Here is a 55,701-nt window from a genome sequence, read left to right as displayed (position 1 = left end):
TCGGCAGCGGTCAAGCTGGCCTTTCAACTGGCGCAAAGCGGATTTTCCGAAAAGCTGGCCGCGCGGGTGGCCGCCGCCACGTCGCAACTGGAAGAAATGACAAACCACAAGGACGGGGCCGCATGACGATCCGCGCAGTCGTACGGGGCGTCGGGCACTACCTGCCCGACCGCGTCGTCGAAAACGGTGAATTCGAAGCATCACTGGACACCAGCGACGAGTGGATCAGGGCCCGATCCGGCATCGAACGCCGCCATTTCGCCGCTGAAGGCCAGACCACATCCGAACTGGCCACCCGTGCCGCACGCGCCGCGCTGGACGATGCCGGGATGGCGGCCGACGATCTGGATGCGATCATCCTGGCGACATCGACCGCCGATCTGACCTTTCCCGCCGCCGCGACCATGGTGCAGGCCAACCTGGGCATGACCCGCGGTTTTGCCTTCGACGTGCAGGCAGTCTGCGCCGGCTTCGTGTTCGCGCTGGCCAATGCCAACGCGCTGATCATCTCGGGTCAGGCGCAGCGCGTGCTGGTGATCGGGGCCGAAACCTTCAGCCGGATCATGGATTGGACCGACCGGGGCACCTGCGTGCTGTTCGGCGACGGCGCGGGCGCGCTGGTGCTCGAGGCGCAGCAGGGCACCGGCACCACCGACGACCGCGGCATCCTGTCGACCGACCTGAACTCGGACGGGCGGCACCGCGATGTGCTCTATGTCGACGGCGGTGTCTCGACCGGGCACAGCGGGTATCTGCGAATGGAAGGCCGCGAGGTATTTCGCCACGCCATCGAAAAGCTGGCCCAGACCGCGCAGACCGCGCTCGACAAGGCCGGGCTGGACAATGGCGATATCGACTGGATCGTGCCGCATCAGGCCAATATCCGCATCATCCAGGGCACCGCGAAAAAGATGAACCTGCCAATGGATCACGTCGTCGTCACGGTGCAGGATCACGGCAACACCTCGGCGGCATCGATTCCCCTGGCCCTGTCGGTGGGCCGCGCGCGCGGTCAGATCAAGCAGGGCGATCTGATCGTGACCGAGGCGATCGGTGGCGGTCTGGCATGGGGCGCGGTGGTGCTGCGCTGGTAGGCGCCAATTTGGCCGGGTAAAAACCGCTGGCCAAACCATTGATATTGACTCGGAAATTGCCCTGCCCCTATCATCGCCAAAATCGCAGGGGATATGTGGATGACCGGGAAAACCTTGAGACGAATGGATCTGAGCGAGGCCATCTACCGCGAGGTGGGCCTGTCGCGCAACGATGCCAGCCAGTTGGTCGAATCCGTTCTTGACCATATGTCGGACGCGCTGGTGCAGGGCGAGCAGGTCAAGATATCGTCCTTTGGCACCTTTTCCGTCCGCGACAAGGCCGCCCGCGTGGGCCGCAATCCCAAGACCGGCGAAGAAGTGCCGATCAACCCGCGCCGCGTGCTGACCTTTCGCCCCTCGCATCTGATGAAGGACCGCGTGGCCGACGGCAACAAGACCTGAGTCAGGGAGCACGTCCATGCCAAAATCCCCCGACGCGTTCCGCACCATCAGCGAGGTTGCGGACTGGCTGGACAAGCCTGCCCACGTTTTGCGGTTCTGGGAAAGCAAGTTCACGCAGGTCAAACCCGTCAAGCGCGCCGGTGGACGCCGTTATTACCGCCCCGACGACATGATGCTGCTGGGCGGCATCAAGAAACTGCTGCATGACGACGGCATGACCATCAAGGGCGTGCAGAAAATCCTGCGCGAGCAAGGCATCAAGTATGTCACTGGCCTGTCCCAGCCGCTGGACGAGATCAGCGCCGCAGCAGCGGGCAGCATGGCCGATGACGATGACATCTTCGATGCGGGCGACACCTATGCCGCGTTCGAACATGCCGAAGAGATCGCCCAGGAGGCGACGGTGATCGCCTTTCAACGCAACCGCGACCCCGAGCCTGCCCCCCCCACCGAACCGCCCGAGGCGACGGATGGCGAAGACCTGACAGAGGCCGCGCATCTCGACCCGGAGCCACGGGACCAGCAAGAGCCGGAACCGGCCTTGCCGGAGCCGGCCGTGCCCGATCCGGTGACCGGGGCCTCGGACGATGCAGAGCACGCATCGCAACCTGATACCGCCTCGGAAACGCAGCCCGATACCCCGCGCGACCCCGCGCCCGACGACCTCGTGGCGCAAGGCGATGATGCGACCGCGTCCAACTCGGTTGCAGCCCCCCCCGCACCGACCAACATGCCCGAAACCGCAGACGCATCCGACCCGACGGATGACGCAGCGACACAGGACACCGATCTGCCCGCTGCCCCCCCTGCTCCTGACGCGACCACCCTGCCCGGGTTTCTGCGCCCGGGCCCGGATCCCGACGAGCGACCGACCACTGCAACGGAACCGCCGGCAGACATCCCTGCCGCAGACGAGCCCGAAGCTGAAACGCCCCCCTCCCCCATTGCGGTCGATGTGCCCGACACCCCGCCACTGGATCAGATTGCCGCGCCGCCCGGACTTCTGACCGTTCTGGTGACACGCCGCACGCCCTTGCCCGCCGCCAGCCGCCCGGAACTGGCCGCAGCGCGGGACGATCTGGCGCGTCTGCGCACCCGCATGGCGCAAAACATCCGCGACTGACAGAATCCCGAATTTCGCCCTTGCCCCCGCACATAAAACCAGTAAGAAGACCCCCACGTCGGGCTATAGCGCAGTCTGGTAGCGCGTCCGTCTGGGGGACGGGAGGTCGTAGGTTCGAATCCTGCTAGCCCGACCATGAACACCCTCCCCCACATCTTCCCTGATCGCCATGCTGCCCGTTTGCCCTTGCAAACCACGCACACAGTCCTGCAAAACGATGCGAAAATCCGGGGGATGGGATGACAGGGGTACTTGCCAGCCAGCAGATCGAAGACCTGTGCGCCGGCGGCGCGATCCGGCTGGATCAGCCGCTGAGCGAGGGTCAGGTGCAGCCCGCCAGCCTTGATCTGCGCCTGGGTGATGTGGCCTACCGCGTGCGCGCCTCGTTTCTTGCGGGGCATGGGCGCCGCGTCACCGACCGGCTGGAACGGTTCGAGATGCACCGCATCGACCTGACCCAGGGCGCCGTGCTGGAAAAGGGCTGTGTCTATCTTGTGCCCTTGATGGAGGGGCTGGCCCTGCCGCACGACATCCACGCCGTCGCCAATGCCAAAAGCTCGACCGGGCGGCTGGACCTGCTCACGCGCGTGGTCAGCGATGGCGGGGTCGAGTTCGATCGCATTCCCGCAGGCTATACCGGGCCGCTTTACGCCGAGATCTGCCCGCGCTCATTCTCTGTGCTGGTGCGCCCCGGCATGCGGCTCAACCAGATCCGGTTCCGGCAGGGCCAGGCCGTGCTGGATGACGCCGCGCTTCACGCGCTGCACGCCGATCAGCGGCTGGTCGATGGCGAGGCTGTCATTCACGACGGCCTTGGTTTTTCGGTGGACCTGACCCCGGGGCCACGGGGGCTGGTGGGCTATCGCGCCAAGCCCCATACCGGGGTGATCGATCTGGACCGGATCGGGGCCTATGACCCGGCGGAGTTCTGGGAAGAGGTCATCGCCCACGACGGGCTGATCATCCTCGATCCCGGTGCCTTCTATATTCTCGTCAGCCGCGAGGCGGTGCATATCCCGCCCGACCATGCCGCCGAAATGGCCCCCTATATCGCCATGGTGGGCGAGTTCCGGGTGCATTACGCCGGTTTCTTCGATCCGGGTTTCGGCCATGATGCGGCAGGCGGGGCCGGATCACGCGGCGTGCTTGAGGTCCGCTGCCACGAAGCACCCTTCGTGCTGGAACACGGGCAGATCGTGGGCCGGTTGGTGTATGAGCGGATGTCGCAAGTGCCTCGACAGGTCTACGGGGCCGGGATCGCCTCGAACTATCAGGGCCAGGGGCTGAAGTTGTCCAAGCATTTCCACACGCCCTGAGCGGAGCAGGAAAATTTTCGGGCGAAAATTTTCCGACGCACCCGGCAGCCCCACGCGAGAATTTTCGGACGAAAATTCTCGGTTCAGAACTTGCCCATGCGACGGCTCACCCGCGCCGCCTTGCGCGCGGTCTGCGCCGCCTGCTTGCCCTTGCGGGCCTGCTGGCGTTCGGCCTGCGTCATCTCTTCGCGCGGTTTGGCGCCACCACCCATGCGGTTCATGCCAGCGCTGATACCCTTGTTGACCACTTTGCGCATGAACAAGCGCATCACCATGTTGATCAGTTGATTGGCGTTCATCCTGCTCTCCCGTCCTTGTTTCCCTTACATAGCAGGAAAATGCGCAGATTTCAGGGCATCGGCGCGAAAAAGCCGGTCAATCCTCGAACAGCTCGCTCTGGCCTCCGTCGGTTTCCTCCTCGGCATCCGTGTCACCGTCGCCGATCTGGGGCATGGCGCCCGGGGGGGGCCGGTTGTCCAGCAGCCCTGCGGCACGCAGCTCTTTCAGCCCCGGCAGATCGCGGGCCGATTCCAGCCCGAACTGATCCAGAAACGCCTGCGTCACCACGAAAGTCACAGGCCGTCCCGGCGTCATGCGCCGGCGGCCAAACCGGATCCACTCCATCTCCAGAAGCTGATCCACCGTGCCCCGGCTCACAGCCACGCCGCGAATCTCCTCGATCTCGGCGCGCGTGACTGGCTGGTGATAGGCGATGATCGCCAAAGTCTCGATCGCGGCACGGCTCAGCTTGCGGGTCTCGACCGTCTCCTTCTGCATCAGGAAGGCAAGGTCCGGCGCCGTGCGTATCGCCCAGGCATCGCCCACCCGCACCACCCGCACGCCGCGGCCGTCATAGCGTTTGCGCAGATGCGCCAGCGCCTCGGCCGCATCGCAGCCATGGGGCATCCGGTCATTCAGCTCGCGCACCGTCACGGGCTCGGCAGTGGCGAACAGGATCGCCTCGACCATGCGTTCCTGCTCGCCCATCGGCGGGGCCTCGAACAGCGACGGGCCCTGCATCGCCTCTTGCTCATCGTCCATCGCGGTCTCCTGTCCGGCGCAACTGGATCGGGGCAAAAGTGTCGGACTGGCGCAGTTCCACCTTGCCCTCCTTGACCAGTTCCAGCGAAGCGGCAAAGGTCGATGCCGTGGCCGAGCGCAGGCGCACCGGGTCTGCGCCCCAGCCTTCGGGCAGATAGGTCGAGATATCGGTCCATGTGCCCGCAAAGCCGATCAGCCCGCGCATCCGCTCCAGCGCCTGCTCCATCGTGAACACCCGGTCGCGATCCATCATGTAAGGGCGGAATTCGTCGCGCGTGCGGATGCGCGCATAGGCCTGCATCAGGTCCAGCAGCGTGGCGGTGTAATTCACCCGCCGCACCCGCGCGACGCCTTCGGGGATGCCGCGGGCAAAGAAATCGCGCCCCTTCTGATCGCGCCCCATCAGCCGGGCGGCCATGTCGCGCATCGCTTGCAGACGCTCAAGCTGAAACGCCAGATGCGCGGCCATTTCCTCGCCCGACGGGCCATCCTCGGCCGGATCGGGGGGCAGCAGCAGCCGCGATTTCAGAAACGCCAGCCACGCCGCCATCACCAGGTAATCCGCCGCCAGTTCCAGCCGCAGCGCCTTGGCCTGTTCCACAAAGGCCAGGTATTGCTGCGCCAGATGCAGGATCGAGATTTTGCGCAGGTCCACCTTTTGCGTCCGGCCCAGCGTCAGCAGCAGGTCCAGCGGGCCCTCGAACCCATCCACGTCGACGATCAGCGCCTCGGCGGCCATCCGCGCGGCGACACTGTCGGCATCGGGGGGGGTGTCAAAGCGATCGTCAGTCATCCGGGCGCCCGTTCATCAGCGCCTCCAGCTTGGCCGCAAGGGCGGGGATGTCAACCGCATCCGGCGCACGGCGCGCGGCCAGCGCACGGTTGGCCCGGGCCTGCGCTGCGTCCGTCATTGCCCCTGCGGCCTCGGCCACGGCGCGGCGTTCGTCCAGCGTGCCGTTGCAATGCAGGATCACGTCGCAGCCCGCATCCAGCGCCGCCCGCGACAGGTCGCAAAGGCTGCCCGACAGTGCCTTCATCGAGATGTCATCGGTCATGATCAGCCCGTCAAAGCCGATCTGGTCGCGGATCAGCCCCATGACGCGGGGCGACAGGGTGGCGGGGGCCTCGTCCAGCGCGGCATAGACCAGATGCGCGGTCATCCCCATCGGCAGATCGTTCAGCGCCTTGAACGGCGCGAAATCGCTGGCGTCCAAAGTGGCGACATCATCGGCCACCACCGGCAGGTCGAAATGGCTGTCCACCACCGCGCGCCCATGGCCGGGGATGTGTTTCAGCACCGGCAGCACGCCGCCCGCCAGCATCCCCTCGGCCGCCGCACGGCCAAGCCGCGCCACGGTGCCTGCGTCAAAGCCGTAACAGCGGTTTTTCAGAAACCCGTGGGTGTCGGGCGTGGCCACATCGACCATCGGCGCACAATTGCTGTCGATCCCCAGCGCGTGCAGCTCATCCGCGATGATCCGGTACCGCAGGTACATCGCCCGATCGGCCTGCGCGCCTGCGCGCTGCACATGCTCCAGCGGCGGCAGCCATTCGCGCCAGCGCGGCCCGCGCAGGCGCTGCACGCGGCCGCCTTCCTGATCGATCGTGATCGGGGCCTCGCGGCCCACCGCCGCGCGCATCTCGGCGCACAGCGCGCGCACCTGCTCGGGCGTGTCGATGTTGCGTGCGAACAGGATGAAGCCAAACGGGTTGGCATCGGCGAAGAACCGTTTCTCCTCCGCGCTCAGGCGCAGCCCGGCAGCGTCCAGAATGGTCGCGCCAAAGCGCGTGCTCACCGCGTCACCACGGGGATGCAGTCGGAATTCTGGGCCACGAAGGCCGCGCAGAACCGCCGCGCATCGGCCAGATCCTCGAACCCCATGGCGCGCAGGCGATAGAAGGTGCGCCCGCCCGATTCCGCCCGCTCGATCACGCGATCCTTGCCCTGCATGTATTCGCCGAACCGCGCCTGAAGGCGGTCCCACTCGGATCGGGCCAGATCGCCGCTGTCATAGGCACCAAGCTGGGCCAGACGGGTGCCGGTGGGAATTTCGGTCGGGTCGATATCCTTGACGGTCGTGGTCAGACCCGCGGCCGGGTCGATGCTGGCCACCCGCTGCGCCACTCCGGCCGGGCGCAGCTGCGGGCGCAGCGACCGCGACAAGCCCGTGGTTGGCCGGTCGGTGCGGGGGGCATCCTGCGCCTCGTCGTCCGCGGCTGTCTCGTCCATGCCATCCGCGGCCGACAGCGGCGTGGCCCCGTTGGTCAGTTGCGCCACCAGATCATCCACGCCAGCCGACACCTGCACCGGGTCATCCCCGGACACTTCGCCAGCTTCGGCATTGGATTGCACCTCCTTGGGCTGCGTATCGAGGCTGACCGACAATAAGGCCGCAGGCGCGTCCTCATCCGTCAGATCGGTGGCACGCGGGGCCAGAACCAGCCGGTCCGCCGGATCGGCGGCGGTGCCCACGGCAGCCACAGCATTGACCGCAAGCCCCTGATGATCGGCCGGTCGCCCGCCCGGATCGTCGGGCTGTATCCGCATCGGACCTTCGGCGGCGCGCACCACGGGCACGCCGCTGACATCGCGCACCAGCAACTTGTAGCCCCAGACCGCGATACCGATGATCAACGCAACCGAGATTGCCGCGCCCACCCAATTGGCCAGGGTGCCAATCGATGCGCTCTGCGCAGGCTGCTCGCCCTGCGCATCCGCGTAGTAATCCGCCATTTTCGCCTCACTGCCGCCGACGATACGGTGTCGTCGCGGTTTCTTGCTGCCTCAGGGTCGCCCGGCCGCGCGGTTTTTACCGCATCTCTTTCGCCGGTTCGACGCCAAGAATACCAAGACCTGCGGAAATGACAACGGCGACGGACCGGGCAAGGGCAATTTTGGCCTGGGATGTGGCCGCATCGCCCTCTTGCAGCAGCCTCATCGACGCATCGTCATTGCCGCGGTTCCACAGCGCGTGGAAACTGCTGGACAATTCGTAGAGGTAGAATGCGATCCGGTGCGGCTCGTTCGTGCGCGCGGCGATCTCGACCAGACGCGGCCATTCGGCCAGCTTTTTCATCACCGCCTGCTCGGCCTCGTCCGTCAGCAGGGCCAGATCGGCCGCCCGCAGGGTAGCATCATCCGCCGCGATCCCCGCCTCTTCGGCCTTGCGGATGACCGAGTTCACCCGCGCATTGGCATATTGCACATAGAAAACCGGGTTGTCCTTTGATTGCTCCAGCACCTTGGCGAAATCGAAATCCAGCGGCGCGTCGTTCTTGCGCGTCAGCATGTGAAACCGCGTGACGCCGGGGCCGACCTGATCGACCACATCGCGCAGGGTCACGAAATTGCCCGCGCGTTTCGACATCTTGAAGGGCTCGCCGTTGCGCCACAGCTTGACCAGCTGCGTCAGCTTGATGTCCAGCGGCACGCGGCCATCCGACAGCGCCGAGACCGCCGCCTTCATCCGTTTGACATAGCCGCCGTGATCCGCCCCAAACACGTCGATCAGCAGGTCATAGCCGCGTTCGACCTTGTCATAGTGATAGGCGATATCGGGCGCGAAATAGGTCCAGGCGCCATCCGATTTCATGATCGGTCGGTCCACGTCATCGCCGTGCTCGGTGGATTTGAACAGCGTCTGCTCGCGCGGCTCCCAATCCTCGGGGGCCTTGCCCTTGGGCGGCTCCAGCACCCCCTTGTAGATCAGCCCCTTGGCGCGCAGCGCGTCGATCGCCGCCTCGATCAACCCGGTGCCATAGAGCGACTTCTCGCTGAAAAACCGGTCCATCTCGACGCCAAGCGCCTTCAGATCCTCGCGGATCAAGGCCATCATCGCATCGGTGGAAAAGTCGCGCACCTGTTCCAGCCAGACATCCTCGGGCTGGTCCACAAAGGCATCGCCCACCTTGTCCTTGAGGGCCGCGCCGACGGCGATCAGGTAATCGCCGGGGTAAGTGCCATCGACGAAAGCGACTTCCTGCCCGTGCGCCTCAAGATAGCGCAGGTAGACGGACCGCGCCAGAACATCGACCTGTGCGCCGCCATCGTTGATGTAGTATTCGCGCGTCACATCAAAGCCCGCGTAGTCCAGCAGGCTGGCCAGCGCATCACCAAAGACCGCGCCGCGCGTGTGGCCAACATGCAGCGGCCCGGTGGGGTTGGCGCTGACATATTCCACGTTCACGCGCTTGCCCTGCCCCATGGCCGAGCGTCCGAAATCCGCGCCATGCTCCAGCACCTGTGCAACCACACCCTGCCACACCACGTCCGACAGCCGCAGGTTCAGGAACCCGGGGCCCGCCACATCGGCGCTGGTGATGCGCGGGTCCGCCCGCAGAAGGGCAGCCAGCGCCTCGGCAATGTCGCGCGGCTTTTTCCCGGCGGGCTTGGCCAGCACCATCGCGGCATTGGTGGCCATGTCGCCATGGGCCGCATCGCGCGGCGGCTCGACCGTCACCGCCGCCATGTCCAGCCCGGCAGGCAGATCGCCCGCATCCACCATGCGGGTCAGGCTGTCGATCACCAGCTCACGCAATTGGGTAAAGAGGTTCATGCGCACAATCCTTTCGCTTGGCGCGGGTTTACCAGCAAACGCGCCCGCGTCAATGCGTGGCTCGGGACGCGCGCGGCCCGGCCGGGCGTGCCGTCAGGCAGACGTTTCAGCCGCGCCCGTCACACCCCGTGTCGGCCCACCGGCACGCTTTGGCCGGTCAGCCGGTGATAATCCTGCAAGGCAAAACGATCGGTCATGCCCGAGATGTAGTCGCTGACGATCCGGGCGAGATCGGCCTCGGTGGTCACGCGCGCCACATCGGCCTGCCATGCCTTGGGCAACAGCGTGGTATCGGCCATATAGAGGGGAAACAGCGCCTTGATCACCTGCGTGACCTGCGACCGCATTTCAACAACCGAGGGCGCGCGATACATATGGGTGAACAGAAACTTTCGGATTTCCTGCAAATCCGCCCACAGACCGGGCGAGAACTGCACCATCATCCGCCCCGCGGCCCGGATGCCCTCGACATCGCGCGCGCCGCTGGCGCTCAGATTGGCTTGGCTGACGTTGATCACGTCGCCCACCAGCACGCCGAAAAAGCGCCGCAGCCCCTCGTGCTGGCGGCGGTCGGGGTCCAGCCCCGCATAGGCCGCGTCGACCTGCGCAAAGCAGTGGCCCAGGATCGGCAGGCCGCACAGGTCATCAACTGTGAACAGCCCCGCGCGCAAAGCATCGTGCAGATCGTGGTTGTTATAGGCGATATCGTCGGACAATGCGGCCACCTGCGCCTCGGCGCTGGCATGGCTGTGCAGTTCCAGGTCAATCATCGCGTTGCACGCCTCCAGCGCCCAAGGGATATCCCCGGTCACCGGGCCATTGTGCTTGGCGATGCCTTCCAGCGTCTCCCATGTCAGGTTCAGCCCGTCCCATTCGGCGTAATGGCGCTCCAGCGCGGTGACGATGCGGATCGCCTGCGCGTTGTGATCGAACCCGCCATAGGGGGCCATCAGGGCAGACAGCGCATCCTCGCCGGTGTGACCAAAGGGCGTGTGGCCCAGATCATGCGCCAGCGCCACCGCCTCGGTCAGCTCGAGGTTCAGCCCCAGCACCCCGGCGATGGTCCGCGCCACCTGCGCCACCTCGATCGAATGGGTCAGCCGGGTGCGAAAATAATCGCCTTCGTGTTCGACGAACACCTGCGTCTTGTGTTTCAGGCGGCGAAAGGCGCTGGAATGGATGATCCGGTCGCGGTCGCGCTGAAAACACGAGCGAAAGGCGCTTTCCTCTTCGGCAAACACCCGCCCGCGCGAACGCTCGGGGCGGCTGGCATAGGGCTGTAGGGTCACGGGCGCGGTCCTTTGCCTGCGGATCTTGCGCGCAGTTAACCCGTGGCGGGGTACCGGAACAACCCCGCGCGGCACGCCCGGCCCATGCCAGCCCCTTGAAATGCGGGGCATTGAGCGACATATTCGTTTCAGGACCAAAACGCTCCCGAGGATCGCCATGCAACTGCCCCCCTCCGTCACCCCGCGCGCCTTTGAACGGCTGGCCGAGATCGCCGCCGCCGATCAGGGCCATGCCCTGCGCGTCGCGGTCGAAGGCGGCGGATGCTCGGGGTTTCAGTATGATATCCGGCTGGACGCTCCGGCGCAGGATGATCTGGTCCTGGAAGGTCAGGGGCAGAAGGTTGTGGTCGATTCCGTGTCTTTGCCGTTTCTGGCCGGGGCCGTGATCGATTTCAGCGAAGAGTTGATCGGCGCGCGGTTTGTGATCGAAAACCCCAATGCCACGGCATCCTGCGGGTGTGGAACGTCGTTCTCGATCTGACAGGTTGCTTCAGGCGCGGGCGAAATAGCTGAAGAACGCCTCGAATTGATGTGATCTTTCGGCAAGCGCCAGCGTCGCCATGGCGGTCGGGTCCAGCGCGACAGTGATATGTGGCCGCATCCGCGACCAGGCTCCCTTCCGCGCCCCGCCCAACCCGATCAGCACGCGCGAGATATCGCGCAGCGGCCCGTCGGGCGGGGGCATGTGGAAACTGATCCGTCCCGGCCCATAGCGCCCCGCAAACAGCGCCGCCCCGCCAAGTCCACGCATCCATTCGGCCATCAGCCACTCATGATAGCTGTCGGGCAGCACCGCCTGCGCCCCTGTCCCCATCCGAACCGTCTGCCGCCGGGCCGACACCCATGCCTCCCACGCCGGCGGCGGGGTCACGCGGGCAAAGCGCAGCGCGATGCAGATTTCCGCAAGCAGATCGGCATTATGCTCCAGCAGCGCCACCAGCCCCGCGAAATGCAGCGATCGGATCGTCTCGGGCCCGACACCCGGATCGCACCGCCCATATTCCGACAGGTAGAACAGGATATGCGTCAGTTCATACGCCGCCTTGCGGTTGGGCAGGGCAAAGGTCTGGCTGCGGGCAATGAACGCGCGCAGCCGGTCGTCCAGTCCGGGATCGCGCACCGTATGGCCCAGCCCACGCCGGCCCAGCAGCCGACGCGCCTCGGCCCGCTGCAGATCGGACAGCTCCGCCTGTGCCAGCCCGGCCCGCGCGACCTGCGCCGCCATCGGCCCCGCCACATCCCCGGGCAGGCCCATATCCTCGAGATCCAGCGCGATGGACAGCAAGAACCGGTAGTATTGCGGAAAGAACCGGAACCGCGCGGGCAGATCGGCGAACGCAGCCTCGTATGGCGTCAGCAGATCGGCCCTGCCCTGCCCGGTGCTTTCCAGCACGTTCAGCAATTCGGCGTTTTCCTTCAGCCACAGCACGTCATCCGGCCCGCGCCGCGCATGGGCAAAGCTGGCCACAAGGGCCGCCTGCCCGGCGGCCCCCGTCGTCGCGCGCGGGCGGGTGGGCAGTGCGATGATCTCTGCCATGCCTGGCCCCCTGCCCTGCCCAGCCCCGCGCCGCCCGCGCTCAGGCGCCCGACGAGAACAGATGCGTGCCGGTGCCGTCAGCCAGCCCCGCACTCACCGGTGCCGCGCCCGAGCTGAACAGCCCGACCAGCTCGCCCGTCACGGGCGCCGCGCCTGATGAAAACAGCGCCACATCCTCTCCGCTCAGCATATCGCCACAGACCGGTGCCGCACCGGACGAGAACATGCCCACCCCGCAGCCATCCAGCAGGCTGGTCTCGTTGGCGTCGCTCGGTTCGGGGATGAATTTCAACAGTGCAGTCATGGCTTACTCTCCTTTGGGTTGCGCTTCATCACTTAAATACCGCATTGCGTGTGCGTCAATCGATTCGTTCTACCCGCACACGAATTTCCCGGCCGCCCTTGCAGCCCGCCCTGCGCTGCGCGATAGAATGACCACGCGCAAAGGGGCCGGATCATGAAAATCGCGACGTTCAACATCAACGGCATCAAGGCGCGGCATCCCGCGCTCTGCGACTGGCTGGACGAGGCGCAGCCCGACATCGCGATCCTTCAGGAAATCAAGAAGGTCGATGAGGCCTTCCCCCATGAGTTGTTCGAAGATCGTGGCTACACTGTCGAAACCCATGGTCAAAAAAGCTTTAACGGCGTGGCGATTCTGTCAAAAATCCCGCTAGAGGATGTGACCCGCGGCCTGCCCGGCGACGACGGCGACGCGCAGGCTCGCTATATTGAGGCCACGGTCGTGGGCCGCGAGGCGATCCGCATCTGCGGGCTCTATCTGCCCAACGGCAATCCGGTTGAGCTGGACAGCGACGGCCAGCCCGTCGCGGGCGGAAAATACGCCTATAAACTGGGTTGGATGGAACGCCTGCAGGCCCGCGCGCAGGCCTTGCTGGACAGCGAGACACCGTTCCTGATGGCGGGCGACTACAACATCATCCCGCAGGCCGAAGACGCCAAAAGCCCTGAAAAATGGCGCGATGACGCGCTGTTTCGTCCCGAATCCCGCGCGGCCTTTCGACGGATCGCCAACCTCGGCCTGACCGAGGCGTTTCGCGCCTGTCACCAGGGTCCGGGGCATTATTCGTTCTGGGATTATCAGGCCGGGGCCTGGAACCGTGACGAGGGCATCCGAATCGATCACTTCCTGCTCAGCCCGCGGGTGGCCGACCTGATGACCGACTGCCAGATCGACCGCGACATTCGCGGACGCGACAAGCCCTCGGATCACGTGCCGGTCTGGATCACGCTGGACAACTGACCGCCGCATTGCCGTTTCGGGCACGGGCCTCAGGCGTCGGTGATGTCATATTCGTACAGCCAGTCGAACTGCCGCACCATGCGGCCCGGTGCCAGCGCGCCGCCCAGCCGCAGCGCCAGATGCGCCGCCCCGCGCAGCGGCGGAAAGCTCAGGTGATATTTCCACGCGTTGCCGTTGGCCGCCGCGATCACCCGTGTCGCCCGCGCCGCGCGCAAATCCTGATAGGCCGTCAGCCCCGATGGCAGGTCCGCCGCCCCGTCCAGCCCGCGCAGCAGGCCCCAGGCATCCTCCAGCGCCATGCAGGCCCCCTGCGCCAGAAACGGGAGGGTCGGATGCGCGGCATCGCCCAGCAGCGCGCAGTTGCCACCCTGCCAGCGCGCGGCCACCGGATGGCGGAACAGGCCCCATTGCCGCACGCTGTCCACCTCGGCCAGCAGCGCACGCACATCCGGGCCGAAATCGGCGAAGGCGGCGCGCAGGTTGTCGGGATCATCCCCTTGCGTCCAGCTTTCGGCGACCCATTCGCGCTGCTCGCGCACCGCGACAAGGTTCATCTGCGCACCATCGCGCAAAGGGTAGCTGACGACATGCCGCCCCGGCCCCATGTGGACATGCACCTGCGGGCCGCGCCTTTCGGTATTGGGCACCACCGCGCGCCAGGCCACCTGCCCGGTGAAAAACGGCCGCGCTTCGCCGTTCAGCACAGGTCGCAGCACCGAATGCAACCCGTCGGCCCCGATCACCAGATCGGCCGTGCACACCTCTCCGGTCTGCAGGATCACCTGCGGCACATCCCCCGGCACCACGTCACGCACCTGTTGCAACAGCCGTATCGTGACCCCCGCCGCCCGCGCCGCATCTGCCAGCAAGGTGATCAGATCGGCACGGTGCACGAAATAGTAATCCCGCCGCGACAGCCTGCCCAGATCAAGGCGCAGCACCTCGGGGCCCCGGTAGTCGCGCAGGCTGACCGCCTGCCCCTGCACCGCGCAGGCGGCCAGCGCCGCGTCCAGACCCAGCGCCCGCAGCACGGCAAGGCCGTTCGGGCTGATCTGGATTCCTGCGCCCACCTCGTTGATCGCGGGGGCCTGCTCCATCACGGTCACATCCGCCCCGCGCTGCGCCAGCGCGCAGGCCGAGGCCAGCCCGCCAATGCCGCCACCGATCACCAGAACCTTCAGTTTCGAGATATCCATGGAAACGTCTTCTGAGACGAAAAACGCCGGAGCGAAAGCCCCGGCGTTCCCGAAATCACGTCTGTGCCGCGCGGTCAGTCGTCGCGGTGCACCTTTTCACGGCGCTCGTGGCGTTCCTGCGCCTCGAGGCTCATGGTGGCGATGGGGCGCGCATCCAGCCGTTTGAGGCTGATCGGCTCGCCGGTCACCTCGCAATAGCCGTATTCGCCCTGTTCCAGCCGGCGCAGCGCCGCGTCGATCTTGGCGACCAGCTTGCGCTGCCGGTCCCGCGTGCGCAGTTCCAGCGCGCGGTCGGTTTCCTCGCTGGCGCGGTCGGTCACATCGGGGATGTTGCGGGTGCCTTCCTGCAACGCCTCGATCGTGTCACGACTGTCCTCCAGCAGGTCGGTCCTCCAGGCAACGAGCTTGCGGCGAAAATACTCGCTCTGCCGTTCGTTCATGAATGGTTCATCTTCCGCCGGTCGATAATCGTCGGGAAGAAAGACTTCGGCTTTCATATCCGCTCCCTCATCAAGGCCAATGGCTTGCAGGTTTTCCTGTTGCATATGGCGCCCCCTTCGGGCTGGCAGATACACTTGCTTTGGCGCTTTGTCACTACCCAATAACCGAAACTGCGACGCCGCATTGCCCGTATCGGCACAGCAGTCTAAGTTGGCCGCAACACTGCGCAAATAGAGGTTACTGATCCATGAAATTCACAGGCACCAAGGCCTATGTCGCAACCGAAGACCTGACCGTGGCGGTCAACGCGGCGGTCACGCTGGAACGTCCGCTTCTGGTCAAGGGCGAACCCGGCACCGGCAAGACCGAACTGGCCCGCCAGGTGGCAAATGCGCTGGGTCTGCGGATGATCGAATGGAACATCAAGTCCACCACCAAGGCGCAGCAGGGCCTGTACGAATACGACGCCGTCAGCCGGTTGCGCGACAGCCAGCTGGGCGACGAACGCGTGCATGACGTGCGCAACTACATCCGCAAGGGCAAGCTGTGGGAGGCGTTCACCGCCCCCGAAAAGGTCGTCCTGCTGATCGACGAGATCGACAAGGCCGACATCGAGTTTCCCAACGACCTGCTGCAGGAACTCGACCGGATGGAATTCTATGTCTACGAGACCGGCGAGACGATCCGCGCCGACAACCGCCCCATCGTCATCATCACCTCGAACAACGAAAAGGAACTGCCCGACGCCTTCCTGCGCCGCTGTTTCTTTCACTACATCCGCTTCCCCGACACCGCGACCATGAAGCAGATCGTCGAGGTGCATCACCCCGGCATCAAGGACCAGTTGCTCACCACCGCCCTGACCCAGTTCTACGAAATCCGCGACATGGCGGGCCTCAAGAAAAAGCCCTCCACCTCCGAGGTGCTCGACTGGCTGAAACTGCTGCTGGCCGAGGATCTGACGCCTGAGGACCTGAAACGCGACGGCCCCAACGCCCTGCCCAAACTGCATGGTGCGCTGCTCAAGAACGAACAGGACGTGCACCTGTTCGAGCGTCTCGCCTTCATGGCCCGGCGCGGGGGGTGACCCCGACACCGCCTCGCCCGCGGGGTGGCACATTTTCGCCACAATTGGCCGCAAATCCCGCTGGCCGGCGGGATTTGCCACAAAGATTTACCAATTCCGCTATGCTCCGCGCATCAAGAATCCAGTCTAACACGTTGAAATGACGATACGAGTTCGGGCATCCGTCAGCATCTTGCCACCAAGGCGAAATGCCAAGTTTCTGCCCCGGTTACCCCTTAACGCCGACATCAAGACAGGCATAAGTCCTCTCAACCGATTAAGAAACGAGGCAGAACATGACCGGGACACCTGGCACCCCCTTCTCGGGGCTTTTTCCTTCTGCGCCGGTCATCAAGGCAGCGGCCCCGTTTGATCTGGTGGGATCGACCGCATGATGCGCCGCATCGTGTTGCCTGTCTGCCTGATGCTGGGGGCCTGCATGCCCGCCGTGCCGACAGAAACCGCCAGCAGGGCCGCGCCGTTCTCCGACACCTCCTTGCCGCCGATGAAGACATTCTCGGTACCGCGCCCCACCCCGCCGGTGCAGTCGAACTCGGATCTGGCGCAGGATTTCCTCGATCTGACCTTCACGCTGGAATCCGGACGCCGGCTGCCATACTTCTCGCGGTTCGAAGGGCCCATTTCGGTGCGCGTGACCGGCAAGCCGACGGCCAGCATGGGGATGGACCTCAACCGGCTGCTGGCGCGCCTGCGTGCCGAGGCCGGGATCGACATCCACCTGACCGACAGCCCCGAGGCCAACGTCACCATTCAGGCCGTTACCCGCGCCGACATCCGCCGCAACCTGCCCCATGCCGCCTGTTTCGTGGTGCCCAACATCACCCGTGTCAGCGAGTATCGCAAGGCGCGGCGCAGCGAGCGCACCGATTGGGGAAAGATCAGAACGCGCGAAAGGCTGGGCATCTTCCTGCCCTCCGATGCCTCGCCGCAAGAGGTGCGCGATTGCCTGCACGAGGAACTGGCACAGGCGTTGGGGCCGCTCAACGACCTGTACCGCCTGCATGACAGCGTGTTCAACGACGACAACATCCATGCCGTCCTGACCGGCTATGACATGATGATCCTGCGGATCTACTATGCGCCAGAATTCAGCGCGGGCATGACCCGGGGTCAGGTCGCCGCGCGCCTGCCCGCGGTGCTGGCCCGGATCAATCCCGCCGGACAGAACCTGCCGCCGCGCCGCGTGGGCAGCACCCCGCGCAGCTGGGTGCTGGCGGTGCAGACCGCGCTCGGGCCGGGGGCCAACCCGCCCGAACGCCGCCGCGCCGCCGAACAGGCGCTTCAGATCGCGCGCACCATGGGCTGGAACGATCACCGCATGGCGTTCTCGCATTATGCGATGGGCCGTTTGACCCAGCGTGTGGACGACCGCGCGGCGCAGGATCATTTCACCGCCGCCGATCACTATTACGCGCAGGTGCCCGGCACCGACATCCACCGCGCCTTTGTCGCCTCGCAACTGGCTGCCTTTGCCGTGGCACAGGGTCGCGGGCAGGACGCGCTGTCGATGGTGACACCGCATCTCAACACCTCCGCGCGGCACGAAAACGCGGCCCTGCTGGCCACGCTGATGATGCTGCGCGCCGAGGCGCTGGACCTGCTGGGCCGGGCCGACGAGGCGGAAAGCAGCAGGCTGGACAGTCTGGGTTGGGCGCGATACGGATTTGGGGCGGATTGGGCGGTGCACGCCAAGCTGCGCGAGGTCGCGTCGCTCAATCCCGTTCTGGGACGCAACTGAGGCTTGAAGAATGATCGTATTGGCTGGCGCGCTGTTGGGCGCGACGTATGGTGCAATGGTTGCCATACGACGCAAGGGCAAGGCGCTGGATATCGCGCAATACGCCGCCGGCTACGGGATTCTTTTCGTGATCATCGCGCTGTTCCTGACGATTTTCATTCACCGCGCATCGCTCTGATACCATGTTCCTGCCATTCTTCGAAAACCTGCGCAAAGCCGACATTCCCGTGACCCTGCGGGAATACCTGGCCTTTCTCGAAGGCATGAAATCGGGTCTGGTCACCTATGACGTCGAAGGGTTCTACTACCTTTCGCGCACCGTGATGGTCAAAGACGAACGCAACCTCGACAAGTTCGACCGCGCCTTTGCCGCCACCTTCAAGGGGCTCGAGGATATCCAGCTTGGCGATGTGCTGAATGCCGTGGACATCCCCGCCGACTGGCTGGAAAAGATGGCCGAAAAGCACCTGAGCGACGAGGAAAAGCGCGAGATCGAGGCGCTGGGGGGCTTCGACAAGCTGATGGAGACGCTGAAAGAGCGGCTCAAGGAACAACAGGGCCGCCACCAGGGCGGCAACAAGTGGATCGGCACCGCCGGCACCAGCCCCTTTGGCGCGCATGGCTACAACCCCGAAGGCGTGCGCATCGGGCAGGAGAAATCCCGCCACCAGCGCGCGGTCAAGGTCTGGGACAAGCGCGAGTTCAAGAACCTCGATGACAGCGTCGAGCTTGGCACCCGCAACATCAAGGTGGCCCTGAAACGCCTGCGCCGCTGGGCGCGCGACGGGGCCCATGACGAGCTGGATCTGGATGGCACCATCCGCGCCACCGCCGAGCACGGATATCTTGACGTCAAGACGCGGCCAGAGCGGCGCAATGCGGTCAAGGTGCTGTTGTTTCTGGACGTGGGCGGCAGCATGGACCCCCATATCAAGGTGGTCGAGGAGCTGTTCAGCGCCGCGCGTTCCGAATTCAAACACATGGAATACTACTACTTCCACAACTGCCTGTACGAAGGCGTCTGGCGCGACAACCGCCGCCGCTGGGATGCGCAGATACCCACATGGGACGTGCTGCACACCTACGGCTCGGATTACAAATGCATCTTCGTGGGTGACGCCAGCATGTCACCCTATGAAATCGCCTATCCCGGCGGGGCCAATGAACACTGGAATCCCGAATCCGGTCAGGTCTGGCTGCAACGCGCCCGCGACCAGTGGCCCGATCACCTGTGGATCAACCCGGTGCCCGAGAAATACTGGGGCTATACCCATTCGGTCGGCATGATCCGCGAGATCTTCGAGGATCGCATGGTGCCGATGACCCTGTCGGGAATCGAGCAGGGCATGAAGTCGCTGACACGCTGAACCGGGCGGTCAGACCGCAGCGATTTTCCGATCCAACACGGCGTCCCGCATATGCATGCCATGTGCATGGATTGTGCATGCCCGGTGCATGGCTCTTTCCGGGCGGTCAGGCCGCCGTCTGAAACAGCCGCCCCGGCCCCCAGCCGCGCGCATCCACGCCTGCCAGTTGCAGCATGTGCCACAGCAGCGCCTGGTTCGAACTGACCACCGGACGGCCCGTTGCAGCCTCGACCTCGTCGATGATGCCAAAGGTGCGCAGATTGGTGCAGCTTGTGAAGAACCCTTCGGCATCGTCGTTTTTCGCCAGGTTTTCCAGCATGTTGCGAGTCGATCCTTCGGCAATCCGGGCGACAGTGTAATCGTCTGCCTGATCGAAACTGGCCTCGGCCACCGTGTCGATGCCCCGCTCGGCCAGAAACGCCCGCATCGGTGCGGTCACGCTTTGGACATAGGGCGATGCATAGCCGATCTTGCCGACCCCCAGGGCCTTCAGCGCGGCGGACACCGCGCTGATCGGATCGGACACCCCAACCCCGGGATGTGCCTCTTGAATCAATGACTTGACCCGCTCGGGTCCGATGATCGTAGAGGCACTCGTGCAGCCATAGCCGATCACGTCCAGCCCTTTGGGCAGCCGTGCGGCGGTGGTCGTCATCTCGTCGGCCATGCGGCGCAGGGCGTCGGGCGTCACGTCCGGCTGGGCCGGAATCCGCGCGTGCAGCAGGCTGACAGGCCGCCCCGCCAGCACCGTCCGCGCCTCGTTCTCAAGGCTTTCATCGGTGGACAGCACGATCAGGCCCAGCCGCAGCCCGTCGCCAAAGCCCTGATCCAGTTCGTACGCTTGCGCCATGCCCGGCCCCTTTCGCCAAATCAGCGCGTAATTAACCGTGTTTGCCCATCCGTGACAACCCACCGCTTGCCGCGCCGCGCAAACCGCCCCATATCTGGGACATGTTGAAATTCACCCCGATCCTTCTGGCCCTGATCTATGGCTTCGTGATGTACCGCTTTTCGGTCTGGCGCACCCAGTCCGAACTCAATTCGCGGTCATCCGAGCTGGTCGATCCGACCCTTGCGCCGATGCTTGACCGCATGGCCGCCGCGCTGGAAATCCCGCGCGTCAAGGTGCATCTGTACGAGATCGAGCCAATCAACGGGCTGGCCGCACCCGACGGGCGCATCTTCATAACCCGCGGATTTTACCAGAAATTTCGACAGGGCGAGGTGTCTGCCGAGGAAATGGCCAGCGTCATCGCGCATGAGTTGGGCCATGTCGCCCTGGGCCATGCCCGCCGCCGGATGATCGACTTTTCGGGGCAGAACGCCCTGCGCACCGCGCTGGCGATGGTGCTGGTGCGGATCATTCCGGGCGTCGGCGTTTGGATCGCCAACATGCTGACCAGCATGCTGGCCGCGAAACTCAGCCGCAGCGATGAATACGAGGCGGATGAATACGCCTCGGCCCTGCTGGTCAAGACCGGGATCGGCACCGATCCGCAGAAATCACTGTTCGAAAAGCTTGAGGCGCTGACCAATTCCCGCTCGGGCGTCATGCCCGCATGGCTGATGTCGCACCCGCCCACCAAGGACCGCATCGCAGCCATCGAACGCCACGAGGCGAACTGGGGCCTGCCGACCTAAGCCGCCAGCGCCTTGCCCACCCTTGGCAGCCGCGCCTTTTTCATCAGCCGCCGGATGCCCCAGTCTTCGCCCGACAACCGGCGCGCCTCGTCCAGCACGCGCGCGCCGACATGGGCCACCATGTCCGGGTTCGCCTGCCACAGACCCAGAAGAAACCCGTCCGGGTCGGCGCGGGTCAGCCCCTCTTCGGCAAGGATATGTCGCGGAAAGTCGCTGTTGTTCAGCGTCACGATGATATCCGCATGCCCCGCGATGGCAGCGGCCAGCACATGCACGTCGTTCCTGTCGGGCAGCCACAGACGCGCCTCAAGGCCCGGCTGGGCCGACACCGCAGCATCCGGCCATCGCGCGCTGACCTGCGCCACTTCGGCGCGCGCCTGCGCCTCGCCGCCCGGTCCCAGCTTGCGCGCGGCGCGGGCCCATTCCTCGAGAATCCGCTCAGACCACAAGGGCGTGAACGCGCCCTGCCCGGCCACGCCCAAAAGCATCTCGCGCATCACGGTGGGATACAGAACACAGGTGTCCAGCAGCACCTTCATAGGCGGTAGAACAGCGCCTTGAGATACCCGCTTTCGGCCAGTTGCGGCATCAGCGGATGGTCCGCTCCGGCAAAGCCGGTGTGGATGATCTGCCCCTGCCGCCCGGCCCGCCCGATGCCGCGATTGCACGCCACGCGGAACGCGGCCAGATCGACCGCATGCGAGCAGGAACACAGGCCAAGATAGCCCCCCGGAGCCACCAGCCCGGCAGCCAGCCGCGCCACGCGCTCGTACGCACGCAACCCGGCCTCCAGCGCCTGTTTCGATGGCGCAAAGGCGGGCGGGTCACAGATCACCAAATCGAACTGTGCGCCCTCTTCGGCCAGCGCGGCCATCACGTCGAACGCATCGCCCTTGCGGGTCTCGAACCGGTCAGACACGCCGCCCGCCTGCGCGCCCTCGCGCGCCAAGGCCAGCGCCGGGTCCGAGCCATCGACCGCCAGCGCGTGATCCGCGCCCGCCGCCAGGCTGGCCAGCGCAAAGCCGCCCACGTGGGAGAATACATCCAGCACCCGCGCGCCCTGCGCCAGCCGCGCGGCAAAGGCGTGGTTGGGCCGCTGGTCATAGAACAGGCCGGTTTTCTGCCCGCCCGTCAGATCGGCCATGTAGGTGGCGCCGTTCATCGGCACCGCCACCGGCGCATCCGGGGCCTGCCCGACCAGCACCGCACTGTCCTCGTCCAACCCTTCCAGGCTGCGCGCGCGTCCGCCTGCGTTCTTGAGCACGGTCGTCACGCCCGTCACCTGCACCAGCGCCTGCGCCAGATCGTCCAGCAGCACATCGGCCCAGGCCGCGTTGGGCTGGATCACCGCCGCATCCCCGAACCGGTCGATCACCACGCCCGGCAGGCCATCGGCCTCGGCGTGGATCAGGCGATAATAGGGTGCATCGAACAGCCGCGCACGCATCTCCTGCGCCCGTGCCAGCCGCGCCACCAGCCAGTCGCGGTCGATCACCGCGCTCAGGTCGCGATCCAGCACGCGGGCAAAGATGCGCGAATTGGGGTTCACCGCGACCAGAGCCATCGGCGCGCGCTCGGCATCCTCCAGCACCGCAATGCTGCCAGGCGTCAGCCCCCTGGTGCGCCGGTCGATGACCAGTTCGTTGTCATAGACCCAAGGCGCGCCGTGCCGTATGGCGCGGGCGTTCGATTTGGGTTTCAGGCGGATCACGGGAAAAGAGGACAGCGTCATGCTGCCCTCTTACTGCCGTTCGTTCGCGGGGGAAAGATCAGATCGGATTGACCTCGAGCCCGGCCACCAATTGCGTCACACCCTCGGGGGCAGAGCCGGGTTCGGCCAGTTCAGACCGCAGAACATTCTCCAGATGCTGGGTGATGCGCACCTTCTGCGTGATGCCCTGCTGCTCGGCGGCGATGGCCTTGGATCCGCCATAGGCTTTCAGATCAGCGCGGATTGTACGCGGCGGCACAACCTCCAGCCCGGTTTCGGGATCGCGCAGGATCAGGTCGAACGCGATGGAATGCACCCCGCCGACGGTATAGCGGGTCTTTTCCGTCAGCGCGTGAAACCGCTTCAGCACGATCTCGGCATCGACCGGCAGCGCACCCTGCGCGCCGTCAATTGCCTGCGACATGCTGGTGATGAAGATCTCGCCGATCTGGGCGTGGCGGTCGCCGATGGGATCACCGCGCCAGACGATGTCGCCCAGGGGATAATAGGTATTGGCCTCGCTCACCCGCAGGCTGCGCGGCACCTTGACCTTATAGGATTGCACCGCAAACGACTGCACCGCCGCCGAAGGCAGCTTGGCCGCCAGCGCCGTGGCGCTTTCCAGCGGAGCGTTGCGTGTGGCGGTTTCGAATGAGGCACAGGCCGAAACGCTCAGGCCCAGGACCAGTGCCGTGATTATGCGAACATGCTTCATACTCGTCCTCCGATGGGCGGTCTGCCCGTATCATTGATCACGAAACTGACATCGGATTGGGGCATGAATGGGACACAATGGGGACGATTGCGCGGGTTTGTGGCGGCAGGCCCGTGGCAGCGCGGTTGCGGCGTTATCGCTAACGACATATATCTGGAGCGAAGACGTCAGGGGGCGACATGGCACTGAACGACACCGTGGCACAGGTCACCGACAGGATCATCGAACGCAGCGCCGCCCGGCGCAGCGCCTACTTGGCGCGGATGCGCCAGGCCGGGCGGGATGGCCCGGCACGCGGGCATCTGGGGTGTTCCAATCAGGCCCATGCCTACGCCGCCACCGGCCCCGATCAGCAGGCGCTGGCCACCGATCAGGCCCCGCATCTGGGGATCGTGACCGCCTATAACGACATGCTCTCGGCGCATCAGCCGTTCGAAACCTACCCCGAGCTGATCCGCGCCGCCGCGCGGGATGCGGGGGGCACCGCGCAGGTTGCGGGCGGCGTGCCGGCCATGTGCGACGGTGTCACCCAAAGCCAGCCGGGGATGGAGCTGTCGCTGTTCTCGCGCGATGTGATCGCGCTGGCCGCCGGGGTGGCGATGTCGCACAACACCTTTGATGCTGCGGTCTATCTGAGCGTGTGCGACAAGATCGTGCCGGGTCTGGTGATCGCGGCGGCCACCTTTGGTCATGTGCCGGCGGTGTTCATGCCCGCCGGTCCGATGACCAGCGGCCTGCCCAACGACGAAAAGGCCCGCATCCGCCAGCAGTTCGCCGCAGGCGAGGTTGACCGCGCCACCCTGATGAAGGCCGAGATGGACAGCTATCACGGCCCAGGCACCTGCACCTTTTACGGCACGGCCAATTCCAACCAGATGCTGATGGAGTTCATGGGCCTGCACCTGCCCGGCACCTCCTTCGTCAACCCCGGCACGCCGCTGCGCACGGCGCTGACCCGCGCGGGTGCGCAGCGCGCGCTGGCGATCACCGCTCTGGGAGAGGAATATACCCCGGTCTGCGACGTGCTGGACGAACGCGCCTTCGTGAACGGGATCGTGGGGCTGATGGCCACGGGTGGATCGACCAATCTGGTGATCCACCTGCCCGCCATGGCCCGCGCGGCGGGGATCGACCTGTTGCCGCAGGATTTCGCCGATCTGTCGGCAGTCACGCCCTTGCTGGCGCGGGTCTATCCCAACTCGCTGGCCGATGTGAATCACTTCCACGCGGCGGGCGGGCTTGGCTATCTGATCGCGCAACTGCTCGATGCCGGTCTGCTGCACGAGGATGTGCAGACCGCCGCCGGCCCCGGCCTGTCGCGCTATACCTACGAGCCGCGGCTTGACGGCGACCGCCTGCACTGGTCACCCGGCACGGGCCACAGCCTGAACGACAAGATCCTGCGCCCCGCCAGCGACCCGTTCCAGCCCGCAGGCGGGTTGATCCACCTGCATGGCAATCTGGGCGAGGCGATCATCAAGACATCCGCCATCTCGGAACAGGCCCATGTGATCGAGGCCCCGGCCCGCGTGTTCGACACCCAGGATGCAGTCAAGGCCGCATTCAGGGCGGGCGAGCTGGACCGCGACGTGATCGTGGTGGTCCGGTTTCAGGGCCCGCAGGCCAACGGCATGCCCGAACTGCACGGGCTGATGCCCCCCTTGGGCGTGGTGCAGGGGCGCGGGCACAAGGTGGCGCTGGTGACCGACGGGCGCATGTCGGGGGCCAGCGGCAAGGTGCCATCGGCGATCCATGTCGCCCCCGAGGCGGCGGCGGGCGGGCCGCTGGCCTGCCTGCGCGACGGCGATCTGCTGCGGCTGGACGCGCACAAGGGCACGCTTGAGTTGCTGACACCGGGTGCGCTCGACCGCGCCTCTGCCAGCCCTGACCTGTCGGCCAATCACCACGGCATCGGGCGCGAGCTGTTCGAGATCTTCCGCCGATCCGTCGGCCCCGCCAGCAGCGGCGCGGGCGTGGTGGTCTGATGCTGACGCCCGCGCAGATCAGCCAGCAGACCGAAGCCCTCTGCCGCCGCGCGCCGGTGATCCCCGTGCTCGTGATCGAGGATGCGACGCTGGCCGCCCCGCTGGCCGCCGCACTGATCGCCGGGGGCCTGCCGGTGCTGGAGGTGACGTTGCGCACGCCCGCCGCGCTCGAGGTGATCGCGGCCATGGCCACCGTGCCGGGCGGTATCGTGGGTGCGGGCACGGTTCTGACCCCTGCGGATGTCGCCGCCGCCAAGGCGGCGGGCGCGCGTTTCGCCGTTTCTCCCGGTGCCACGGACCGCCTGCTGGACGCCTGCGAGGGCGCGGACCTGCCGCTGCTGCCCGGCGCCGCCACCGCGACCGAGGCGATGGCGCTGCTGGAACGCGGCTACACCGTGCAGAAGTTCTTTCCCGCCAGCGCCATCGGCGGCGCACCCGCCTTGAAAGCCATCGGGGCGCCCCTGCCGCAGATCCGGTTCTGCCCCACAGGTGGCATCGGGCATGACACCGTGCGCGATTACCTGTCGCTGCCCAATGTGCTGTGCGTCGGCGGCAGTTGGGTCGCGCCGAAAAAGCTGGTGGAAAATGCCGAGTGGAACGCGATCACCAACCTGGCGCGGCAAGCCGCCAGCCTGTGATCTCCTTGGGATCAGTCGCGCGGGCGTGACCTCCAGCCACCGCGCCTGCGCGGGCGGTCCATCTGCTCCAGCCCTTCGCGCATCACCTGCGTCATCGGGTGGTCGGGCGCATCCCCGCCATAGCGGTCAATCAGGCGCAGGATCGCGTCGCGGCTGTCCTGCCCCTCGGGCAGGCTCAACGCCCAGTCCAGAAAGATCGTCCGGCATTCGGACGCGCTGATGCCGTCGATCCGGTAGGATTCATAGATCAGCCCCTTGGGGTCCAGCGCATCGCCCTTTTTCACCCGCCTGCCTCCGGCTTCAGCGCGGCGTCGATCACCTGACCGGCGCGCGCGCAGCTATCGTTCAGATGACGCCCCAGCGTTGTCAGATCGTCGCACCCGGTTTCGCGCAGCATCATCGCGCAGCCGCCCTCGCCGGTGCGGTCCGGATCAAAGGGCTTGTCGCTCAGCAACCTTGACACGGCCTGCACCTGCCAGCACAGCCCGTGCGCGGCATCCAGCGCCTGCGCCGCGTCGCTTTCCAGCCATCCGATGCGCACGGCGTGGTCCAGCCCGGCCTCGATGCTGCGATCGGTGCCACCGCCCAGCAGGCTGGCCGCCTGCGCGACCAGTTCCACATCCTGCAACCGGCCCGGCCCCAGCTTGGCATCCCATGGCCCCTGCTGGGGCTTGGCGGCGGCCACGCGCGCGCGCATCTCGGCCACCTCTTTCAGCACCTTGGCGCGATCCTGCGAGGCTGTCAGGACGGCACAGCGCACCGCCTCGACATCAGCCGCCACATCCGCATCGCCCGCCACCGCCCGCGCGCGGGTCAGCGCCAGATGCTCCCACACCCAGGCCTCTTCCTTCTGATACGTCTCGAAACTGGCCAGCGATGTCGCCACCGGTCCCTGCGTGCCACTGGGACGCAGGCGCATGTCGACCTCATAGAGCCGCCCCTCGGCCATCAGCGCGGTCACCGCCGTGACCATCGCCTGCGTCATCCGCGCGTAATAGGTGCGGGCAGGCAGCGACCGGCGCCCGTCAGACGCCTCGACCCCTGCCGCGTCATAGATCACGATCAGGTCCAGATCCGACGCCGCATTCAGCCGCGCCGCCCCCAGCGATCCCATGCCCAGCACTGCCGCCCCGCGCCCAGGCGGGTCCCCGTGTTTCAGCGCGAATTGCGCCACCACCACGGGATAAAGGGCCGACAGGCAGGCCTCGGCCAGATCGGCATATTGCGCGCCTGCGCGCGTGGCACAGATCAGCCCGCGCAGGTGATGCACGCCCACGCGGAAATGCCACTCCTTGGCCCAACGGCGGGCGGCATCCAGCTTGCGTTCGTAATCGGCCTCTTGCGCCACATGCTCTGCCAATTCGTCGCGCAGCGCCGCCATGCCCGGCCATTCGGAAAAGAAATCCCCCCCGATCACCGCGTCGAACACGCCCGAATTGCGCGACAGATGCGCCGCCAGCGCAGGCGCGGTGCCGACGATATCCACCAGCAGGTCGATCAGTTGCGGATTGGCCTCGAACAGCGAAAACAGCTGCACACCGGCGGGCAAGCCGGCCAGAAACCCGTCCAGCGCCAGTATCGCCTCGTCGGGCTTGGCGGTGCGGCCCAGACGGTCCAGCAGATCGGGCTTCAACCGCTCGAAGATCTCGACCGCGCGGGCAGAGCGCAGCGCGGGATAGCTTTTCCAGCGGTCGATGATCTCGGTGTTGAACCCGTGGGCGTCAGGAAGCGGCGGCCCGCTGTCATCGGGTGCAAAGAAGCTTTCGGTCAGATCGTGCACCTCGGTCAGGCGGCGGTGCAGATCGGCCTTCACCTCGGACAGATCGCGGCCCATGAAGCAGGCCAGCCGCGCGAACCCGTCCTCGGATCCCGGCAGGTCATGAGTTTGGGCATCGCCCACCATCTGCAAACGATGTTCGACCTCGCGGTGGGCGACGTAGTGATCGGCCAGGATTTCAGCCGCATCCTCCGGCACCCAGCCCTTGTCGGCCAGCACGCGCAGACCGTCCAGCGTGCCGCGCACCCGCAATTCGGGGTCGCGCCCGCCGGCGATCAACTGCCGCGTCTGGGTGAAGAATTCGATCTCGCGGATTCCACCGCGCCCCAGCTTCATGTTGTGGCGCGGCAGGGTGATCGGCCCACCCAGTCCCTTGTGTTCCCGGATCGCCAGCCGCATGTCATGGGCATCCTGAATCGCGGCGAAATCCAGATGCTTGCGGAACACGAAAGGCGTCAGGGTCTTGAGAAACCCCTCGCCCGCCGCGATGTCCCCGGCACAGGCGCGCGCCTTGATATAGGCGGCCCTCTCCCATGTGCGGCCAAGGCTTTCGTAATAGGTTTCCGCCGCCGCCATCGCCATGCAGACAGGCGTGACCGCCGGATCGGGGCGCAGCCGCAGGTCGGTGCGAAAGACATAGCCATCGGCGGTCATGTCGCTCAGCATCGCGGTCATCTTGCGGGTGGCACGCACGAAACTGGTGCGCGCCTCGTGCCAGTCGTCCTGATCGAAACGGGTTTCGTCGAACAGGCAGATCATGTCGATATCCGAGCTGTAGTTCAGCTCGCCCGCCCCCATCTTGCCCATGGCGATCGCCACCATGCCGCCTGCGGTCTCGATATCGTCCTGCGTGGCGCCGGGCAGCTTGCCGCGCCTGATCTCGGCCCCCACGCAGGCCCGCATCGCCGCATGGGTGGCCAGATCGGCCAGCCGCGTCAGCGCGCCGGTGACCTGCATCAGCGGCCAGACCCCTGCCAGATCGGCCAGCGCCGTCAGCAGCGCCACCCGCCGCTTGGCCTGCCGCAGCACGGTTGGCAGGACATCTGGCGCGGCGGCATCCACATCGGCAAACACCGCCTCCAGCGCGCTCTCGGGGTCGTCCAGCGCGGATGGCAGCCACGCCGCCTCTTTCTCGATCAGGGATTTGAGATAGGGCGAACAGCCCCCCGCCCCTTCGACCAGCTTTGCCAGATCGCCCTCCAGCGCGGGCACGGCGGCGCGTGCCTCGGCGCCCCGGTCGGGGTCATAGGGAATGGGCAGGCGGGTGATGCGCGATACCAGTGTCATGCCTGCAAATGGGCACGCATGGACGTTACATGCAAGAGACGGCGATTGCGAAGCGCCCTTGTTTTGGGCACAAACACGCGAGGCAGGACAGGGACACCCATCATGAGCAAAAGCATGGCGCGCGTGCGCCGCGCGCTGGACGAGGCCGGGATCACCACCGAAATCCGCGAAACCGACGGCGCACGCACCGCGCAGGAGGCAGCGGATGCCGTGGGCTGCGCACTCGATCAGATCGTCAAGTCGATCATCTTTCAGGGCCATGACAGCGGCCAGTGCCTGCTGTTCCTGACCGCGGGCGGCAATCAGGTCGATGCGGCCAAGGCATCCGCACTGGCGGGCGAGCCGCTGGACCGCGCCGATGCCGCCGCCGTGCGCGCGCAAACGGGCTTTGCCATCGGCGGGGTCAGCCCGGTCGGGCATCTGAACCCGATCCGCGCCTGGGCCGATCCCCGTCTGATGGATTTCGCGGAAATCTGGGCCGCCGCAGGCACTCCGCGCCATGTCTTTGCCCTGAAATCCGCCGATCTGGTACAGCTCAGCGGAGCGCAAGTCGCTGAATTCAAAGTGCAAACCCCATAATGTAAAAATCGTTCACATAAACCCTTGCAAACCCCTTCCCTTCTTCCCACCTTGTGTAATGTGAAAGACATTCACATCACAACCAACGGAGAGACAGACATGACCCCCGCCGCAACCTTCCAAGACGCCACAGCCCGCTCTGCCGGTTGGCTGTCGCGCGCCGAAAGCTGGCTTGACGCCCGTGGCAAAGGCGCATGGATCGCCGCCATGGTCCTCGGCTTCATCTTTTTCTGGCCCATCGGGCTTGCCCTTCTGGCCTACATGATCTGGAGTAAACGCATGTTTTCGAAATCCTGTTCCACCCGCAGCCCGATGGCCCGTCACGCCTATGGCGCCATGAAAACCAGTGGCAACAGCGCCTTTGACGCCTACAAGGCTGACACGCTGAAGCGCCTGGAAGAAGAGCAGGAGCAGTTCGAAGCCTTCCTGGAGCGTCTGCGCGATGCCAAGGACAAGGCCGAGTTCGACCAGTTCATGGACGACCGCGCCAAGCGCACCAGCGCGACCGAAGGCGACGACGCCTGAGCCACGCACCGCCAGTGCAGCCCGCCCGCCCGGCGGGCTGCGTCACCCCTGACCCGAGGGACCGCAATGACCCTGACCGCCCTGCCCGATCCGCAGCTACAGCCCGAGTTCTACGCCGATGTGCCCACAAAGCGCCTGCTGGCCTTTGTGGTGGATACGGTCCTGATCATCGGCATCTGCCTTGTCATCCTGCCGTTCACAGCCTTCACGGGGTTGTTGTTTTTCCCCTTCCTGATGCTGGTGGTGGGCTTTGCCTACCGGGTGATCACCCTCAGCAACGGCTCGGCCACCTGGGGGATGCGCCTGATGGCAATCGAATTCCGCACCACCCAGGGCACACGCTTTGACTTCGTCACCGCCTGCCTGCACACGCTGGGCTATACCCTGTCGATGGGCACGTTCATCGTGCAGGCCGCATCCATCGTGATGATGCTGACCAGCGAGCGTGGCCAGGGCCTGAGCGATCTGGTGCTGGGCACCGTGGCGCTGAACCGCAGCGCGCAACGCTAACCAAGGGCGCTCTACCCCCTTGGCGTAGGGGTTTGTGTGGGCTAGTCTCGGGACAAATCCACTCAACGACGGTACACATGCGGCACACATTACCTATCGCGCCACAGTTTTACGTGACGGCCCCACAGCCCTGCCCCTATCTGGCCAACCGGATGGAGCGCAAGCTGTTCACCGCGCTTCAGGGCGACGGGGCCGAGCGGCTGAACGACACCCTGTCCAAGCAGGGGTTCCGCCGTTCGCAGAACGTGCTGTACCGCCCGTCCTGCGCCGATTGCGCGGCCTGCATGTCGGCGCGCATCCGCGTGGCCGATTTCGCCCCCTCCAAAAGCCAGAAACGCACCACCCGCCGCAATGCGGCGCTGACGCGCAAGGCCACGTCGCCCTGGGCGACCGAGGATCAGTATGCCCTGTTCCGGCGTTACCTTGACAGCCGGCACGCCGATGGCGGGATGGCCGACATGGACGTGTTCGAATTTGCCGCGATGATCGAGGAAACCTCGATCCGCACGCGCATCGTGGAATACACCGACCGCGAAACCGACGCTCTGACAGCCGTGTGCCTGACCGACATCCTGGATGACGGGGTCAGCCTGGTCTATTCGTTCTACGAACCGGGCCGGCCGCAGGCGTCGCTGGGCACCTATATCATCCTCGATCATATCGAGATCGCGCGCGAGGCGGGCCTGCCCTTTGTCTATCTGGGCTACTGGGTGCCCGACAGCCCCAAGATGGGCTACAAGGCCAAGTTCAGCGGGCTTGAGCTCTATTCCGGCAATCGGTGGGAAAAGATGCGCAACCCGGCGGATTACTCGTCGGAACTGCATCCGCTGAATACCGACCCGATCGCCGAGCAGGTGGCCAACATCTCGCTGCCCGGCGCGCGCCCCGCCAAGGGCTGACGCCCCCTATCCTGCCTTGCAATTCTGCCTACGGCATTTTGCCATTGGGCAAAACCAGACGCGGCGGCCCCGAAGGACCGCCGCGTTTCTCATTCCGTCCGTCAGACCCCGGTCACCCGCCCAGCAGATCGGGCACGATGGTCACGATTCCTGGGAAGAACCACAGGATCGCCAGCCCGATCACCTGGATCAGCACAAAGGGCAGCACGCCGCGATAGATGTGGCCTGTCGTCACCTCCCTGGGGGCTACCCCGCGCAGATAGAACAGCGCAAAGCCGAATGGCGGCGTCAGGAAACTGGTCTGCAGGTTCACCGCGATCATGATCGTCACCCAGGACGGATCGAACGTGCCGCCATAGATCACCGGGCCCACGATGGGCACCACGATATAGATGATCTCAAGGAAATCGAGCACGAAGCCCAGGATGAACAGCACCAGCATCACGATCAGGAAAACCTTGAACTCGTTGTCAAAGCTTTGCAGGAACTGCTGGATGTAATGCTCGCCTCCGAACGAGATGACCACAAGGTTCAGCAGTTGCGACCCGATCAGGATGGCAAACACCATCGAGGTCACCTTGGCCGTTTCGCGCACCGCCGGAGTCAGGATACCGCCCGCATAGAGCACAAAGCAGGCATACAGCAGACCGAAGGCGGCATAGAGGAACGCGGCGTAGGCCACGAAGAACGCAACCCAGTTTTCGGCCGCAACGATTTCACCCCCCACCCGCAGATCAAAGTTGATGCCGACAAGGATCATCAGGACCAGCGCAAAGTTCGACCAGATGATGATCTTGCCCGACTTGTTGTCATCACGCAGCTTGCGATAGGCGGCCAGCATGATCGCCCCTGCCGCCCCCAGCGCTGCGGCGGGCGTGGGGTTGGTGATGCCGCCAAGGATCGACCCCAGCACCGCCACGATCAGAACCAGCGGCGGGAACACCACGCGGATCAGCTCGTTCTGGGCCAGTCGGCCCACCGCCTCCCGGCAGCCCCACAGGGCGATCAGCACCGGAATGGCCATCATGACCCAGGTTGCGCCCATGCTGGTCAGCGGCGTCAGGAACAGGACATCCACCAGCAGCATCAGACCCACACCGATCAGACCGATGGCAATGGGCCGCTGGTTGGCCGAGGGCAGAACCCCGCGCGCCGTGGTCAGGATCAGCGCCAGCATGATGGCAAGGATCGAAATGCCGGTGCCGATGGGCGCGGCGTCTGAGACCATGACGTCGCGCAGGTCTGCGATCTGCAAGATGCTCAGCCGCTCGCTGCTCGAGACGCCGCCTGCGGCGTCGATCTCGCGCTGCTCTTCGACGGCATCGTCCCATGCCTCCTGCCCGTGCAGCTCGATCATCGCCTCCTGGCACTGCGGGCTGACATTCGTGCGCAGGCTGGCGGACTGACCTGCATCCGTGAACGTGTCCACCTGCAAGTTCTGGCTGCCGATCACGCCGACCTGGGCCAGCATGATCGCGCCGCCGATCAAGGCGATCGGCACGCCCACGAACCACGTCAGCGACTCGTTGCGGGTGATCACCTCGGCATTGGTGCTGCCCAGTTCCACGGCAGGGGCCTTGGACGGGTTGAACAGCGCATAGCCAAAGGCATAGGCGGCATACAGGAACGCCAGCAGGATGCCGGGCAGCAGCGCCGCCTGGAACAGCGTGCCCACGGACACCACCGCCGGTTTGCCCAGATAGGTCAGCGCGTCACCGCAGCCCGCAAGCTGCGCGCGCTGCTCCTGCGCGGTGGAATACAGATCGCCCGCCAGCGTGCCCAGCAGAACGATCACGATCGAGGGCGGGATGATCTGCCCCAGCGTGCCCGAGGCCGCGATGACCCCGGTCGACAATTCCGGGCTGTAGCCCGCGCGCAGCATGGTTGGCAGCGACAGCAGGCCCATGGTGACCACCGTGGCCCCCACGATCCCGGTCGAGGCCGCAAGAAACGCACCCACGACCACCACCGACACGGCCAGACCGCCGGGCAGCGGCCCAAAGACGCGCGCCATCGTGGTCAGCAGGTCATTGGCGATCTTTGAGCGTTCCAGCGTGATGCCCATCAGCACGAACATCAGAACCGCCAGCAGGGTCTCGATCGACTGGCCCGCCAGAACCCGCTCGTTGATGCGGTTGACGATGAACGACAGGTTGCGGTCCATCGCCGTTTCCCAGCCTTGCGGGAACACGGGTTCGCCCACGCGCGGCAAGTCCGGGTATCGGAAGATGGATACCGATTCCGGTCGCACGCCGGTGGACACCAGATCGCGGTACATCTCCGAGGATCGGTCGATGGCCTGGTGGATCAACAGCCCCGAACTGTCGAGTGCGGCAATGATCCCGAAGGACACGGCCCCGGCCCCGCCAATGGCAAACGCCACCGGAAAGCCCGACAGGATGCCCCCGAAAAGACACATGAATACGATGATCAGGCCGATCTCGACGCCGTCAAGTCCGAATAACATTGGTCACTGCCCCTGGAGTTAATGCGTGCCTTCGTAGGCTTCTTCGCCCTCGCCAAGCGTATCGCGGTCGAGGTATTTGGTTTCGCTTTCCGGCCCTTCCTTCCATTGCAGGAAGGCCCGCATGAAGACCGCAACGGCGTGGACGAACACCATGCCCGCAAAGGCCACCAGCAGGATCTTGAACAGGAAATAGCCATCAAAGCCGTTGGGCGAAAAGCTGATCGTCTCGACATTCCACCGGAACGCGCGCGATTTCATCATCAGCCGGTCCAGCGATTCACTGGCCGAGGGTTTCGGCGTGATCAGGTGCCGCCACAGGAAGTACCAGCCGTACATCCAGGTGATCACCGCCATCGGCATCATGAAGATCACGGCGCCGACCATGTCGATGATCTTCTTGGTGCGATACTTCACCCCCGCATAGATCAGGTCGACCCTGACATGACCGCCCTGCACGAATGTGTAGGTCACGCAAAGAGAGACCACCATGGCGTTGTAAAGCTTGAGCTCTTCGGCATACCAGCTGATGTCGCGCTGCAGGCCCAGCCCAAAGCCGAACACCATGTCGGGGCTGGCAAAGATGCGTTGCACAAAGACGATGAAGACCTGTTGCAGCACCATGATGAGGCCCGCCCAGGCAAACAGACGCCCGGTGGCGTTGGCAAAGCCTTCCAGCACCCTGACACAGCCCCACATGAAGCTGTTGCGCCACAGGCCGATGCCGAAAACCACCAGTATGGTCACGAAGGCCACAAAGAAGAACTCGACCGAGCCACCGTAATAGACGACGCGCATCACCGCCTCGGGGTTGGACCAGTCCAGCCAGAGCTGCGGATGCGTGATTGCATAGCCGAGGTTGTAGAACGCCATGAAGATGTTGCTGATGAACCAGATGATCCCGTCAGCAAGGGCGCCAAGCACGCCGGGCGACGCTGTCTCTTCCATGGGGGCCTCCCTTGATTGTCCAAAGGACAGGTTTGCCAGACGGTCTTCTTGCCGCTGTGCAGGTGCAAAGACACGCCCCCATGCTGGACAGGGGCGTGCAAGTTCGTGAGTGCCGGTATTACAGGCCGATCACGCGGTTCCGCTGGCGGGTATACTCGCCTTCGGAGATGCCGGCCCAGCTGGCCGAGCTGCGCATCGAGGCCATGTAGCTGTCATAGCACTCTTTGTAGATGTCATCGCCCATCGGCTCTTCGATCACTTCCTGCGCGGCGGCACCAAAGGCATCCCAGACGCTGTCGGGGAATTCCATGACCTTCACACCGCCCGACTGCAGACGCTGCAGGGCCGAACCGTTGTTGGCCATGAACAGCGACATGGTCCAGATGTTCGAGGCCTGAGCCGTCATTTCGATGGCACGCTGCTGCGCAGGTGTCAGGCTTTCGTACACTTCCAGGTTGGTGACGATGTTCAGGTTCGGGCCCGGCTCGTGGAAACCGGCGGTGTAGTAGATGTTGGTCACTTCCTGGAAACCGGCCTTTTCGTCGGCCCAAGGTCCGATCCACTCGGTCCCGTCGATGGCACCCGACGACAGCGCCTGGTACACTTCGGCACCCGGCAGGTTCTGCACCGATGCGCCCAGCTTGCCCAGCACCTGACCACCCTGCCCGGGCATGCGGAAGCGCAGACCCTGGAAATCCTCGGGGCCGTTGATCTCTTTCGAGAACCAGCCACCCGACTGCGGGCCGGTGTTGCCTGCGGCAAAGGCCTTGAGGCCAAAGATGCTGTACAGGTTGTCGGCCAGCTCCTGACCGCCCATGTGGTACAGCCAGTTGTTGTATTCCATGAAGGTCATGCCAAACGGGATCTGGCTGAAGAACGACAGCGCCGGGTGCTGACCAAGGAAATAGTAGTCAACGCCGTGGTACATGTCGGCCTGGCCCGCAGACACCGCGTCGAACACCTCGAACGCGCCGACCAGTTCGCCACCGGCCTTCAGGTCGACGGTCAGCTGACCGTCGGTCAGAGCGGTGATCATGTCGGCACAGTACTGCGCGCTGTCATGCACACCCGCCAGACCACGGCCCCAGGTGGTGACCAGCGTCAGGGTACGGTTGCCCTGCGCATATACCGGTGCCGCCAGTGCCGATGCGGCTGCGGCCGAACCGCCCAATGCGGATTTTTTCAGAAAAGAACGACGATCCATAAGGTTTTCCTCCCGTTATGTCAGTTCGCGCGCGTCTCCCCCCGCGAACGGATCGTTAAAGTGTGCAGACACTAGACCGATGTGATGCAAAGATGGAATACCTAGTAATACGTAGGCGCATGGCTTGGAGCGTTTTTTTTGTCCCCTCTGTGGCGCTGGACCGGGCCAAGGTCCGGGCTTGCAGCACCCGGGTGCCGGAATTCGCTTTGCCTTGCGGTGATTCCCCCGTATCGAATCGGATATGGCACACCTGTGGAAACGCCCGCGTCTCAGCTATGGACAAAAACTGTTCGCGCTGGCCACGCTGCCGCTGATCGTGGCGGTGGCGGCCATCGCGCTGCTGGTCGCCGTGCAGTCGCGCCAACTGGCCGAGCGCGAGATCCGGTCGCTCGAAACCCGTCTGATCGCCGCCAAGAAGGACGAGCTGCGCAACTACGTCACCCAGGCGCGCAACGCGTTCTTCTTCATCTACGGCCCCGCCGCCCCCGACGACACCCGCAGCCAGGTGCGCGTGAAACAGATCCTCGCCGCCATGATCTATGGCTCCGAGGGGTTTTTCTTTGTCTATGACTATGACGGCACCAATCTGGTCAGCCCGCGCCAGACCGAGCTGATCAACCGCAACTGGATGCACCTGACCGACAGCGAGGGCACGCCGGTCGTGGCCGAGTTCATCCGCGTCGCGCGCGGCGGCGCGGGCTATGTCGATCACCTGTGGCCCAAGCCCTCGACCGGCGAGGAGGCGCGGATGATCACCTACGTGATGGGTCTGCAGGACTGGCAATGGGCCTTTGGCACCGGCGTCTATATCGACGACATCCTGACCACCGTCGCCGCCGCCCGCGCCGAGGTCGAGGCCCGCGTGCAGCGCACCTTCCTCTATATCGGGCTGATCGCGGCGGGCGCGCTGGTGGCGGTGTTCCTGTCCGGCTGGCTGATCAACATCCGCGAGCGCCGGCTGGCCGATGCCAAGCTCAAACGCCTGACCCAGCGGGTGTTCGACGCCCAGGAGGAAGAGCGCGCCCGCGTCGCGCGCGAACTGCACGACGGCATCAGCCAGATCCTTGTCGGCGTGCGCTATGCGCTCGACGTGGCCCGCCGCCGCATGGCCCAGGGCGACCACCGGGCCACTGACATGCTGGACAAGGGGCTGGGCCACCTGTCCACCGCCATCGCCGAGGTGCGCCGCATCAGCCGCGATCTGCGCCCCGGCGCGCTGGACGATCTGGGGCTTGGCCCGGCGCTCAAGGCGCTGGCCGAGGATTTCGCCACCCGCACCGGCATCACCACGGACTGCAACACCGTGGTGTTCCGCAACCGTCTGGATCAGGAGGCCAAGATCGCACTCTATCGCATCGCGCAGGAGGCACTGACCAATATCGAACGCCACGCCGGGGCCAGCCGCGTCTCCATCGACCTGCGCGGTCACCGCAACGGCGCCACCCTGCGCATCAGCGACAATGGCCGCGGCATCGACGCCACCCGCCCCGGCACCGGGGGCCTTGGCCTGCGCAACATGCAGGAACGCGTCGAACAGCTTGACGGCGGCCTGCGTATCCTGTCCAGCAGGACCGGCACCGCGATCGAGGCGATGGTGCCACTGACCCACATGCTGCCCCCCGAACAGGGCAGCGACACCGAAAAGACAAAGGCAAGCGCATGACCGACCCGATCAAGGTTGTGATCGTCGATGACCACCCGATGGTGGCCGAAGGCATTGAATCGATCCTTGAAAGCTATGATGACATCCACGTTCTGGCCGCGCTGACCAATGGCCGCGCGATCATCGACCGGGTCTGTGCGCTGGCCCCCGACGTGATCCTGATGGATCTCAACATGCCCGGCATTGGCGGGCTCACCGCGACCGAGATGATCCTCGAACGCCGCCCGGGCACCCGCATCCTGATCCTGTCGATGCATGACAGCCCCGAATACATCACCTCGGCGCTCAGCCACGGCGCGCAGGGCTATATCCTCAAGGACGTACCGACCGACGAGATCCGCACCGCCATCGATGCCGTGATGCGCGGGCAGCAATACCTGTGCACCGGCGCTCAGGGCAGCCTGTCACCCGAAGGTGCCGGCCGCGAGGCGCTGACCGGGCGCGAACAGACCGTGCTGCTGCAACTGGCGCAGGGCAAGTCCAACAAGCAGGTGGCGCTGGCACTGGACATCTCGGTGCGCACGGTCGAAACCCACCGCAAGAACATCAAGCGCAAGCTGGGCATCTCCTCGACCGCCGGTCTGACCCGCTACGCGATGGAGCACGGGGTGTTGCAGGGCACCGGCGTGGGCCTCTAGCACTGGACAAATCCGCCATTTGCGTGCAGCACTGCGGATATGCCTAGACATCCCTTGCGCCGTGCCATAGCGGTGCACTCTTTCGCGCCCCGCGCGGCGCATCGCCTTACGGATATATCCCCATGATCTCGACCCTTACCGACGCCCTTGCAGAACGCGGGTACGACACGCTGACCGATGTGCAGCAGGCCGTCACCGCGCCCGAGCTGGCCGATGCCGATCTGCTGGTCTCGGCCCAGACCGGGTCGGGCAAGACCGTCGGATTTGGCCTTGCCATCGGCCACACCCTGATGGGCGACGAGGCCCGCATGGGCCCGCCCGCAGCACCTCTGGCGCTGATCATCGCGCCCACCCGCGAACTGGCCCTGCAGGTCCAGCGCGAACTTGTCTGGCTTTACGCCAAGACCGGCGCGCGGGTGGTGTCCTGCATCGGCGGCATGGACGCCCGCGAGGAACGCCGCGCGCTGGAACGCGGCGCGCATATCGTCGTCGGCACGCCCGGTCGCCTGCGCGATCACATCACGCGCGGCGCGCTGGATCTGGGCGACATCCGCGCCATCGTTCTGGACGAGGCGGACGAGATGCTTGATCTGGGCTTCCGCGAGGATCTGGAATTCATGCTGGGGGCCGCGCCCGACACCCGCCGCACGCTGCTGTTCTCGGCCACCGTGCCGCCCGCCATCGCCGAACTTGCCAAGCAGTTTCAGCGCGACGCCGTGCGCGTCACCACGATCTCGCGCGGGACGCAGCACGCCGACATCACCTATCAGGCGGTGCAGGTCGCCAGCCACGAGGCCGAACATGCCATCATGAACCTGCTGCGGTTCCACGATGCGCCCACGGCCATCGTGTTCGCCAACACCCGCGCCGCGGTGGCCCGGCTGACCGCGCGGCTGGCCAATCGCGGGCTGGCCGTGGTCAGCATCTCGGGAGAGTTGAGCCAGGACGAGCGCAGCCACGCCCTTCAGGCCATGCGCGACGGGCGCGCCCGCGTCTGCGTGGCCACAGATGTGGCCGCGCGCGGGATCGATCTGCCCAACCTCGATCTGGTGATCCATGCCGATCTGCCCACCAACACCGAAGGTCTGCTGCACCGCTCGGGCCGCACGGGCCGCGCCGGGCGCAAGGGGATTTCCGCACTGATCGTGCCGGACAAGGCCGCGCGCAAGGCCGAGCGCATCCTGAAATGGGCCAAGATCGAGGCCGAATGGATCGCCGCCCCCAGCGCCGACGAAATCCTGGCACTGGATGAAACCCGCCTGATGGCCGACGAGGTCTGGACCAAGCCCGCCACCGCGGCCGAGGCCGATTTCGCCACCCGTCTGCTGGCAGACCGCACGCCCGAACAGATCGCCACCGCCTGCCTGCGGCTCTATCGCGCCGGGCTGTCGGTGCCCGAAGAGGTCAACACCCGCCCCGGCCCCGGTGCCCCCAAGGCCAAGCGCGCGTCCTTTGGCCCCTCGGTCTGGTTCGAGTTGTCGGTGGGCGAGGACAAGCGCGCCGAGGCGCGCTGGCTGCTGCCGCTGCTGTGCCGCGCGGGCAATCTGGACAAGTCGCAGATCGGCAAGATTCGCGTGCAGCCCGATGTCAGCCTTGTGGAAATCGACGAGGCCGCCGTGCCCGGCCTGCTGGCGCAGCTTGGCCCCGATGGGCTGCTGGAGGATGGCGTGACCGCCCGCCGCGCCGCCGCGCCCCCGGCCGACCGTCCGCGCCCAACCCGCCCGACAGGCGACGGCCCGCGCAAACCGGCCCCCGCCCGTGACAAGCCACGTGACAAACCGCGCGGCGACTGGACCCCGGACAGCAGCCCGGCCCGCCCCAAACCGGCCAGAGCAGCGGCCCCAGCCACACCGACCGACGCGGCACCGTCCGCGCCTGCCAAGGCCCCGTACAAAGCGCCGTCTAAAGCTCCGGCAAAATCCTGGGACAAGCCCAGATCGACAGGCCCTGCAAAGCCCCGTGGCACGGATGGTCCGCCGCGCAAGCCGCGCAATCCGGCCACGCACAAGGCCGCATGGGCCAAACCCGGCAGCAAGCCCCATGCCGGGTCCAAGCCCGCCGCAGCCCCCGCCGCCGCCAAAAGCACGGCCCGCGCCGGTGCCTCGGACCCGTCCAAGCGGATGGAGCGCCCTGGTACCAAACCGGGTGCCAAACCCGGCAAGAAACCCTATGGGGCTGGCCCCAAGGGCACCGGCCCAAAGCGCGCGCCCGAAGGCGGCAACGCCGCGCCCCGCCGCAAGAAGTGATCCGTCAGGGCAATCCGCTTGCCCTGACGCGCAATACTATGACCACTGGTCGATGAACGCGATCGTGGCCTCGTTCACCTGCCCCGGGTGCGAGGCGGACAGGAAATGCTGCCCGCCCTCGACCACCTCGACCCGCGCGTCGGGCGCGGCGGTGAACAGCCCGATCTCGTCCTGCGCGTTGGCGACAGAATACACCTGATCCGACGTGCCGTGCATCCACAGCACCGGGCAGGTCACATAGCCCAGCCGCCCGTGCAGCCCGTCCCGGTCACGCAGGTTGATCGCCGCCATCAGCAACCGCCGCCGCCCCGCGTCACCTGCGTAATTCTTGCGATGCAGCTCGTGCCAATGCTCGCGCTGCGCGTCCGAGGCCGGGCCACCGATGCCCGCAGACAGGATGAAGTCGGTGAACTCGCCCGCAACGGTCCAGTCGTCACCCACCGGCGCGGTCAGTTGCGCGATCACGGGCGAGCATACCTCGTCGCCGTTCCAGCATCCAAGGGTCTGGCTGCGGATCGTTTCTGCATCCATCGACGTGCCCAGGGGCACGATGCCCTGTATCCGGTCGGGCTGCAGCATCGCCATGCGCGCCGCAACCCAGCCCCCCTGCGAGGTGCCCATGACAAAGGCCTTGTCGATCCCCAGCGCATCCATCACCTGAAAATTCGCAATCGCGGTGTCCCAATAGGTGAAAGTCTCGCCGGGGCTGCGGGTGTCGCCATGCCCGAACAGCTCGATCGCAAGAAGGTTGGCCGCACCGGCCAGCGCGTCATCATCGAACTGCGGCGTGAACAGCTCCGCCGAGGTGCTGAACGAATTGACCATCACCAGCACCGGCTTGGTCGGATCATAGGGGCGCGGCATGCGGTAGCCGATCTGCGATCCGCCCAGGTGCGGCACCATGGTTGTCTGTGTCCGGGTCAATGTCGTGTCCTCCTCTTGCCTGCGTGATGCATATGGCTTGTGCATGGTTGGTGCATGGGCGGTGCCTGTCAACAAATGCACTCCTTAAGGTGCGGCGGATCGGTCTCTGCGCCCAAACTGCGCAACAAAAGAACCCTGCGACCCCACCCTGCGACATAAAATTCACAAAATCGCCTCCAAGAGTGGTTGACGCCCCCTGCGCACGGGCATAAACCCATGCCACGCAAAGGAGACCACCCCGATGAAAATCGTCGTAATTATCTTGGATAGTTGGCGCATGGGCCGGTAACGGACACCATATCAGACCCATGCGCCCCCGATTGACCATCGGGGGTTTTTTTTGCGAAAAAACAATACGTTGGTAGACGGAGCAAGCACATGACACGTCAGATGACCGGAGCGAAAATGGTGGTTCAGGCCCTTTTGGATCAGGGCGTGGACACGGTATTCGGCTATCCCGGCGGGGCCGTGCTACCGATTTACGACGAGATTTTTCAGCAAAACGGGATCAAGCACATCCTCGTGCGCCATGAACAGGGTGCCGTGCACGCCGCCGAAGGCTACGCCCGCGCCACCGGCAAACCCGGCGTCTGCCTCGTCACCTCCGGCCCCGGCGCCACGAACGCGGTAACCGGCCTGACCGATGCTCTGATGGATTCGATCCCGATCGTGGTTCTGACCGGACAGGTGCCGACCTTCATGATCGGCTCGGATGCGTTTCAAGAGGCCGATACCGTCGGCATCACCCGGTCATGCACCAAGCACAACTGGCTTGTGAAGGACCCCGCCACCCTGGCTTCGACGCTGCACGAGGCGTTCCACGTCGCCACCGCCGGCCGCCCCGGCCCGGTGCTGGTGGACATTCCCAAGGACGTGCAGTTTGCCACCTCGGATTACGTCGCGCCCAAGCAGGTAAACACCAGCCACTACGCCCCGCGAGTCAAGGGCGACCTGGAAAGCATCACCGAACTGGTCGAAGCGTTGGAGACCGCGAAACGGCCAGTGTTCTACACAGGCGGCGGTGTCATCAACTCAGGCCCAGCCGCCAGTCAGCTTTTGCGCGAACTGGTCGAGGCGACGGGCTTTCCTGTCACCTCGACCCTGATGGGTCTTGGGGCCTATCCGGCGTCGGGCGACAAATGGCTGGGGATGTTGGGCATGCATGGCCTGTACGAGGCCAACATGGCGATGCACGGCTGCGACCTGATGATCAACATCGGCGCGCGCTTTGACGACCGCATCACCGGGCGGATCGACGCTTTCAGCCCCAAATCGGCCAAGGCGCATATCGATATCGACCCCTCCTCGATCAACAAGGTGATCCGGGTGGACATTCCCATCGTCGGCGACATCGCGCATGTGCTTGAGGATCTGCTGAAGATCTGGAAGGCACGCGGGCGCAAGACCAACCGCGAGGCGCTGGAAAAATGGTGGGGCCGGATCAACGAATGGCGCAAGGTGGATTGCCTGAAATTCAAGCAGGAAGGCAAGATCATCAAGCCGCAATACGCCCTGCACCGGCTGGAAGAACTGACCAAGACATACGACCGCTATATCTGCACCGAGGTCGGGCAGCACCAGATGTGGGCGGCACAGTATCTTGGGTTTGAAGACCCCAACCGCTGGATGACCAGCGGCGGGCTGGGCACCATGGGCTATGGCTTTCCGGCGTCCATCGGCGTGCAGCAGGCATTCCCCGAGGCGCTGGTGATCAACGTCGCGGGCGAGGCAAGCTGGCTGATGAACATGCAGGAAATGGGCACCGCGATCCAGTTCCGCCTGCCGGTCAATCAGTTCATCCTGAACAACGAACGGCTGGGCATGGTGCGCCAGTGGCAGGAATTGCTGCACGGCGAACGCTACAGCCATTCGTGGTCCGAGGCGCTGCCCGATTTCGTCAAGCTGGCCGAGGCCTTTGGCGCCAAGGGCATCCGCTGTGACGACCCTGCCGATCTGGACGATGCGATCATGGAGATGATCAATTACGACGGGCCGGTGATCTTTGACTGCCTGGTGGAAAAGCACGAAAACTGCTTTCCGATGATCCCGTCGGGCAAGGCGCATAACGAAATGCTGCTGGGCGAGGCCGAAACCCAGGGCGTGATCGACGCCAAGGGCTCGGTGCTGGTCTAGGGGTGGGTTGGCACCCACCCTACCGACAGCTGTAGGGTGGGTGAAACCCACCGCTTCCGCCCCTGCCCGCCCGACACGTGACACAACCCCAAAGGACGATTGCCATGTCGCCGCTACATATCAAGAAGGGCTCCACCAGCCACTCCGCCTACAACCTGCGCCCCACATTCTCGGATGTGCAGGAGAAACACACCCTGGCCGTGATCGTCGACAACGAGGCGGGTGTGCTGGCCCGCGTGATCGGGCTGTTCTCTGCGCGCGGGTACAACATCGAAAGCCTGACCGTGGCCGAGGTGGATCATGCCAGCGGGCTGAGCCGGATCACTGTGGTGACAACCGGCACGCCACAGGTGATCGAGCAGATCAAGGCCCAGCTTGGCCGCATCGTGCCGGTGCATGACGTGCATGACCTGACCGTCGAAGGCCCCAGCGTGGAACGCGAACTGGCGCTGCTGAAAGTCGCGGGCGAAGGCGACAAGCGGGTCGAGGCCTTGCGCCTGGCGGATATCTTTCGCGCCAATGTGGTCGACAGCACGCTGGAAAGCTTCGTGTTCGAGATCACGGGCACGCCCGAAAAGATCGACGCCTTTGCCGACCTGATGCGCCCGCTTGGTCTGGTCGAAGTGGCCCGCACGGGCGTCGCGGCCCTGTCGCGCGGGGTTTAGACAGGTATCAGACCGGTTGCGCGCAGCGGTTCTCAGCCTGTCGGCTGACAACCCACTTAAGGTGCAAAGGATGCGCGCGGGGCTTCAGACGACGGCGGCAACAGGCGTTAGATGTCCGGCAGCCCGCTTGTGTCTTGCGGTTGGATCGAACGCGACCACCTCGGCCCCGTCTCCCCTGCCCTGTGCACCGGCGGCTTTCAGCCTCTCGGGCAGATTGGCATACCTTTCGTGATCGACAAGAATGACATCACGCGCCAGTCGCATGCGCCGCGTCTGCTCGGTACGAAACCGCACAAGATCCCCTGCCTCAAGCACCATGTCGGTGTCTATATCCTGCGAATACGCCAGATCACCATGATCCTCACACCAGATTACAGCCTTGCGGCTGTCGCCCGAACACCAAAGTACGACCCCATACATCTGATTACCCTGTAGTTTTCCCCAATGGTTCTACTTTGCACAACTTCAGCGCGATACGACATGGCAAATTATGCGAAGCCCTGAATGGTTTTGTGTCAATAGCCCCTCGGAATTGACGCTATGTAGCGTCAATTCCGAGTCTCATGCGCGTCATACTTTGACTTTCCCTTCCATGAAGCTAACCTTTCTAATGTGATGCACGCGGGGATACTCAAATCAAACGGAACCCACGATGACTGTCAGCGAACAGCCATTGTCACCCGCGGAACTGCGCGCCGTTTTCGGTAGCAACCTGCGCATTTTGTCGCGTGAATACGCCTCGATATCATCGTTGTGCGCCGAGCTTGGGATCAACCGAACGCAGTTCAACCGCTACCTCGCCGGCGAAAGCTTTCCACGGCCCGACATACTGGACCGTATATGCCGGTTTTTCGGTGTCGATGCCCGTATCCTGCTGACGCCGCTTTGCGATCTGGTGTCGACTGAACAAAGTGTTCTTTCGCATCCATACCTGAACGACTGGTTGGGACCCGATGCAACACATGTGCCAGAACAGATGTTTCCAAGCGGATTCTACCGGTTTTCCAGGCGCGGGTTTCTGGACGACCGAAAGTTCCTGCAAGGCATCGTACTGATCCGACGGATCGACGGGCACGCGGTCCTGAGCGGGCTGGAACCGCGCGAGGCGATGCGCCACCAGGGCCTGCCTCTCAGCCGGGCGCAACGCGAATTTCGCGGCGTGGTCCTGCGTCAGGACGAGGGCGTATCGATCCTGATCGCGCGGCGCGGCGCCAAGACTGGCAGTTACAACTTCCTGGCCCCTGTCGCCTCTTACGAGAACAATTTCTGGGAGGGCTATGTCACCCGCACCGTGCGCAGCCAGCCCGCCGGGCGGCGGATGACCCGGATGGTGTACGAGCATCTGGGCAACGACACGGCGGCGATCCTGCGCGCCGCACGCTGTGCCGGGTACTGCGAGGCGGATGACCTGCTGACCCACCATCTGCGCCTGCTGCAGATCGACCAGCCCCTGATCTGACCCGCGCCTGCCGGTTTGCGACATGCAGCGGTCGTAGCCGGGCGACCGAAAGCGCCGGATCGGCCCTATCCTGCCTTTCAACCCATGGCAGGAGGCGCAGATGACACTGACCCGGCTTGATACCGTTCGCCGCCCCGTGGCACAGGCCAATGGCCTGCCGAACGCCCATTACATCGACAGTGCGGTTTTCGACGAGGAAAAGCACGCGCTGCTGTTTTCGCAATGGGCAGGGCTGGCCGTGGCGGCCGACGTGCCCGAACCGGGCGATGCGGTCCCGATCACGTTTCTGGGCATGCCGCTGCTGCTGATCCGCGATGCGGATGGCGCGGTGCGGGTGTTCCAGAACACCTGCCGCCATCGCGGCATGATCCTGATCGACGCCCCCCGCAAGGTCGAAGGCGCGATCCGCTGCCCCTATCATTCCTGGTGCTACGCCAAGGACGGCCGGCTGGTCAGCACGCCGCATGTGGGCGGGCCGGGGCAGAACACCCATGCGGACGTGAACCGCGCCGATCTGGGTCTGGTCGAGATCCGCAGCCACATCTGGTTCGACGTGGTCTGGATCAACGTCAGCGGCACCGCGCCACCCTTTGAAACCGCGATGGCGGAGGGGCTGGACCGCTGGCGCGATTTCGACAGGCCGCTGTTTCATGGCGGGGATGAAAGTCGGTTTCAACTGACCGTCGCCAGCAACTGGAAACTGGCGGTCGAGAACTACTGCGAAAGCTATCATCTGCCTTGGGTGCATCCCGGGCTGAACAGCTATTCCCGGCTGGAGGATCACTACAACATCGAACGCCCCGGCGCATTTTCCGGTCAGGGCACGCGGGTCTATCGCCAGTTGCGCGATGAACAGGGCCGTCCCTTTCCCGATTTCGAGGATCTGCCTGACACCTGGGACACGGCGGCCGAATACATTGCGATCTATCCGAATGTCCTGCTCGGAGTGCACCGCGACCACGCCTTTGCCATCGTTCTGCTGCCACAGGGGCCGGAACGCACGGTCGAGCACGTTCACATCTACTATCCCTGCCCCGACACGGACGCACAGTTGCGCGCGCGCAACGCCGAGCTTTGGAAGACCGTGTTCGAAGAGGACATCTTTGTCGTCGAAGGCATGCAGCGCGGTCGCCACGCGCCGATGTTCGACGGTGGCCGGTTCAGCCCGGCGATGGACGGGCCGACGCATTGTTTTCACGACTGGGTGGCGGCGCGGGTCGAAACCCATCGTGGCCAGAAACAAGCCGCCGAATGACCGATCTGGATCACCGCCTTCTGACGGCCCATGCCACGGGCGACCGGACTGCGTTGATCGCTTGGTACACCGAGGCGGCCGATACCAGCCCCGATCCAGATGCGGCATGGTTCTACCTGACACATGCCTATGTTTTCGCGCTCGAATCCGGCGCGGCCGAGGCCGGGCCGCTTCATGCCCGGCTCAAGGCCGCAGGGCGCGAGGAATAGCGCGCCAACCTGTCAGGCGCGCAGCCGTGTGCCCGCCGGATCAAACGGCGGCTCGGGCAGGGTCGTGGCCCCGTGCGGGCGGCCCAGGATCATCACCTCGACCCGGTCGCCCGGTGCGACACCTTTGACAAACCCCAGCGCCAGGGATTTGCCGACCGAGTAGCCATACGCCCCCGAACTGACCCGCCCGATCCCCTGCCCGCCCTGAAAGATCGGCTCGCCCCCGGTGGCATCGGCGTTGCTGGCGTCACAGGCCGCGTTGTCGATCTCCAGCATCACAAGACGCTCGCGCGCAGGCTGGGCCATCACCTGCGCCGCCGCATCGCGGTTCAGGAACGGCTTGTCCAGCTTGACCAGCCGCTCCAGCCCCACCTCTTGCGGCCAGTATTCGGGGCTGTATTCGCGTGACCAACTGCCATAGCCCTTTTCGATACGCAGACTGCCCAGGGCGCGGCTGCCCACCGGCCCCGCCCCCAGATCGCGGCCGGCCTCCAGCAGCGCGGAATACAGCGCCACCTGATCGCCCGCCGCGCAATGCAGTTCCCACCCCAGATCGCCGGTAAAGCTGACACGGATCGCCACGCAATCGACCCCGGCCACGGTGATCCGTCGCGAGGCCATGAAGGGAAACTCGGCCGTGGCCAGCGAGGCATTGGTCAGCCGCCCGATCAGATCGCGCGACAGCGGCCCGGCCACGTTGAACCCGCACATCGCCTCGGTCACGCTTTCAAAGGTCGTGCCCTCGGGCAGCGGCACTTCGGCAAAGAACCGGCTGTGATAGCGTTCGGCCATCCCCGAGGACACGACGAAAAACGCCTCGTCGCCCAATCGCGTCACCGTGGCATCCCCCGCGATCCCGCCACGCCTGCCGATCAGCGGCGTCAGGCAGGACCGCCCTACAGCAACCGGCATGTGGTTGGCAAAGACCGCGTTCAGCCACGCCTCGGCCCCCTTGCCGGTGACGCGGTAGCGGGCAAAATTCGAGATGTCGATGATGCCCGCCCGGTCGCGCAGCATACGTACCTCGCGCCCCACGCCGTCCCACCAATTCTGGCGGGTGAAGCCGTTGGTATCGACGTGATCGGGCGTGTCGGCAAACCACAGAGGATGCTCCCAGCCATAGTTCAGGCCCATCACCGCGCCCATGTCGCGCTGCATCCGGTATGCGGGGCGGGTGCGCAGGGGGCGGCCTGCTGCGCGCTCCTCGTTCGGGAAATGGATGGCAAATCGGTTGGCATAGACATCGCGCACGCGGGCCTTGACGAAATCACGGTCGTTGGCCCACAGGCCGAACCGCGCGATGTCCCAGCCGAACATGTCGTATTCCATCTCGCCCCTGGTGATCCACTGCGCCACCATCAGCCCCATGCCCGCCGACTGGCTGAAGCCCGGAATGATCCCGCCGCACATGAAATATCCGCGCAGTTCCGGCACCGGCCCAAGGATCACGTTGCTGTCGGGCGACCAGATCATCGGCCCGTTGATCACCCGCTTGACCCCGGCCTGCGCCGCCGCAGGCACCCTGTCCATCGCGCGCATCACGTTCTCCATGATCCGGTCCAGATCGTCGGGAAACAGGTCATGCGCGAAATCCAGCGGCGTGCCGCCTTCGGCCCAGAACCGCATGTCGCGCTCATAGGCACCGATCAGCAGGCCCTTTCCCTCTTGCCGCAGGTAATACTCGCCATCGCGGTCGGCGACCGAGGGCAGACGCCGATCCATGCCCGCAATCTCGGGCAGGGTTTCGGTGACGAAATACTGATGCTCGGTCGGTTGCAGCGGCACGGTGATGCCCGCCAGCGCCGCCACCTCGCGCCCCCACAGGCCCGCCGCGTTGATCACCCATTGCGTGTGGATGTTGCCCTTGGGTGTCTCGACGATCCACGATCCGTCAGGCTGCGGGCGCGTCGCGGTGACTGGGGTAAAGCGGTGTATCTCGCCCCCGCGCTGCCGCGCGCCCATGGCATAGGCATTGGTCACGCCCGAAGGGTCGACGTTGCCGCCATCGGGTTCGTACATGATGCAGCGGATGCCGTCGAAATTCACCAGCGGGTGCAGCCGCTCGGCCTCAATGCGCGTCACCTCGTGAAAGTTCATGCCATACAGCCGCGCCTTGGCCTCTTGCAGGCGCAACTGATGCTCGCGATTTTCGGTCTGCGCCAGATACAGGCTGCCGGGCTGGAACACGCCGCAGCCCTGCCCGGTCTCGGCCTCCAGTTCCTTGTACAGGGTCATGGTGTAATGCTGCAGCCGGCTGATATTAGCGCTGTCATGCAGCCCGTGGATATTGGCCGCCGCGTGCCAGGTGCTGCCCGATGTCAGCTCATCCCGTTCCAGCAGCACCACATCCGTCCAGCCCAGCTTGGTCAGGTGATACAGGATCGAGCATCCGATGACGCCGCCCCCGATGACGACGGCCTGAGCATGGGTTTTCATACGGGTCTTCCTTGCGCTGTATCGCGGTTCATACTTCCCCGAGTCGGGCGCACAAGATTGCCCGATCCCGACATCATCCGTCGCAGCGATACAAGTGCGCCTGTCACAGGGGCGACGCGATCTGTCGCCTTTGGGCTTGCCCGCGACCCCGATCCGCGAAAGCCTGCGCAAAAGCGCAAGGCGGAGATAGGCAATGAAAACCACAACCCGTGTGGCCGTGATCGGCGGGGGCGTCGTCGGATGCAGCGTGCTGTATCACCTGACGAAACTGGGCTGGTCCGACGTGATGCTGATCGAGCGGTCTGACCTCACCAGCGGCAGCACATGGCACGCGGCCGGCGGGTTTCACACCCTGAACGGTGACACCAACATGGCCGCCCTTCAGGGCTATACGATCCGTCTTTACAAGGAGTTGGAGGCGATCACCGGCATGTCCTGCGGGCTGCACCATGTCGGCGGCGTGACCCTGGCCGACAATGCCGAGCGTATGGACATGCTGATCGCGGAACGCGCCAAGCATCGCTACATGGGTCTGGATACCGAGATCGTCGGTCCGGACGAGATCGCCAGAATTGCCCCGGTGACCAACCTCGAAGGCATCATCGGGGGGCTGTATGATCCGCTGGACGGGCATCTTGACCCCTCGGGCACCACCCACGCCTATGCCCGCGCCGCGAAAATGGGCGGGGCCACGATCGAGACGCATTGCATGGTGCGCGAAACGACCCAGCGCGCCGATGGCACATGGGACGTGGTCACCGACAAGGGCACGATCCACGCCGAGCATGTGGTCAACGCCGCCGGATTGTGGGCGCGCGAGGTGGGCGCGATGGCAGGCGTCTATTTCCCGCTGCACCCGATGGAGCATCAGTATATCGTGACCGGCGACGTGCCGCTGATCCTTGAAATGGCCGCGGATGGCCGCGAGCATCCGCATGTGATGGACCCGGCCGGCGAAAGCTATCTGCGGCAGGAAGGGCGCGGGTTGTGCATCGGGTTCTACGAACAGCCCTGCCGCCCCTGGGCCGTCGACGGCACGCCGTGGAGTTTCGGTCAGGATCTGCTGCCCGACGATTTCGACAAGATCGAGGACAGCATCGCCTTCGCCTACCGGCGCTTTCCGGCGCTGGAAAGCGCGGGCGTCAAATCGGTGATCCACGGCCCCTTTACCTTTGCCCCCGACGGCAACCCCTTGGTCGGTCCGGTGCCGGGGATGCGCAACTACTGGTCCGCCTGCGCGGTGATGGCCGGATTCAGCCAGGGCGGCGGCGTCGGCCTGATGCTGGCGCAATGGATGGTCGAGGGCGAGACCGAGCGCGACACCTTTGCCATGGATTGCGCCCGCTTTGGCGACTGGATCACCCCGGGCTACACCCGCCCCAAGGTGATCGAGAATTACCAGAAACGGTTCAGCGTCGCCTACCCGAACGAGGAGCTGCCCGCCGCCCGCCCGTTCCGCCAGACGCCCATGTATGACATCTTTGACGGCATGGGCGCGGTCTGGGGCGCGCAATACGGGCTTGAGGTCGTGAACTACTTTGCCCAAGACGATGAGCCACGTTTCGAAACCCCGTCGTTTCGCCGCTCGAACGCCTTTGACGCGACCGCGCGCGAGGTGGCCGCGGTGCGCAACGCCGTGGGCATCAACGAGACGCAGAATTTCGGCAAATACCTTGTCACCGGCCCCGGCGCGCGCGACTGGCTGGACCGGATCATGGCGGGCCGCATCCCCAAACCCGGACGGCTGAGCCTGACGCCGATGCTGTCGCCCAAGGGGCGGCTGATGGGCGATTTCACCGTGTCCTGCCTGAACGATGACACCTTTCAACTGACCGCCAGCTATGGCGCCCAGGCGTTCCACATGCGCTGGTTCGAACAGCACGAGGGCCCAGGCGTGACGGTCGAGAACGTCAGCGATCGGCTGACCGGGTTCCAGATCGCGGGGCCACGGGCGCGCGACGTGCTGGCCGACTGCACGCGGGCCGATATTTCGCAGATGCGGTTCATGGACGTGCGCCAGATCACCGTCGGCATGGTTGATTGCCTGGTGCAGCGCGTCAGCTATACCGGCGATCTGGGGTTCGAACTCTACTGCGATCCGATGGCGCAACGTGCGCTGTGGCAGACGCTGTGGCAGGCAGGCCAGCCCCACGGCATGCGCCCCTTCGGGATGCGCGCGATGATGTCGCTGCGACTGGACAAGCTGTTCGGCAGTTGGGCGCGAGAGTTCAGCCCCGACTACACCGCCGCCGAGACCGGGATGGACCGCTTCATCCAGTGGACCAAGCCTGCCGATTTCATCGGGCGTGATGCGGCGCAGGCTGAACGTGACGCCGGCCCGGCCCGCCGCCTGCTGCACTTCACCGTCGATGCGACGGATGCCGACGTGGTGGCCTACGAGCCGATCTGGCTGGACGATGCCGTCGTGGGGTTCTGCACCTCGGGCGGGTATTCGCACCACACCGGCACGTCCATCGCCTATGGCTTTGTCCCCGTGGACCGGATCACCGACGATCTGGAGGTCGAGATCGAGATCCTGGGCCAGCGCCACGCCGCCCGCCGCCTGCTGCAGCCGCTGTTCGACACCGATGGCGCCCGGATGCGGGGTTGACGGCGCGCGCGCCCTGTCCCTTCATCTTGCCCGTAAACTCCCGCCGGAGGCATCCGACCGTGCCACCGGCACAGCCATCCGAAAGGGCGCATGACACTGGCGATCCTCATCCTTGCCGCCGGTCAATCCTCGCGGATGCGCGGGGGCGACAAGCTGCGACAGACCGTGGACGGCAAGCCGCTGCTGACCGTGTTGGCCGGGCGCGCGCTGGCCACCGGCCTTCCGGTCTGGATCACCCTGCCCGGTCTGGACCATCCCCGCGCCCAGACCCTGCCGCCGGGCGTCACGCCCGTGCCGGTGCCCGACGCGGCACAGGGCATGGGCGCATCGATCCGCGCAGGTATCTCGGCCCTGCCTGACAGCATCGACGCCACGATGATCCTGCCCGCCGACATGCCCGAGCTGACCGCAGCCGACCTGTGCCATATGGCAGACACCTACGCCGGAGGTATCCTGCGTGCCACCTCCGCAGCCGGCACGCCCGGGCATCCGGTGGTCTTTCCCGCCAGTCTTTTTGCAGAATTGCGCGGCCTGACCGGCGATGAGGGCGCGCGGCACGTAATTTCCGCAAATCGCGACGCGCTGCACCTGATCCCGTTGCCCGACGCCCATGCCACGACCGATCTGGACACACCCGAGGCCTGGGCGGCCTGGCGCGCGCGACAGTGACGGCTACAGTTCCAGCACCCGCGCCTCATGCTCCATGAGGGTTGCACGCGCCGGGGGGTATGCGCGATCCGGGGCGGTGCCGCGCAACTCGGGGAAAATCGCAAGTATCTCGTCACGCTGCGCTGAGTCCATGCTGGTCAGCGCCTGCTCCCCGGGCTGAAAGCTCTCGCTCCAGGCGCCGTCACTACAGATGATCTGGTGATCGTCGAACAACAGATGCACATAGGTCACTCCGGCCTGCGGCATCCGTGGGGACACCCCTTGCAGACAGGGCAGGTGCATCGCGGCGACCAGCACCTCTTCCTCGCCGAACCAGAGTTGCGTCTGCGGATTGCACAGCAGCATCCTGTGCCGGGGCGATACGGTCAGATCGCGCTCGGGCTGGTTTCGACCCAGCGCGCCAGCCCGGATCGTCACCGGGCGCAAGATTGGCCGCGCACAAAGCTGCGCCGCAGACAGGTATTGCCTGCCTACCCATCGTACCGGCTGATAGCCGGCATCCCGGGTCAGCACCATGTCGCCGGGCTGGAAATCCTCTGCGCGTATTTCGCCGCGTAAGGTCTTGATCAGGGTACCGGCACAAAAACAGGCCGCCACGCTTTCGATACTGCCAGTTTCCAGTGTCTCGACGGCAGTGGTGCTGGCATTGCGATAGAGAACCTGCCCGGTCTCGGGGTTCAGATCGCTGTAATTCACCGTCAATGACCCACCGGGCTGCGCGGACCCCGTCAGATCAACTGTGTCGAAATCATCCCCGCCGTCGACCGGGCCGTCACCGGAGGCAAAAGCGGCGGCGTTGCCGCCCATCCGGTCGCCATGGCCGGTGCCTGAGTGGCCGGTGTCCGAGTGGTCGGTGTCGATCAGATCGTTCCATCCGTCCGTGCCGATATCCGAACCGGTGCCCGTTGTGGTTCCCGGCGTAACCGGCTGGATCGGCTTGGCTTCCAGTGCTTCGACATAGGCCCCACCGGACCGGTAAGGGGGCAATTGGTTCAGACTGCGCGATGAATTCTGAATGACCACCGCAGCCCCAAGCGCAGAGGTCGTTCCGTTCGTGCAAGTATCAAACGACGCGCTGTAGCCTTGTGTGCTGACATGGGTTTGCACCGCGTCATCATCCGGGCGCAAGTTTTCGTTCGTCAGAATGTTGTCCGCGTCAGGGATTGACGGATGCCAAGACACGCTCGGCACGTCCAATGCCATTGGATTGGCGGCGCTGGTCCATGTCGTGGTGTCGAACACGTCACGGTTTTCAGCGATCCCGTTGCCCTCGACCGGGTCCGGAAAGCCCCCGGGATTGCCCAGGTAGAAGTGAAAAAAGGGTATCGTCATGCTTAACCCGTCACACCAATGGACCCGGGCAGCGCGGCCATGTCGGGGATCGCCATGCGCAGGTGCAGTGGAAGAAACCAGTCCCTGCTCTGCGGTGCCGATGCCAATCTTGTGACCCTCAATTCGCCTGTCATATGCGCGCGCCTGCTTCTCGCTCTCTCGCGGTTCCGCGGCCCGCTTGGGACGCAGCTCTTGCTGATCCCAAAGTGGCCGCAACCTGCCTGTGCCAGGTCTTCTCGATACCTTGATAGACCCTCAGCATTTGAACAAATTCCAATGTTCAAATTGCGGCGCGACACAGCGCAGAGCAGGCTATTGTATGGAAAGAAGATGGCGTTCCTGCGTCGCGCTGCGGCATGCCTGCATCTGCAAGACCAAAAAAACACGCGTTCCGCAAGGAAACGCGCGCTTCACCTCATGCAATCGGGACAACCCTAGCCGCCGACAGGGGCGTCCTGAGCGACTGCTGCCTTCAGTTCTGCAAGCCGAACACCATGCTGCGCCGCGGCGTCCGCCGACCCGGCACAGAAAACTTCGGTCCAGCATCCGTTGACCAGAACGATCTCGTCATGGTCACACTCAAGATGTGTCATGGTCGCGGTCTGATCGGCCGAAACACCTGTCAGCCCAAGCAGATGTCGCGCCTCGATCAGCGCCTCGGGCAAGTCGAACAGCAGTGCTGCAAGCTCGCCTGTCACCAAGACGCGGTGATGCGCACTCAGCACGATATCGCTGTGCGGCATGCCGTTGCCCATAGCGCCTTTTGCAATCTTCACAGCCTCCATGCGCCGCTTGGCGTTGGACGTCACGGCCCGGCGGACAGGCTGCAAACCGTTGTCGCGGGTCAGGAGCATATCGCCGGGCTGTACCTGGCTCAGTGGCACCTCGCCGCGCGCGGTGACGATACGTGCTTCGCCCCGTGTCAGCTCGAACTGCCGGGCGATGCCGGTTCTGGTGGATGTCTCGTTGCGCAGAACAGACGCGAACATATTGTATCTCTCACAAATTCCATGGATGCGCGGCACCCGATTTCCGTCTTTCTTTCTAGGGTCTGTTGACGTTTAAGGATTCCCATATCGGCTTCGAAGTGATTCAAGGTTGCCAAATGGGAGGTGACCTTGATCCGC

Annotated in this window: 53 protein-coding genes and 1 tRNA gene (1 of these 54 only partly in view); 29 read left to right on the top strand and 25 right to left on the bottom strand. The window is 65.0% G+C overall.

Annotated features, from left to right (window positions below; all coding sequences use genetic code 11):
• From plsX to ACFTOW_RS18025, 6 genes are all read left to right on the top strand, one after another.
• Positions 1–126, top strand: the 3' portion of a protein-coding gene (gene plsX / locus ACFTOW_RS18050) for a phosphate acyltransferase PlsX (RefSeq protein WP_379918321.1). It extends 972 nt beyond the left edge of the window; only the last 126 of its 1,098 coding nucleotides appear in the window; its start codon lies off the left edge, out of view; its stop codon occupies positions 124–126.
• Positions 123–1,094 (top strand): beta-ketoacyl-ACP synthase III, encoded by a 972-nt coding sequence (locus ACFTOW_RS18045; protein ID WP_379918320.1) that lies wholly within the window; start codon positions 123–125, stop codon positions 1,092–1,094. Before plsX ends, ACFTOW_RS18045 begins: the two co-directional genes overlap by 4 nt.
• A gap of 99 nt (positions 1,095–1,193) precedes the next feature.
• Complete coding sequence (gene ihfA / locus ACFTOW_RS18040; RefSeq protein WP_379918318.1) at positions 1,194–1,496, top strand: integration host factor subunit alpha; 303 nt, start codon at positions 1,194–1,196, stop codon at positions 1,494–1,496.
• Positions 1,497–1,512: 16 nt separating this feature from the next.
• Positions 1,513–2,619 (top strand): MerR family transcriptional regulator, encoded by a 1,107-nt coding sequence (locus ACFTOW_RS18035; RefSeq protein ID WP_379918316.1) that lies wholly within the window; start codon positions 1,513–1,515, stop codon positions 2,617–2,619.
• 59 nt (positions 2,620–2,678) lie between these two features.
• Positions 2,679–2,755 (top strand) — tRNA-Pro (locus tag ACFTOW_RS18030).
• Positions 2,756–2,858: 103 nt separating this feature from the next.
• Positions 2,859–3,935, top strand: a complete 1,077-nt coding sequence (locus tag ACFTOW_RS18025) for a 2'-deoxycytidine 5'-triphosphate deaminase (protein ID WP_379918314.1) — start codon at positions 2,859–2,861, stop codon at positions 3,933–3,935.
• An 83-nt stretch (positions 3,936–4,018) separates the two neighbouring features.
• Here the strand turns inward: ACFTOW_RS18025 and ACFTOW_RS18020 are convergent, their stop codons facing one another.
• The 7 genes from ACFTOW_RS18020 to ACFTOW_RS17990 all read right to left on the bottom strand — a co-directional run bounded on the left by ACFTOW_RS18020 (position 4,019) and on the right by ACFTOW_RS17990 (position 10,821).
• On the bottom strand, positions 4,019–4,234 hold the full coding sequence (locus ACFTOW_RS18020) for a hypothetical protein (protein ID WP_379918312.1): 216 nt from the start codon (positions 4,232–4,234) through the stop codon (positions 4,019–4,021).
• 76 nt (positions 4,235–4,310) lie between these two features.
• The gene (gene scpB / locus ACFTOW_RS18015; protein WP_379918310.1) at positions 4,311–4,976 is read right to left on the bottom strand and encodes an SMC-Scp complex subunit ScpB; all 666 of its coding nucleotides are present in this window, start codon (positions 4,974–4,976) and stop codon (positions 4,311–4,313) included.
• On the bottom strand, positions 4,966–5,769 hold the full coding sequence (locus ACFTOW_RS18010; RefSeq protein ID WP_379918308.1) for a segregation and condensation protein A: 804 nt from the start codon (positions 5,767–5,769) through the stop codon (positions 4,966–4,968). The genes scpB and ACFTOW_RS18010 overlap by 11 nt, the downstream gene beginning before the upstream one ends.
• On the bottom strand, positions 5,762–6,772 hold the full coding sequence (gene nagZ, locus ACFTOW_RS18005; RefSeq protein ID WP_379918306.1) for a beta-N-acetylhexosaminidase: 1,011 nt from the start codon (positions 6,770–6,772) through the stop codon (positions 5,762–5,764). Before nagZ ends, ACFTOW_RS18010 begins: the two co-directional genes overlap by 8 nt.
• The gene (locus ACFTOW_RS18000; protein ID WP_379918304.1) at positions 6,769–7,710 is read right to left on the bottom strand and encodes an SPOR domain-containing protein; all 942 of its coding nucleotides are present in this window, start codon (positions 7,708–7,710) and stop codon (positions 6,769–6,771) included. The genes nagZ and ACFTOW_RS18000 overlap by 4 nt, the downstream gene beginning before the upstream one ends.
• A 76-nt stretch (positions 7,711–7,786) precedes the next feature.
• Positions 7,787–9,532, bottom strand: coding sequence for an arginine--tRNA ligase (gene argS / locus ACFTOW_RS17995; protein WP_379918302.1), 1,746 nt, complete (start codon positions 9,530–9,532; stop codon positions 7,787–7,789).
• Between the two features lie 119 nt (positions 9,533–9,651).
• On the bottom strand, positions 9,652–10,821 hold the full coding sequence (locus ACFTOW_RS17990) for a deoxyguanosinetriphosphate triphosphohydrolase (RefSeq protein WP_379918300.1): 1,170 nt from the start codon (positions 10,819–10,821) through the stop codon (positions 9,652–9,654).
• Between the two features lie 157 nt (positions 10,822–10,978).
• Between ACFTOW_RS17990 and ACFTOW_RS17985 the strand changes: the two genes are divergently transcribed.
• Positions 10,979–11,302: a HesB/IscA family protein gene (locus ACFTOW_RS17985; RefSeq protein ID WP_024809210.1), complete on the top strand. Its 324-nt coding sequence runs from the start codon at positions 10,979–10,981 to the stop codon at positions 11,300–11,302.
• A gap of 9 nt (positions 11,303–11,311) precedes the next feature.
• On the opposite strand, the gene ACFTOW_RS17980 is transcribed toward ACFTOW_RS17985, so the two are convergent.
• Both ACFTOW_RS17980 and ACFTOW_RS17975 read right to left on the bottom strand, forming a co-directional pair.
• Positions 11,312–12,358, bottom strand: coding sequence for a DUF6902 family protein (locus ACFTOW_RS17980; RefSeq protein ID WP_379918297.1), 1,047 nt, complete (start codon positions 12,356–12,358; stop codon positions 11,312–11,314).
• A 40-nt stretch (positions 12,359–12,398) separates the two neighbouring features.
• A complete protein-coding gene (locus ACFTOW_RS17975) occupies positions 12,399–12,662 on the bottom strand; it encodes a hypothetical protein (protein WP_379918295.1) in 264 nt (87 codons plus the stop codon).
• A gap of 153 nt (positions 12,663–12,815) precedes the next feature.
• On the opposite strand from ACFTOW_RS17975, the gene xth reads away from it, so the two are divergent.
• Positions 12,816–13,622: an exodeoxyribonuclease III gene (gene xth / locus ACFTOW_RS17970; RefSeq protein ID WP_379918293.1), complete on the top strand. Its 807-nt coding sequence runs from the start codon at positions 12,816–12,818 to the stop codon at positions 13,620–13,622.
• A 29-nt stretch (positions 13,623–13,651) separates the two neighbouring features.
• On the opposite strand, the gene ACFTOW_RS17965 is transcribed toward xth, so the two are convergent.
• Positions 13,652–14,818, bottom strand: coding sequence for an FAD-dependent oxidoreductase (locus ACFTOW_RS17965; RefSeq protein WP_379918291.1), 1,167 nt, complete (start codon positions 14,816–14,818; stop codon positions 13,652–13,654).
• A 74-nt stretch (positions 14,819–14,892) separates the two neighbouring features.
• Entirely contained in the window at positions 14,893–15,315 is a 423-nt protein-coding gene (dksA, locus tag ACFTOW_RS17960) for an RNA polymerase-binding protein DksA (protein ID WP_379918289.1), read from the bottom strand.
• Positions 15,316–15,506: 191 nt separating this feature from the next.
• Between dksA and ACFTOW_RS17955 the strand changes: the two genes are divergently transcribed.
• The 4 genes from ACFTOW_RS17955 to ACFTOW_RS17940 all read left to right on the top strand — a co-directional run bounded on the left by ACFTOW_RS17955 (position 15,507) and on the right by ACFTOW_RS17940 (position 19,451).
• Positions 15,507–16,346 carry an AAA family ATPase gene (locus ACFTOW_RS17955; RefSeq protein ID WP_379918287.1) on the top strand — a complete coding sequence of 280 codons (840 nt, stop codon included), beginning with the start codon at positions 15,507–15,509 and terminating at the stop codon, positions 16,344–16,346.
• 373 nt (positions 16,347–16,719) lie between these two features.
• Positions 16,720–18,084, top strand: coding sequence for a DUF2927 domain-containing protein (locus ACFTOW_RS17950; RefSeq protein WP_379918353.1), 1,365 nt, complete (start codon positions 16,720–16,722; stop codon positions 18,082–18,084).
• A gap of 10 nt (positions 18,085–18,094) precedes the next feature.
• On the top strand, positions 18,095–18,262 hold the full coding sequence (locus tag ACFTOW_RS17945; protein ID WP_379918285.1) for a hypothetical protein: 168 nt from the start codon (positions 18,095–18,097) through the stop codon (positions 18,260–18,262).
• Between the two features lie 4 nt (positions 18,263–18,266).
• Positions 18,267–19,451 carry a vWA domain-containing protein gene (locus ACFTOW_RS17940; protein ID WP_379918283.1) on the top strand — a complete coding sequence of 395 codons (1,185 nt, stop codon included), beginning with the start codon at positions 18,267–18,269 and terminating at the stop codon, positions 19,449–19,451.
• 106 nt (positions 19,452–19,557) lie between these two features.
• On the opposite strand, the gene ACFTOW_RS17935 is transcribed toward ACFTOW_RS17940, so the two are convergent.
• Positions 19,558–20,301: a maleate cis-trans isomerase family protein gene (locus ACFTOW_RS17935; protein ID WP_379918281.1), complete on the bottom strand. Its 744-nt coding sequence runs from the start codon at positions 20,299–20,301 to the stop codon at positions 19,558–19,560.
• 101 nt (positions 20,302–20,402) lie between these two features.
• Between ACFTOW_RS17935 and ACFTOW_RS17930 the strand changes: the two genes are divergently transcribed.
• The gene (locus tag ACFTOW_RS17930; RefSeq protein WP_379918279.1) at positions 20,403–21,092 is read left to right on the top strand and encodes a M48 family metallopeptidase; all 690 of its coding nucleotides are present in this window, start codon (positions 20,403–20,405) and stop codon (positions 21,090–21,092) included.
• On the opposite strand, the gene ACFTOW_RS17925 is transcribed toward ACFTOW_RS17930, so the two are convergent.
• Genes ACFTOW_RS17925 through ACFTOW_RS17915 form a run of 3 tightly spaced genes read right to left on the bottom strand, consistent with a single transcriptional unit; the run spans position 21,089 to position 23,518 of the window.
• A complete protein-coding gene (locus ACFTOW_RS17925) occupies positions 21,089–21,631 on the bottom strand; it encodes an RSP_2648 family PIN domain-containing protein (RefSeq protein WP_379918277.1) in 543 nt (180 codons plus the stop codon). The genes ACFTOW_RS17930 and ACFTOW_RS17925 overlap by 4 nt on opposite strands.
• Entirely contained in the window at positions 21,628–22,824 is a 1,197-nt protein-coding gene (locus ACFTOW_RS17920; protein WP_379918275.1) for an RSP_2647 family RNA methyltransferase, read from the bottom strand. Before ACFTOW_RS17920 ends, ACFTOW_RS17925 begins: the two co-directional genes overlap by 4 nt.
• A 37-nt stretch (positions 22,825–22,861) precedes the next feature.
• On the bottom strand, positions 22,862–23,518 hold the full coding sequence (locus ACFTOW_RS17915) for a DUF6778 family protein (RefSeq protein WP_379918273.1): 657 nt from the start codon (positions 23,516–23,518) through the stop codon (positions 22,862–22,864).
• A 179-nt stretch (positions 23,519–23,697) separates the two neighbouring features.
• On the opposite strand from ACFTOW_RS17915, the gene edd reads away from it, so the two are divergent.
• A complete protein-coding gene (gene edd / locus ACFTOW_RS17910; RefSeq protein ID WP_379918271.1) occupies positions 23,698–25,503 on the top strand; it encodes a phosphogluconate dehydratase in 1,806 nt (601 codons plus the stop codon).
• 2 nt (positions 25,504–25,505) lie between these two features.
• On the top strand, positions 25,506–26,141 hold the full coding sequence (eda, locus tag ACFTOW_RS17905) for a bifunctional 4-hydroxy-2-oxoglutarate aldolase/2-dehydro-3-deoxy-phosphogluconate aldolase (RefSeq protein WP_379918351.1): 636 nt from the start codon (positions 25,506–25,508) through the stop codon (positions 26,139–26,141).
• Between the two features lie 11 nt (positions 26,142–26,152).
• On the opposite strand, the gene ACFTOW_RS17900 is transcribed toward eda, so the two are convergent.
• The gene (locus ACFTOW_RS17900) at positions 26,153–26,425 is read right to left on the bottom strand and encodes a hypothetical protein (RefSeq protein WP_379918269.1); all 273 of its coding nucleotides are present in this window, start codon (positions 26,423–26,425) and stop codon (positions 26,153–26,155) included.
• On the bottom strand, positions 26,422–29,205 hold the full coding sequence (locus ACFTOW_RS17895; protein ID WP_379918267.1) for a [protein-PII] uridylyltransferase family protein: 2,784 nt from the start codon (positions 29,203–29,205) through the stop codon (positions 26,422–26,424). Before ACFTOW_RS17895 ends, ACFTOW_RS17900 begins: the two co-directional genes overlap by 4 nt.
• A gap of 102 nt (positions 29,206–29,307) precedes the next feature.
• Here ACFTOW_RS17895 and ACFTOW_RS17890 point away from each other — a divergent pair, with 102 nt between their 5' ends.
• The 4 genes from ACFTOW_RS17890 to ACFTOW_RS17875 all read left to right on the top strand — a co-directional run bounded on the left by ACFTOW_RS17890 (position 29,308) and on the right by ACFTOW_RS17875 (position 31,718).
• On the top strand, positions 29,308–29,784 hold the full coding sequence (locus ACFTOW_RS17890; protein ID WP_379918265.1) for a YbaK/EbsC family protein: 477 nt from the start codon (positions 29,308–29,310) through the stop codon (positions 29,782–29,784).
• Positions 29,785–29,883: 99 nt separating this feature from the next.
• Positions 29,884–30,309 (top strand): DUF2852 domain-containing protein, encoded by a 426-nt coding sequence (locus ACFTOW_RS17885; RefSeq protein WP_379918263.1) that lies wholly within the window; start codon positions 29,884–29,886, stop codon positions 30,307–30,309.
• A 66-nt stretch (positions 30,310–30,375) separates the two neighbouring features.
• Positions 30,376–30,819: an RDD family protein gene (locus ACFTOW_RS17880; RefSeq protein ID WP_379918261.1), complete on the top strand. Its 444-nt coding sequence runs from the start codon at positions 30,376–30,378 to the stop codon at positions 30,817–30,819.
• A 77-nt stretch (positions 30,820–30,896) separates the two neighbouring features.
• Positions 30,897–31,718 carry an arginyltransferase gene (locus ACFTOW_RS17875; protein WP_379918259.1) on the top strand — a complete coding sequence of 274 codons (822 nt, stop codon included), beginning with the start codon at positions 30,897–30,899 and terminating at the stop codon, positions 31,716–31,718.
• A gap of 112 nt (positions 31,719–31,830) precedes the next feature.
• On the opposite strand, the gene ACFTOW_RS17870 is transcribed toward ACFTOW_RS17875, so the two are convergent.
• The 3 genes from ACFTOW_RS17870 to ACFTOW_RS17860 form a co-directional block, all read right to left on the bottom strand.
• On the bottom strand, positions 31,831–34,185 hold the full coding sequence (locus ACFTOW_RS17870) for a TRAP transporter large permease (protein WP_379918257.1): 2,355 nt from the start codon (positions 34,183–34,185) through the stop codon (positions 31,831–31,833).
• An 18-nt stretch (positions 34,186–34,203) separates the two neighbouring features.
• Positions 34,204–35,130: a TRAP transporter small permease subunit gene (locus ACFTOW_RS17865; protein ID WP_379918255.1), complete on the bottom strand. Its 927-nt coding sequence runs from the start codon at positions 35,128–35,130 to the stop codon at positions 34,204–34,206.
• A 118-nt stretch (positions 35,131–35,248) separates the two neighbouring features.
• Positions 35,249–36,334 carry a TRAP transporter substrate-binding protein gene (locus ACFTOW_RS17860; RefSeq protein WP_379918253.1) on the bottom strand — a complete coding sequence of 362 codons (1,086 nt, stop codon included), beginning with the start codon at positions 36,332–36,334 and terminating at the stop codon, positions 35,249–35,251.
• A 241-nt stretch (positions 36,335–36,575) separates the two neighbouring features.
• Here ACFTOW_RS17860 and ACFTOW_RS17855 point away from each other — a divergent pair, with 241 nt between their 5' ends.
• The 3 genes from ACFTOW_RS17855 (at position 36,576) to ACFTOW_RS17845 (ending at position 40,881) form a co-directional block, all read left to right on the top strand.
• The gene (locus tag ACFTOW_RS17855; protein ID WP_379918251.1) at positions 36,576–37,997 is read left to right on the top strand and encodes a cache domain-containing protein; all 1,422 of its coding nucleotides are present in this window, start codon (positions 36,576–36,578) and stop codon (positions 37,995–37,997) included.
• A complete protein-coding gene (locus tag ACFTOW_RS17850) occupies positions 37,994–38,635 on the top strand; it encodes a response regulator transcription factor (protein ID WP_379918249.1) in 642 nt (213 codons plus the stop codon). The genes ACFTOW_RS17855 and ACFTOW_RS17850 overlap by 4 nt, the downstream gene beginning before the upstream one ends.
• 122 nt (positions 38,636–38,757) lie before the next feature.
• Entirely contained in the window at positions 38,758–40,881 is a 2,124-nt protein-coding gene (locus tag ACFTOW_RS17845) for a DEAD/DEAH box helicase (protein WP_379918247.1), read from the top strand.
• 36 nt (positions 40,882–40,917) lie between these two features.
• Here the strand turns inward: ACFTOW_RS17845 and ACFTOW_RS17840 are convergent, their stop codons facing one another.
• Entirely contained in the window at positions 40,918–41,805 is an 888-nt protein-coding gene (locus tag ACFTOW_RS17840) for an alpha/beta fold hydrolase (RefSeq protein WP_379918244.1), read from the bottom strand.
• Positions 41,806–42,183: 378 nt separating this feature from the next.
• On the opposite strand from ACFTOW_RS17840, the gene ACFTOW_RS17835 reads away from it, so the two are divergent.
• A complete protein-coding gene (locus ACFTOW_RS17835) occupies positions 42,184–43,938 on the top strand; it encodes an acetolactate synthase 3 large subunit (protein ID WP_379918242.1) in 1,755 nt (584 codons plus the stop codon).
• A 104-nt stretch (positions 43,939–44,042) separates the two neighbouring features.
• A complete protein-coding gene (gene ilvN / locus ACFTOW_RS17830) occupies positions 44,043–44,603 on the top strand; it encodes an acetolactate synthase small subunit (protein ID WP_379918240.1) in 561 nt (186 codons plus the stop codon).
• Positions 44,604–44,687: 84 nt separating this feature from the next.
• Here the strand turns inward: ilvN and ACFTOW_RS17825 are convergent, their stop codons facing one another.
• Entirely contained in the window at positions 44,688–45,023 is a 336-nt protein-coding gene (locus tag ACFTOW_RS17825) for a hypothetical protein (protein WP_379918238.1), read from the bottom strand.
• 232 nt (positions 45,024–45,255) lie between these two features.
• Here ACFTOW_RS17825 and ACFTOW_RS17820 point away from each other — a divergent pair, with 232 nt between their 5' ends.
• From ACFTOW_RS17820 to ACFTOW_RS17810, 3 genes are all read left to right on the top strand, one after another.
• Entirely contained in the window at positions 45,256–46,062 is an 807-nt protein-coding gene (locus ACFTOW_RS17820; RefSeq protein ID WP_379918236.1) for a helix-turn-helix domain-containing protein, read from the top strand.
• Between the two features lie 100 nt (positions 46,063–46,162).
• Positions 46,163–47,317, top strand: a complete 1,155-nt coding sequence (locus tag ACFTOW_RS17815) for an aromatic ring-hydroxylating oxygenase subunit alpha (RefSeq protein WP_379918234.1) — start codon at positions 46,163–46,165, stop codon at positions 47,315–47,317.
• Positions 47,314–47,526: a hypothetical protein gene (locus tag ACFTOW_RS17810; protein ID WP_379918232.1), complete on the top strand. Its 213-nt coding sequence runs from the start codon at positions 47,314–47,316 to the stop codon at positions 47,524–47,526. Before ACFTOW_RS17815 ends, ACFTOW_RS17810 begins: the two co-directional genes overlap by 4 nt.
• Positions 47,527–47,538: 12 nt before the next feature.
• On the opposite strand, the gene ACFTOW_RS17805 is transcribed toward ACFTOW_RS17810, so the two are convergent.
• Positions 47,539–49,962 (bottom strand): GcvT family protein, encoded by a 2,424-nt coding sequence (locus ACFTOW_RS17805; protein WP_379918230.1) that lies wholly within the window; start codon positions 49,960–49,962, stop codon positions 47,539–47,541.
• A gap of 193 nt (positions 49,963–50,155) precedes the next feature.
• Between ACFTOW_RS17805 and ACFTOW_RS17800 the strand changes: the two genes are divergently transcribed.
• Together ACFTOW_RS17800 and ACFTOW_RS17795 are read left to right on the top strand one after the other, a co-directional pair.
• Complete coding sequence (locus ACFTOW_RS17800) at positions 50,156–52,573, top strand: GcvT family protein (protein ID WP_379918228.1); 2,418 nt, start codon at positions 50,156–50,158, stop codon at positions 52,571–52,573.
• A 90-nt stretch (positions 52,574–52,663) separates the two neighbouring features.
• The gene (locus ACFTOW_RS17795; protein ID WP_379918226.1) at positions 52,664–53,242 is read left to right on the top strand and encodes a nucleotidyltransferase family protein; all 579 of its coding nucleotides are present in this window, start codon (positions 52,664–52,666) and stop codon (positions 53,240–53,242) included.
• A 3-nt stretch (positions 53,243–53,245) separates the two neighbouring features.
• Here ACFTOW_RS17795 and ACFTOW_RS17790 read toward each other — a convergent pair whose 3' ends face one another.
• Complete coding sequence (locus ACFTOW_RS17790) at positions 53,246–54,574, bottom strand: Hint domain-containing protein (RefSeq protein WP_379918224.1); 1,329 nt, start codon at positions 54,572–54,574, stop codon at positions 53,246–53,248.
• Between the two features lie 434 nt (positions 54,575–55,008).
• Positions 55,009–55,563 (bottom strand): Hint domain-containing protein, encoded by a 555-nt coding sequence (locus ACFTOW_RS17785; RefSeq protein ID WP_379918222.1) that lies wholly within the window; start codon positions 55,561–55,563, stop codon positions 55,009–55,011.
• Positions 55,564–55,701 lie beyond the last annotated feature (138 nt).

Source organism: Lacimonas salitolerans (assembly GCF_042677865.1).
In the GTDB taxonomy this organism is placed as follows: Bacteria; Pseudomonadota; Alphaproteobacteria; order Rhodobacterales; family Rhodobacteraceae; genus Lutimaribacter; species Lutimaribacter salitolerans.
Note: the sequence above shows the minus strand (reverse complement) of the source record. Positions and strands in the feature narration are given on the sequence as shown.

What these genes read in the sequence shown, in the direction of transcription:
- ihfA (WP_379918318.1), top strand. Translation starts at nt 1,194, where the DNA reads ATGACCGGGAAAACCTTGAGACGAATGGATCTGAGCGAGGCCATCTAC.
- ACFTOW_RS17805 (WP_379918230.1), bottom strand. Translation starts at nt 49,962, where the DNA reads ATGAAAACCCATGCTCAGGCCGTCGTCATCGGGGGCGGCGTCATCGGA.
- ACFTOW_RS17965 (WP_379918291.1), bottom strand. Translation starts at nt 14,818, where the DNA reads ATGGATATCTCGAAACTGAAGGTTCTGGTGATCGGTGGCGGCATTGGC.
- ACFTOW_RS17930 (WP_379918279.1), top strand. Translation starts at nt 20,403, where the DNA reads ATGTTGAAATTCACCCCGATCCTTCTGGCCCTGATCTATGGCTTCGTG.
- ACFTOW_RS17975 (WP_379918295.1), bottom strand. Translation starts at nt 12,662, where the DNA reads ATGACTGCACTGTTGAAATTCATCCCCGAACCGAGCGACGCCAACGAG.
- ACFTOW_RS17935 (WP_379918281.1), bottom strand. Translation starts at nt 20,301, where the DNA reads ATGGCGCAAGCGTACGAACTGGATCAGGGCTTTGGCGACGGGCTGCGG.
- dksA (WP_379918289.1), bottom strand. Translation starts at nt 15,315, where the DNA reads ATGAAAGCCGAAGTCTTTCTTCCCGACGATTATCGACCGGCGGAAGAT.
- xth (WP_379918293.1), top strand. Translation starts at nt 12,816, where the DNA reads ATGAAAATCGCGACGTTCAACATCAACGGCATCAAGGCGCGGCATCCC.
- ilvN (WP_379918240.1), top strand. Translation starts at nt 44,043, where the DNA reads ATGTCGCCGCTACATATCAAGAAGGGCTCCACCAGCCACTCCGCCTAC.
- ACFTOW_RS17815 (WP_379918234.1), top strand. Translation starts at nt 46,163, where the DNA reads ATGACACTGACCCGGCTTGATACCGTTCGCCGCCCCGTGGCACAGGCC.
- ACFTOW_RS17885 (WP_379918263.1), top strand. Translation starts at nt 29,884, where the DNA reads ATGACCCCCGCCGCAACCTTCCAAGACGCCACAGCCCGCTCTGCCGGT.
- ACFTOW_RS17955 (WP_379918287.1), top strand. Translation starts at nt 15,507, where the DNA reads ATGAAATTCACAGGCACCAAGGCCTATGTCGCAACCGAAGACCTGACC.
- ACFTOW_RS17820 (WP_379918236.1), top strand. Translation starts at nt 45,256, where the DNA reads ATGACTGTCAGCGAACAGCCATTGTCACCCGCGGAACTGCGCGCCGTT.
- ACFTOW_RS17950 (WP_379918353.1), top strand. Translation starts at nt 16,720, where the DNA reads ATGCGCCGCATCGTGTTGCCTGTCTGCCTGATGCTGGGGGCCTGCATG.
- ACFTOW_RS17865 (WP_379918255.1), bottom strand. Translation starts at nt 35,130, where the DNA reads ATGGAAGAGACAGCGTCGCCCGGCGTGCTTGGCGCCCTTGCTGACGGG.
- ACFTOW_RS17945 (WP_379918285.1), top strand. Translation starts at nt 18,095, where the DNA reads ATGATCGTATTGGCTGGCGCGCTGTTGGGCGCGACGTATGGTGCAATG.
- ACFTOW_RS17870 (WP_379918257.1), bottom strand. Translation starts at nt 34,185, where the DNA reads ATGTTATTCGGACTTGACGGCGTCGAGATCGGCCTGATCATCGTATTC.
- ACFTOW_RS18010 (WP_379918308.1), bottom strand. Translation starts at nt 5,769, where the DNA reads ATGACTGACGATCGCTTTGACACCCCCCCCGATGCCGACAGTGTCGCC.
- ACFTOW_RS17825 (WP_379918238.1), bottom strand. Translation starts at nt 45,023, where the DNA reads ATGTATGGGGTCGTACTTTGGTGTTCGGGCGACAGCCGCAAGGCTGTA.
- ACFTOW_RS17940 (WP_379918283.1), top strand. Translation starts at nt 18,267, where the DNA reads ATGTTCCTGCCATTCTTCGAAAACCTGCGCAAAGCCGACATTCCCGTG.
- ACFTOW_RS17895 (WP_379918267.1), bottom strand. Translation starts at nt 29,205, where the DNA reads ATGACACTGGTATCGCGCATCACCCGCCTGCCCATTCCCTATGACCCC.
- ACFTOW_RS17925 (WP_379918277.1), bottom strand. Translation starts at nt 21,631, where the DNA reads ATGAAGGTGCTGCTGGACACCTGTGTTCTGTATCCCACCGTGATGCGC.
- ACFTOW_RS18045 (WP_379918320.1), top strand. Translation starts at nt 123, where the DNA reads ATGACGATCCGCGCAGTCGTACGGGGCGTCGGGCACTACCTGCCCGAC.
- ACFTOW_RS17795 (WP_379918226.1), top strand. Translation starts at nt 52,664, where the DNA reads ATGACACTGGCGATCCTCATCCTTGCCGCCGGTCAATCCTCGCGGATG.
- ACFTOW_RS17785 (WP_379918222.1), bottom strand. Translation starts at nt 55,563, where the DNA reads ATGTTCGCGTCTGTTCTGCGCAACGAGACATCCACCAGAACCGGCATC.
- ACFTOW_RS17835 (WP_379918242.1), top strand. Translation starts at nt 42,184, where the DNA reads ATGACACGTCAGATGACCGGAGCGAAAATGGTGGTTCAGGCCCTTTTG.
- ACFTOW_RS17985 (WP_024809210.1), top strand. Translation starts at nt 10,979, where the DNA reads ATGCAACTGCCCCCCTCCGTCACCCCGCGCGCCTTTGAACGGCTGGCC.
- ACFTOW_RS17855 (WP_379918251.1), top strand. Translation starts at nt 36,576, where the DNA reads ATGGCACACCTGTGGAAACGCCCGCGTCTCAGCTATGGACAAAAACTG.
- edd (WP_379918271.1), top strand. Translation starts at nt 23,698, where the DNA reads ATGGCACTGAACGACACCGTGGCACAGGTCACCGACAGGATCATCGAA.
- ACFTOW_RS17845 (WP_379918247.1), top strand. Translation starts at nt 38,758, where the DNA reads ATGATCTCGACCCTTACCGACGCCCTTGCAGAACGCGGGTACGACACG.
- argS (WP_379918302.1), bottom strand. Translation starts at nt 9,532, where the DNA reads ATGAACCTCTTTACCCAATTGCGTGAGCTGGTGATCGACAGCCTGACC.
- ACFTOW_RS18000 (WP_379918304.1), bottom strand. Translation starts at nt 7,710, where the DNA reads ATGGCGGATTACTACGCGGATGCGCAGGGCGAGCAGCCTGCGCAGAGC.
- ACFTOW_RS17980 (WP_379918297.1), bottom strand. Translation starts at nt 12,358, where the DNA reads ATGGCAGAGATCATCGCACTGCCCACCCGCCCGCGCGCGACGACGGGG.
- ACFTOW_RS17810 (WP_379918232.1), top strand. Translation starts at nt 47,314, where the DNA reads ATGACCGATCTGGATCACCGCCTTCTGACGGCCCATGCCACGGGCGAC.
- scpB (WP_379918310.1), bottom strand. Translation starts at nt 4,976, where the DNA reads ATGGACGATGAGCAAGAGGCGATGCAGGGCCCGTCGCTGTTCGAGGCC.
- ACFTOW_RS17890 (WP_379918265.1), top strand. Translation starts at nt 29,308, where the DNA reads ATGAGCAAAAGCATGGCGCGCGTGCGCCGCGCGCTGGACGAGGCCGGG.
- ACFTOW_RS17800 (WP_379918228.1), top strand. Translation starts at nt 50,156, where the DNA reads ATGAAAACCACAACCCGTGTGGCCGTGATCGGCGGGGGCGTCGTCGGA.
- ACFTOW_RS17875 (WP_379918259.1), top strand. Translation starts at nt 30,897, where the DNA reads ATGCGGCACACATTACCTATCGCGCCACAGTTTTACGTGACGGCCCCA.
- ACFTOW_RS18035 (WP_379918316.1), top strand. Translation starts at nt 1,513, where the DNA reads ATGCCAAAATCCCCCGACGCGTTCCGCACCATCAGCGAGGTTGCGGAC.
- ACFTOW_RS18020 (WP_379918312.1), bottom strand. Translation starts at nt 4,234, where the DNA reads ATGAACGCCAATCAACTGATCAACATGGTGATGCGCTTGTTCATGCGC.
- ACFTOW_RS17915 (WP_379918273.1), bottom strand. Translation starts at nt 23,518, where the DNA reads ATGAAGCATGTTCGCATAATCACGGCACTGGTCCTGGGCCTGAGCGTT.
- ACFTOW_RS17850 (WP_379918249.1), top strand. Translation starts at nt 37,994, where the DNA reads ATGACCGACCCGATCAAGGTTGTGATCGTCGATGACCACCCGATGGTG.
- ACFTOW_RS17920 (WP_379918275.1), bottom strand. Translation starts at nt 22,824, where the DNA reads ATGACGCTGTCCTCTTTTCCCGTGATCCGCCTGAAACCCAAATCGAAC.
- ACFTOW_RS18025 (WP_379918314.1), top strand. Translation starts at nt 2,859, where the DNA reads ATGACAGGGGTACTTGCCAGCCAGCAGATCGAAGACCTGTGCGCCGGC.
- ACFTOW_RS17790 (WP_379918224.1), bottom strand. Translation starts at nt 54,574, where the DNA reads ATGACGATACCCTTTTTTCACTTCTACCTGGGCAATCCCGGGGGCTTT.
- ACFTOW_RS17880 (WP_379918261.1), top strand. Translation starts at nt 30,376, where the DNA reads ATGACCCTGACCGCCCTGCCCGATCCGCAGCTACAGCCCGAGTTCTAC.
- ACFTOW_RS17860 (WP_379918253.1), bottom strand. Translation starts at nt 36,334, where the DNA reads ATGGATCGTCGTTCTTTTCTGAAAAAATCCGCATTGGGCGGTTCGGCC.